This window comes from Streptomyces cirratus, from assembly GCF_014650775.1.
Classification (GTDB): Bacteria; Actinomycetota; Actinomycetes; order Streptomycetales; family Streptomycetaceae; genus Streptomyces; species Streptomyces cirratus.
Genome location: NZ_BMVP01000010.1, coordinates 57148 through 114070 on the forward strand (window position 1 = coordinate 57148; position 56923 = coordinate 114070).

49 protein-coding genes and 1 riboswitch (2 of these 50 running past the window's edge) are annotated in these 56923 nt (G+C 72.7%); of the genes, 18 read left to right on the forward strand and 31 right to left on the reverse strand.

The window, feature by feature from the left end; genetic code table 11:
- On the forward strand, positions 1-208 hold the 3' end of the coding sequence (gene scpA, locus IE207_RS22885; RefSeq protein WP_190186152.1) for a methylmalonyl-CoA mutase. Its footprint begins 1985 nt before the window's first position; 208 of the gene's 2193 nt are visible here — the last part of the coding sequence; its start codon lies off the left edge, out of view; the stop codon is at positions 206-208.
- Between the two features lie 16 nt (positions 209-224).
- Positions 225-1211 (forward strand): methylmalonyl Co-A mutase-associated GTPase MeaB, encoded by a 987-nt coding sequence (gene meaB / locus IE207_RS22890; RefSeq protein ID WP_190186153.1) that lies wholly within the window; start codon positions 225-227, stop codon positions 1209-1211.
- Between the two features lie 63 nt (positions 1212-1274).
- Here meaB and IE207_RS22895 read toward each other — a convergent pair whose 3' ends face one another.
- Entirely contained in the window at positions 1275-2276 is a 1002-nt protein-coding gene (locus tag IE207_RS22895; RefSeq protein ID WP_190186154.1) for an asparaginase, read from the reverse strand.
- 128 nt (positions 2277-2404) lie between these two features.
- On the opposite strand from IE207_RS22895, the gene IE207_RS22900 reads away from it, so the two are divergent.
- Complete coding sequence (locus IE207_RS22900; protein ID WP_190186155.1) at positions 2405-2854, forward strand: Lrp/AsnC family transcriptional regulator; 450 nt, start codon at positions 2405-2407, stop codon at positions 2852-2854.
- Between the two features lie 22 nt (positions 2855-2876).
- Here the strand turns inward: IE207_RS22900 and IE207_RS22905 are convergent, their stop codons facing one another.
- The 3 genes from IE207_RS22905 to IE207_RS22915 form a co-directional block, all read right to left on the reverse strand.
- Entirely contained in the window at positions 2877-8717 is a 5841-nt protein-coding gene (locus tag IE207_RS22905; protein ID WP_190186156.1) for a condensation domain-containing protein, read from the reverse strand.
- Between the two features lie 321 nt (positions 8718-9038).
- Entirely contained in the window at positions 9039-9674 is a 636-nt protein-coding gene (locus IE207_RS22910; protein ID WP_190186157.1) for a phosphatase PAP2 family protein, read from the reverse strand.
- A gap of 104 nt (positions 9675-9778) precedes the next feature.
- Entirely contained in the window at positions 9779-10783 is a 1005-nt protein-coding gene (locus IE207_RS22915; protein WP_229873908.1) for a DUF8832 domain-containing protein, read from the reverse strand.
- Between the two features lie 197 nt (positions 10784-10980).
- Here IE207_RS22915 and IE207_RS22920 point away from each other — a divergent pair, with 197 nt between their 5' ends.
- From IE207_RS22920 to IE207_RS22935, 4 genes are all read left to right on the forward strand, one after another.
- Positions 10981-11268: a heavy-metal-associated domain-containing protein gene (locus IE207_RS22920; RefSeq protein WP_190186158.1), complete on the forward strand. Its 288-nt coding sequence runs from the start codon at positions 10981-10983 to the stop codon at positions 11266-11268.
- A gap of 103 nt (positions 11269-11371) precedes the next feature.
- Positions 11372-13624 carry a heavy metal translocating P-type ATPase gene (locus IE207_RS22925; RefSeq protein ID WP_190186159.1) on the forward strand — a complete coding sequence of 751 codons (2253 nt, stop codon included), beginning with the start codon at positions 11372-11374 and terminating at the stop codon, positions 13622-13624.
- A 9-nt stretch (positions 13625-13633) separates the two neighbouring features.
- On the forward strand, positions 13634-13939 hold the full coding sequence (locus IE207_RS22930) for a metal-sensitive transcriptional regulator (protein WP_190186160.1): 306 nt from the start codon (positions 13634-13636) through the stop codon (positions 13937-13939).
- Positions 13936-14391 (forward strand): hypothetical protein, encoded by a 456-nt coding sequence (locus IE207_RS22935; protein ID WP_190186161.1) that lies wholly within the window; start codon positions 13936-13938, stop codon positions 14389-14391. Before IE207_RS22930 ends, IE207_RS22935 begins: the two co-directional genes overlap by 4 nt.
- 204 nt (positions 14392-14595) lie before the next feature.
- On the opposite strand, the gene IE207_RS22940 is transcribed toward IE207_RS22935, so the two are convergent.
- Both IE207_RS22940 and IE207_RS22945 read right to left on the reverse strand, forming a co-directional pair.
- Positions 14596-15927 (reverse strand): class I SAM-dependent RNA methyltransferase, encoded by a 1332-nt coding sequence (locus IE207_RS22940; RefSeq protein WP_190186162.1) that lies wholly within the window; start codon positions 15925-15927, stop codon positions 14596-14598.
- Positions 15928-16049: 122 nt separating this feature from the next.
- Complete coding sequence (locus IE207_RS22945) at positions 16050-18098, reverse strand: APC family permease (protein ID WP_190186163.1); 2049 nt, start codon at positions 18096-18098, stop codon at positions 16050-16052.
- 210 nt (positions 18099-18308) lie between these two features.
- Between IE207_RS22945 and IE207_RS22950 the strand changes: the two genes are divergently transcribed.
- Positions 18309-18977, forward strand: coding sequence for a potassium channel family protein (locus tag IE207_RS22950; protein WP_190186164.1), 669 nt, complete (start codon positions 18309-18311; stop codon positions 18975-18977).
- Positions 18974-19636 (forward strand): potassium channel family protein, encoded by a 663-nt coding sequence (locus IE207_RS22955; protein WP_190186165.1) that lies wholly within the window; start codon positions 18974-18976, stop codon positions 19634-19636. The genes IE207_RS22950 and IE207_RS22955 overlap by 4 nt, the downstream gene beginning before the upstream one ends.
- A gap of 125 nt (positions 19637-19761) precedes the next feature.
- Here the strand turns inward: IE207_RS22955 and IE207_RS22960 are convergent, their stop codons facing one another.
- From IE207_RS22960 to IE207_RS22990, 7 genes are all read right to left on the reverse strand, one after another.
- Positions 19762-20511 (reverse strand): DUF3159 domain-containing protein, encoded by a 750-nt coding sequence (locus tag IE207_RS22960; protein WP_190186166.1) that lies wholly within the window; start codon positions 20509-20511, stop codon positions 19762-19764.
- Positions 20512-20514: 3 nt separating this feature from the next.
- Complete coding sequence (locus tag IE207_RS22965) at positions 20515-20934, reverse strand: OB-fold nucleic acid binding domain-containing protein (RefSeq protein ID WP_190186167.1); 420 nt, start codon at positions 20932-20934, stop codon at positions 20515-20517.
- Between the two features lie 24 nt (positions 20935-20958).
- Positions 20959-21645 carry a response regulator gene (locus IE207_RS22970; protein WP_190186168.1) on the reverse strand — a complete coding sequence of 229 codons (687 nt, stop codon included), beginning with the start codon at positions 21643-21645 and terminating at the stop codon, positions 20959-20961.
- Positions 21642-24239 carry a DUF4118 domain-containing protein gene (locus tag IE207_RS22975; protein ID WP_229873909.1) on the reverse strand — a complete coding sequence of 866 codons (2598 nt, stop codon included), beginning with the start codon at positions 24237-24239 and terminating at the stop codon, positions 21642-21644. The genes IE207_RS22970 and IE207_RS22975 overlap by 4 nt, the downstream gene beginning before the upstream one ends.
- Before the next feature lie 198 nt (positions 24240-24437).
- Complete coding sequence (locus IE207_RS22980; RefSeq protein ID WP_190186169.1) at positions 24438-25223, reverse strand: DUF3710 domain-containing protein; 786 nt, start codon at positions 25221-25223, stop codon at positions 24438-24440.
- Position 25224: 1 nt separating this feature from the next.
- The gene (gene dut / locus IE207_RS22985) at positions 25225-25761 is read right to left on the reverse strand and encodes a dUTP diphosphatase (RefSeq protein WP_190186170.1); all 537 of its coding nucleotides are present in this window, start codon (positions 25759-25761) and stop codon (positions 25225-25227) included.
- Complete coding sequence (locus IE207_RS22990) at positions 25761-26345, reverse strand: PaaI family thioesterase (RefSeq protein ID WP_190186171.1); 585 nt, start codon at positions 26343-26345, stop codon at positions 25761-25763. Before IE207_RS22990 ends, dut begins: the two co-directional genes overlap by 1 nt.
- A 58-nt stretch (positions 26346-26403) precedes the next feature.
- On the opposite strand from IE207_RS22990, the gene IE207_RS22995 reads away from it, so the two are divergent.
- Positions 26404-26868: a DUF3093 domain-containing protein gene (locus tag IE207_RS22995; RefSeq protein WP_190186172.1), complete on the forward strand. Its 465-nt coding sequence runs from the start codon at positions 26404-26406 to the stop codon at positions 26866-26868.
- A gap of 35 nt (positions 26869-26903) precedes the next feature.
- Here IE207_RS22995 and IE207_RS23000 read toward each other — a convergent pair whose 3' ends face one another.
- The 4 genes from IE207_RS23000 to IE207_RS23015 form a co-directional block, all read right to left on the reverse strand.
- Complete coding sequence (locus IE207_RS23000; protein ID WP_229873910.1) at positions 26904-27815, reverse strand: hypothetical protein; 912 nt, start codon at positions 27813-27815, stop codon at positions 26904-26906.
- A 12-nt stretch (positions 27816-27827) separates the two neighbouring features.
- Entirely contained in the window at positions 27828-28124 is a 297-nt protein-coding gene (locus tag IE207_RS23005; RefSeq protein WP_136212598.1) for a DUF4193 domain-containing protein, read from the reverse strand.
- Between the two features lie 383 nt (positions 28125-28507).
- Positions 28508-29752 carry a sensor histidine kinase gene (locus IE207_RS23010; protein WP_190186173.1) on the reverse strand — a complete coding sequence of 415 codons (1245 nt, stop codon included), beginning with the start codon at positions 29750-29752 and terminating at the stop codon, positions 28508-28510.
- A gap of 4 nt (positions 29753-29756) precedes the next feature.
- Positions 29757-30410 carry a response regulator transcription factor gene (locus tag IE207_RS23015; RefSeq protein WP_030036265.1) on the reverse strand — a complete coding sequence of 218 codons (654 nt, stop codon included), beginning with the start codon at positions 30408-30410 and terminating at the stop codon, positions 29757-29759.
- Between the two features lie 261 nt (positions 30411-30671).
- Between IE207_RS23015 and IE207_RS23020 the strand changes: the two genes are divergently transcribed.
- The gene (locus IE207_RS23020; RefSeq protein ID WP_190186174.1) at positions 30672-30839 is read left to right on the forward strand and encodes a hypothetical protein; all 168 of its coding nucleotides are present in this window, start codon (positions 30672-30674) and stop codon (positions 30837-30839) included.
- Between the two features lie 100 nt (positions 30840-30939).
- Here the strand turns inward: IE207_RS23020 and IE207_RS23025 are convergent, their stop codons facing one another.
- Both IE207_RS23025 and IE207_RS23030 read right to left on the reverse strand, forming a co-directional pair.
- Positions 30940-31770 (reverse strand): inositol monophosphatase family protein, encoded by an 831-nt coding sequence (locus tag IE207_RS23025; protein WP_190186175.1) that lies wholly within the window; start codon positions 31768-31770, stop codon positions 30940-30942.
- A 14-nt stretch (positions 31771-31784) separates the two neighbouring features.
- Complete coding sequence (locus IE207_RS23030; RefSeq protein ID WP_190186176.1) at positions 31785-32924, reverse strand: ferrochelatase; 1140 nt, start codon at positions 32922-32924, stop codon at positions 31785-31787.
- A 168-nt stretch (positions 32925-33092) separates the two neighbouring features.
- On the opposite strand from IE207_RS23030, the gene IE207_RS23035 reads away from it, so the two are divergent.
- Together IE207_RS23035 and IE207_RS23040 are read left to right on the forward strand one after the other, a co-directional pair.
- Entirely contained in the window at positions 33093-34364 is a 1272-nt protein-coding gene (locus IE207_RS23035; protein WP_190186177.1) for an MFS transporter, read from the forward strand.
- Positions 34297-35643 carry a D-arabinono-1,4-lactone oxidase gene (locus tag IE207_RS23040; RefSeq protein WP_190186178.1) on the forward strand — a complete coding sequence of 449 codons (1347 nt, stop codon included), beginning with the start codon at positions 34297-34299 and terminating at the stop codon, positions 35641-35643. The genes IE207_RS23035 and IE207_RS23040 overlap by 68 nt, the downstream gene beginning before the upstream one ends.
- 7 nt (positions 35644-35650) lie before the next feature.
- Here IE207_RS23040 and IE207_RS23045 read toward each other — a convergent pair whose 3' ends face one another.
- Complete coding sequence (locus tag IE207_RS23045) at positions 35651-36352, reverse strand: hypothetical protein (protein ID WP_190186179.1); 702 nt, start codon at positions 36350-36352, stop codon at positions 35651-35653.
- 531 nt (positions 36353-36883) lie between these two features.
- Here IE207_RS23045 and sepH point away from each other — a divergent pair.
- Positions 36884-37894 carry a septation protein SepH gene (gene sepH / locus IE207_RS23050; RefSeq protein WP_190186180.1) on the forward strand — a complete coding sequence of 337 codons (1011 nt, stop codon included), beginning with the start codon at positions 36884-36886 and terminating at the stop codon, positions 37892-37894.
- Between the two features lie 218 nt (positions 37895-38112).
- On the opposite strand, the gene IE207_RS23055 is transcribed toward sepH, so the two are convergent.
- Complete coding sequence (locus tag IE207_RS23055; protein ID WP_190186181.1) at positions 38113-38958, reverse strand: sulfurtransferase; 846 nt, start codon at positions 38956-38958, stop codon at positions 38113-38115.
- A gap of 204 nt (positions 38959-39162) precedes the next feature.
- On the opposite strand from IE207_RS23055, the gene IE207_RS23060 reads away from it, so the two are divergent.
- Positions 39163-39954 (forward strand): VOC family protein, encoded by a 792-nt coding sequence (locus IE207_RS23060; protein WP_190186182.1) that lies wholly within the window; start codon positions 39163-39165, stop codon positions 39952-39954.
- 195 nt (positions 39955-40149) lie between these two features.
- On the opposite strand, the gene IE207_RS23065 is transcribed toward IE207_RS23060, so the two are convergent.
- From IE207_RS23065 to IE207_RS23085, 5 genes are all read right to left on the reverse strand, one after another.
- Positions 40150-40947, reverse strand: a complete 798-nt coding sequence (locus IE207_RS23065; protein WP_190186183.1) for a hypothetical protein — start codon at positions 40945-40947, stop codon at positions 40150-40152.
- Between the two features lie 24 nt (positions 40948-40971).
- On the reverse strand, positions 40972-41622 hold the full coding sequence (locus IE207_RS23070; protein ID WP_190186184.1) for a thymidine kinase: 651 nt from the start codon (positions 41620-41622) through the stop codon (positions 40972-40974).
- A gap of 55 nt (positions 41623-41677) precedes the next feature.
- The gene (locus tag IE207_RS23075) at positions 41678-42880 is read right to left on the reverse strand and encodes an alkaline phosphatase family protein (RefSeq protein WP_190186185.1); all 1203 of its coding nucleotides are present in this window, start codon (positions 42878-42880) and stop codon (positions 41678-41680) included.
- Entirely contained in the window at positions 42880-43476 is a 597-nt protein-coding gene (locus IE207_RS23080; RefSeq protein WP_190186186.1) for a DUF5998 family protein, read from the reverse strand. Before IE207_RS23080 ends, IE207_RS23075 begins: the two co-directional genes overlap by 1 nt.
- 69 nt (positions 43477-43545) lie before the next feature.
- Positions 43546-46326, reverse strand: a complete 2781-nt coding sequence (locus tag IE207_RS23085; RefSeq protein WP_190186187.1) for a bifunctional acetate--CoA ligase family protein/GNAT family N-acetyltransferase — start codon at positions 46324-46326, stop codon at positions 43546-43548.
- A 184-nt stretch (positions 46327-46510) separates the two neighbouring features.
- Between IE207_RS23085 and IE207_RS23090 the strand changes: the two genes are divergently transcribed.
- A complete protein-coding gene (locus tag IE207_RS23090; RefSeq protein ID WP_079430157.1) occupies positions 46511-46792 on the forward strand; it encodes an HPr family phosphocarrier protein in 282 nt (93 codons plus the stop codon).
- A 288-nt stretch (positions 46793-47080) separates the two neighbouring features.
- On the opposite strand, the gene IE207_RS23095 is transcribed toward IE207_RS23090, so the two are convergent.
- From IE207_RS23095 to IE207_RS23110, 4 genes are all read right to left on the reverse strand, one after another.
- Positions 47081-47755: a GntR family transcriptional regulator gene (locus tag IE207_RS23095; RefSeq protein ID WP_190186188.1), complete on the reverse strand. Its 675-nt coding sequence runs from the start codon at positions 47753-47755 to the stop codon at positions 47081-47083.
- A gap of 219 nt (positions 47756-47974) precedes the next feature.
- Positions 47975-48772: a M23 family metallopeptidase gene (locus tag IE207_RS23100; RefSeq protein WP_190186189.1), complete on the reverse strand. Its 798-nt coding sequence runs from the start codon at positions 48770-48772 to the stop codon at positions 47975-47977.
- 12 nt (positions 48773-48784) lie between these two features.
- Positions 48785-48943: riboswitch (cyclic di-AMP (ydaO/yuaA leader) on the reverse strand.
- A 200-nt stretch (positions 48944-49143) separates the two neighbouring features.
- A complete protein-coding gene (locus IE207_RS23105) occupies positions 49144-50511 on the reverse strand; it encodes a M16 family metallopeptidase (protein WP_190186275.1) in 1368 nt (455 codons plus the stop codon).
- 20 nt (positions 50512-50531) lie between these two features.
- Positions 50532-51878: a M16 family metallopeptidase gene (locus tag IE207_RS23110; RefSeq protein WP_190186190.1), complete on the reverse strand. Its 1347-nt coding sequence runs from the start codon at positions 51876-51878 to the stop codon at positions 50532-50534.
- Between the two features lie 338 nt (positions 51879-52216).
- Between IE207_RS23110 and IE207_RS23115 the strand changes: the two genes are divergently transcribed.
- On the forward strand, positions 52217-54673 hold the full coding sequence (locus IE207_RS23115) for a DNA gyrase/topoisomerase IV subunit A (protein ID WP_190186191.1): 2457 nt from the start codon (positions 52217-52219) through the stop codon (positions 54671-54673).
- 99 nt (positions 54674-54772) lie between these two features.
- The gene (locus tag IE207_RS23120) at positions 54773-56881 is read left to right on the forward strand and encodes a restriction endonuclease (protein ID WP_190186192.1); all 2109 of its coding nucleotides are present in this window, start codon (positions 54773-54775) and stop codon (positions 56879-56881) included.
- Positions 56882-56899: 18 nt separating this feature from the next.
- Here IE207_RS23120 and IE207_RS23125 read toward each other — a convergent pair whose 3' ends face one another.
- A protein-coding gene (locus IE207_RS23125) for a CobW family GTP-binding protein (protein ID WP_229873911.1) crosses the window boundary here: on the reverse strand, positions 56900-56923 show its final stretch. Its footprint extends 1119 nt past the window's final position; the window shows 24 of its 1143 coding nt (coding positions 1120-1143); the start codon falls outside the window, past its right edge; the stop codon is at positions 56900-56902.

The window sequence follows — 56923 nt, forward strand, 5'->3', positions numbered from 1 at the left end:
GACCCTCGTACCGGCGCTGCGCGAGCAGTTGGCGGAGGAGGGCCGCGAGGACATCATGATCGTGGTGGGCGGGGTGATCCCGCCGGCGGACGTCCCGACGCTGCTGGAGATGGGCGCGACGTCGGTCTTCCTGCCGGGCACGGTGATCCCGGACGCGGCGCACGACCTGGTGACGCGGCTGGCCGCGGATCTCGGTCACGAGCTGTAGGGGCGGGCGCGAGACGATGGCTCCGAAGATCGACGTCGAGGCCTACGCCAAGGGGGTGCTCGACGGGAAGCGCGCGTTCATCGCGCGCGCCATCACTCTCGTCGAGTCCACCCTGCCCGCCCACCGGGGTCTGGCGCAGGCGCTGTTGACGGAGCTGCTGCCGCACGCGGGGCGGGCCCGGCGGATCGGCATCAGCGGGGTACCGGGCGTCGGCAAGTCGACGTTCATCGACGCGTTCGGGACGATGTTGACGGGGCTGGGCCACCGGGTGGCGGTCCTGGCCGTGGACCCGTCGTCCACGCGGACGGGCGGATCGATCCTGGGCGACAAGACGAGGATGGAGCGCCTGTCGGTGGACCCGGCGGCCTTCGTACGCCCCTCGCCGTCGGCGGGCACGCTGGGCGGGGTCGCCAAGGCCACGCGCGAGTCGATGATCGTGATGGAGGCGGCGGGCTACGACGTGGTCCTCGTCGAGACCGTCGGCGTCGGCCAGTCGGAGACGACGGTGGCCGGGATGGTCGACTCGTTCCTGCTGCTGTCGCTGGCCCGTACCGGCGACCAGTTGCAGGGCATCAAGAAGGGCGTCCTGGAACTGGCGGACGTCCTGGCGGTCAACAAGGCGGACGGCCCGCACGAGCGCGACGCGAAAGCGGCGGCGCGTGAACTGTCGGGCGCGCTGCGGCTGATGCACCCGGCCGACGCGGCCTGGAGCCCGCCGGTCCTGACGTGCAGCGCCCGCGAGTCGGCGGGCCTGGACGAGGTCTGGAACCGCCTGGAGCAGCACCGGCGGCTGCTGGACGCGGGGGGCCGCCTCGCCGCCAAGCGGGCGGCGCAGCAGGTCGAGTGGACGTGGTCCATGGTCCGCGAGGAACTGCTGGAGCGGCTGCGCGCCGACCCGGCGGTACGGGCCCTGGCGCCCGGTCTCGAAGCGGCGGTCCGGGAGGGCGCCGTGACCCCGACGCTGGCGGCGGACCGGATCCTGGCCGCCTTCGGCGGCGCCTGACGGTCCCCGCCGACGTCCGCGGCCGGGGGCCGGCCCGGGGCGGGGCCACCGGGGTGGCCGCGGTCAGGCTTCGACCAGGACCGGGTCGCCCGAAGACAGTGCCGCGCGCAGCACCCGGGACTGCTCGGCCGGGTCGTCGGTGGCGAGCAGCGCGGACAGGACCGCGATACGCGCCTGCCCCGCCCGCAGGGTTCCGGTCGGCACGGCTCCGGCGGCGACCAGGTCGACCGCGCCGCCGTGCGTGTAGATCTCGGTGACCGGGCCGGCGGCCACACGCGTGGTGAGCGCGACGAGGACCCCCCGGGCCACGGCGCCGGCCACGGCGTCCACGATCTCCGGCGTGGCGTTGCCCGCGCCCGTCCCGATCAGGACGATCCCGCGCGCCCCCGCCTCCACGGCGGCGTTCAGCAGCGTCGCGTCACCGTCGGCGTGGTGCATGACCATGTCCACGCGCGGCGGGAGTTCCGGCATCGCGGGCAGCGCGAGCGGCGCCGGCCGCTGCGGGGTGCGCAGGACGGTGACCTTCCCGAAGCCGACCTTGCCGAGCAGTTCCTTGGAGGGGTCGGCGAACGCGTCCAGGGCCACGGCCTGCGTCTTCACGGTGCCGCGGGCTGCGTGCACCCGCCCGGCGAAGGCGACCAGCACGCCGAGGCCGCGCGTGGTGGCGGCGGTCAGCAGCGCGTCGTAGAGGTTGCCCGGCCCGTCGCCGTCGGCGGAGCCCATGGGCAGCTGCGAGCCGGTGAAGACGACGGTGCGCGGGTCGTGGTGGTGCAGGTCGAGCAGGAAGGCCGACTCCTCCAGGGTGTCGGTGCCGTGCGTGACGACGATGCCCTCCACGTCCGGGTCGGCCAGCACCTCGTGGACCGTGCGCAGCAGGGTGAGCTGGTGCGCGGTGGTCAGCCGGGGGCTGTTCACGCTGAACAGGTCGACCACCTCGACGCAGACGCCCTCGGGAAGCGGCGCGGTGGCGATCACCTCGCTGCCGTCCGCGTCGGCGGCGAAACCGGAACCCTGCCAGCGGCTGGCTATCGTTCCGCCGGTGCTGATGACGACGACGCGTCCCATCCCTGCCCCACCTTCTCTCGTACGACATCGCACGGATTTGCTACAACCGGCAATGATAGAGAGATCTACGCGCAATGCGATTGCCGATTGCGGCACGCCTGCAACACTGGACAGGCGATAATTGCGTGATGGACGCCATCGATCGAGAAATCTTGCGCGAGCTCCAGCGGGACGGCCGCCTCAGCAACCAGGAGCTGGCCCAGCGCGTGGGCCTGACCCCCTCCCCCTGTATGCGCCGGGTGCGGCAGCTGGAGCAGGACGGGGTGATCCAGGGCTACCGCGCAGTGATCGACCCGGAGGCCGTGGACCGGGGCTTCGAGGTGCTGGTCTCGGTCGAGGTGCGCCGCGACCGCGCCGCCGTGGAGGCCTTCGAGGCAGCGCTCCAGGACATCCCCGACGTCATCGAGGCCTACCGCCTCTTCGGCAGCCCCGGCTGCCTGCTGCGCATCGCCGTGGCGGACCTGCGGGCGTACGAGCGCCTGTGGATCGAGCAGCTCACGGCCCTGTCCGGGGTCACCGAGGTCAACTCGCAGATCATCATGAAGCGGATCAAGGAGCCGACCGGCCTGCCGGTGTAGCGGGACCGGGCCGGCGTCCCCGTCAGCCCGCGGCGGCCCGCTCTCGGGCCTCCCGCACGTCCCCCACCTCCACCGCGTCCACCGGCACCTGCGGATCGGTCCGCACCTGCCGCAGGACCCGGGCGAAGGAGGCGGCGATCGCCTCCACCGTGCTCCTCCCGTAGGAGTCGCAGCGGAATTCGAGGGTGAACCGCGTACCGGGCCCGGCGACGCGGAGCGTCAGCGGATACGGGGAACACCCCAGGGTCCGGACGCCCTTGAGGGTGATGCCCGCCGCGGTGGTGGTCCCGCACGGGCCGTCCGGACCGTCCGGACCGTCGGGGCACGGTTCGTGGACCACCAGCGAGTCGAACGGCCGCGTCGGGCCGTGGCCGGGGCCGCGTTCAAGTGCCCGCAGGAGCTGTCCCACCGTCTCGCCCGGCCCGTAGGAGACGCGTACCGGGACGGTGCGGGCGAACAGGCCGACCAGCTCCTGGGCGCCGGGCACTTCGGCCGGCCGGCCGGGGTCGCTCACCCCGAACACCACGTCGCGGCTGCCGCCGAGCCGGGCGAGCAGGATCGCCCACGCGCCCCGCACCAGCGTGTCCGGCGTGATCCCGAGCTCGGCGGCGCTCCGCGACAGCCCCAGCGCGTCGCCCGCCGCCACCTCGACCTCGATGCTGCCGGTCCCCGACCCGTCCGCGGGCCCGGCGGCCCGTGGGACGGCCCGCGCCGGGGCCCCGGCCCGCAGGAGCCGGCTCAGGTGGTCCCCATAGCCCGGCGCGGCCGCGAGCAGCGACGCGTCCCCGCCCACGCCGTAGAGCCGGGCCAGGTCCTTCATCAGCACCGTCGCCGACCGGTCGTCGAACAGCGCCGGGTGCGCGGTGACCACGAGCCGGGCGCGGTCGCCGAGGCCGATCAGGGCGAGCCGGACCAGCGGCGGGACGAGCGGGTCGAAGCGGGCGGCGCGCTCGGCGGCGAGGAGGCGCCCGCTCTCCGCGTCACGCACGGCCTCGTCGGCCCCTGCCAGGTCGAGGTACCGCCATGGCAGCGGCACGTCCCCGGGAACGACCTGCAGGAGGTCGCCGGTGGCGGCCGTGACGAAGCCCGCCCGCAGGGTGGGGTGGCGTTCCGCCAGGGCCTGCCCGGCGGCGCGCATCCGTACGGGGTCCACCCGGCCTTCGACCGGGATGACGAGCTGTACCGGGTGCACGGCGGACGGGGACCCGGCCGGGCCGGCGGCGCGCAGGACCGCCGACTGGACGGCAGGCACCGGCCACACCTCGGCCAGCCGCCCGTAGCGGGCCTCCCACCCCTCGATCTCCGCCTGGGCCGCGGCCACCAGCGGCACGTCCGAGGGCGTCAGCCCTCCGGCGCCCGGCTGCCGGGCGTGCCGGGCGAGGCCGGCGAGCGCGGTGACCCACAGGGCCGCCAGCTCCGACACCTCCGCCGCGGACAGCACGCCCGCCGGGAAGCTGAAGCGGGCGGTGAGTTCGGTGCCCGCATCGCCCCCCGTCGCTCGGGCCCCGATCTCCAGGGCCGACGGCGCGGGCGCCTGCCCGTCCGGGGCCGGGTCCGGCTCGTCCGCGTCGGCCGCCGGTACCCAGCCGAGGCCCCGCAGGCCGACCGGCATGTCGTCGGCGCCGAAGCCACGCAGGTACCCGAAGCCGATCTGCGGTTCGGGGTGGGCCGCCAGTTCGGCGGCCGTCCGCGGGTTGAGGTGGCGCAGCAGCCCGTAGCCGGTTCCCCCGTCGGGCACGGTGCGCAGCTGTTCCTTGACGGATTTCAGTGCGCGCCCGGCGGCGGGGCCCCCGGCCAGCGCGTCGTCCAGGTCGATCCCGCCGACGTCCAGGCGTACGGGGAACGCGGCCGTGAACGGGCCGACGGTCCGGCCCGGGCCGTCGCCCGGCGCCGCGTCCGGGGTGCGGCCGTCGCCTTCGAGGCGGATCAGCGAGGAGGTCTGCGCGTCGCCCCGGCCGCGGCGCCAGTGGGCCAGCGCCAAGGTCAGGGCGGTGAGCAGTACGTCCTCCGCCCGGCAGCGGAAGACGGCGGGGACGGTGGTCAGCACGGGTTCGCCCACCGCTGCCGGGACCCGTACCCGCACGGTCTCCACGGTGGCCGCCACGTCCACGGCCGGGTCGGGGCGGCGGCTGCCGAGGAGGGTGTCCGGCGCCGCGAGGACCTCGCGCCAGGCCGGCAGCCCGGCCACCAGGGCGGGGTCGGCCGCCTGTCGTTCCAGCGCGTGGGCCCAGCGGCGCACGGAGGTTCCCGCCCGGGGCAGCGAGGGGACCCCGCACCGGGAGCGGGCCCAGGCGTCGGCCAGGTCGGGCAGCAGGATCCGCCACGACGCCGCGTCGGCGACGAGGTGGTGCAGGACGACCAGCAGCCGCCCGGTGCCGCCCCTGCCGACGGCGCTGCGGTCGAACCACACGAACTGGGCCATCACCCCGGCGGCCGGGTCCAGCCGGCCTGCGGCCGCGTCCAGTTCGGCGGCGATCAGCGCGTCGTCCCACGGGCCGCCACAAGGGATCCGGCGCACCAGCGAGGCCGGGCTCACGAGTCCGGCGGGCTCGACGCGCAGTCCGGGTTCCGGGTCCTGCACCAGCCGGGAGCGCAGCACGTCGTGACGGTCGAGGACCGCCCCGAGGGTCGCCATCAGGGTGAACAGATCTAATTCCAAGGGGAGTTCGAGCAGCTGCGCCCGCGCGAGCCGGTCCGTTCCGCCGCCGCGGCCCAGCAGCTCCCGGGCCGCCGGGGGCAGCGGCATCCAACCGGTGCCGTCGCCCTCCGGTTCGTCGGGCTGCGCCGTGCCGCGGGTCCGCCCGTCGGCGACCACGGCCAGGTCGGCCACGGTGCGGTGCTCGAATATCTCCTTCGGGGTCACGTCGGCGCCCCGGGCGCGGGCCCGGGCGGCGGCCTGGACGGAGCGGATGCTGTCGCCGCCGGCCAGGAAGAAGTCCTCGTCGACCCCGACCCGTTGCAGGCCGAGCACCTCCCCGACCGCTTCGGCCAGCACCTCCTCCGTGGGGGTCCGCGGGGCCCGGTGGACGCGGTCGGCGAGGTCGGGCGCGGGCAGGGCCGACCGGTCCAGCGTGCCGTGCGCCGTCAGCGGCATCCGGTCGAGGACCGTGAAGGCGGCGGGCACCAGGTGGTCGGGCAGCCGTGCGGAGACGAAGCGCCGCAGCTCGGCCCCGTGCCCGCCGCCGCGGACGCCGCCGTCCTCGCCGCCGCCGAGCACGACGTAGGCCACCAGGCACGGGCTGCCGCAGCGGCCCTCGCGGGTGACGGCCACGGCTTGGGAGACGCCCGGATGGGCCATCAGCGCGGCCTCCACCACCGCCGGTTCGATGCGCAGCCCGCGCACTGTGGCCTGCGCCTCGGCGGGTCCGATGACCTCCAGCCCTCCGTCCGCGTTCCACCGCGCCAGGTCGCCCGTCCGGTACATCCGCCCACCGGCCGGGCCGAAGGGGTCCGCGACGAACTGCCGGGCCGTCGCGCCGGGCCGGCCGAGGTGGCCGCGGCCCGCGGCGCCGCCGACGTACAGCTCACCGACCGCCCCCGGCGGTACCGGTGCCAGGCCCGGTCCGAGTACGTACGTCCGTACGCCGGTGGCGTCCGGCCCGTGCTCGGGGACCTCGGGCAGGCAGAAGGCGTCGGCCCGGCCGTAGGCGTTGACCACCCGTACGCCCGGGACGGCGGCCCGCGCCCGTTCCACCAGCCACGCGGGCAGCGGCTCTGCGCTGAACACCAGCGCCCGTACGCCGGTTTCGGCCGGGATCCGGTCCGCCAGTGCCGCGAACGCGGACGGAGTCGTGCTGATCACCTGCGCGGACCGGCCGCGCCTGTGCGCCGGCACCTCTGTCCCGTCACCCACTTCGACGCTGCCTCCGTTGCAAAGCGGCGTGAGGACCTCGTACAGCCAGGCGTCGGAGCAGGGCGGGGAACCGGCGAGCATCCGCCGGCCGGCGAGGACGCCGAGGCGCCGGGTCAGCCGGCGCACGCCGTCGGCCAGGTTCCGGTGGGTGACGACGAGCCCCGCGGGCTCCCGGGCGCCGTACAGCACGCAGGCGAGGTGCTCCGGCCGGGGGGCGGCGCCCCGGACCGGGTCTCCCAGGGCCTCGTCGCCGATGTCCTGCGCACACAGCAGCGGGACGCCGCCGGGCGGCAGGGCGGCCGCGGTGGCGGGGTCGGTGAGGATCAGCGCCGGTCGCGCCTCGGCGAGGACGGCGTCGAGCGGTGTCGCGCCCGGCCGGCCGGGATCGAGCGGAAGGCATCCGGCGCCGGACGTGAGGATGGCGAGCAGGCCGACGACGTGCGCGGCCCCGCGGGGCAGCGCGAGCCCGACGAGGCTCTCGGGACCGGCGCCGCGCCGGGCCAGCTCCCGCGCCAGCCGGTCGGCGCGGGCACCCAGTTGCCCGTAGGTGAGGGAGCGGTCCCCGTCGAGGACGGCCACCGCCTCCGGGGTCGCCCTCGCCTGACGCCCGAAGAGCGCGACGACGCTCTCCTCGGGCCCCTCGGCGGCGGCCGTGCCGGCGGCCGGCCCCAGCAGCCGTTCGCGCTCGTCGCCGACGAGGACGTCCACCGCGCCGACCCGGACCCCCGGGTCCGCGACGATCTGCCGCAGCACCCGCAGGAAGCGGGCCCCGAGCCGCTCCACCGTGCCGCGGTCGAACAGGTCGGTGGCGTAGGCGAGACGGACCCGCGCTCCCCCGGCCGGTTCCGGGACGATGAGGAAGGAGAGGTCACAGGTGGCGGCCGCGGTGCGGGCGGGTTCGAAGTTGACCCGGAGCCCGGGGACCTCGATCTCGGGCGGTGCGGGCTGCCAGGCGCACCGCACCTGGAACAGCGGGTGGTAGGCGGTGGAACGCTCGGGGGCGATCAGTTCCACCAGTCGCTCGAACGGCACGTCGTGCAGGTCGTACGCGTTCAGCGCCTTGGTCGCGGCCGTCCCGAGGAGGTCCGAGAAGGAGGGGTTGCGGGTCAGGTCCAGCCGCAGCACCCAGGTGTTGACGAGGAACCCCACGAGGTCGGTGAGGGCCTCCTCGGTGCGGTCGGTGGCCGGGCAGCCGATCGTGAGGTCGTCGCCCGCGCCCAGCCGGTGCAGCAGGACGGCCAGGGCGGACTGCATCGTCACCGGCACGCTCGCGCCGTGGCGGGCGGCCAGCTCCTCGATGCCGGTCAGCAGGCGCGGGTCGACCGTGAACTCGTAGAGGTCGCCGCGGTAGCTCGCCGCCGGAGGGCGGGGGCGGTCCGTGGGCAGCGCCCACGGTTGCGGCAGGCCCGCCAGCTCCTCGCGCCAGTAGGACACCTGGGCCGCGGCGAGGCTGGCGGGGTCGTCCTCGTCGCCGAGCAGGTCGCGCTGCCACACCGTGTAGTCCTGGTACTGCACGAGCAGCTCGCGCCGCGGGGGAGCGAGTCCCGCGCGCCGTGCCTCGTAGGCGGCGAACAGATCGCGTGCGAGGGGCCTGCCCGACTCGTCGTCGCAGGCGATGTGGTGGGCGACCAGCACCAGCAGGTGCTCCTCGGGTGAGCACCTGAGGACGGTCGCCCGTACGGGGATCTCCGCCGTGAGGTCGAACGGGTACGACACGGCCCGCGCGACGGCGGTCGGCACCTCTTCGGGCGCCACGTCGGTCACCGGCACGGTCAGCGGCACGCCGTCCGCGGGCACGATGCGCTGGAACGCGTCGCCGCGCTCGTCCTCGACGAACAGCGTGCGCAGGCTCTCGTGCCGCGCCACCAGGTCCCGTACGGCCGCTTGCAGCGCGTCCGTGTCCAGATCGCCCCGCAGGCGAAGGACGAAGGGCACGTTGTAGGTGGCCGAGGGGCCCTGCAGCCGGTGGAGGAACCACAGGCGGCGCTGGGCGAACGACAGGGGGATCATCTCCGGCCCCGAGGGCGGGGTCCGGTGGTGCGCGCCCGCCGGGTGAGCGGACCGCTCGTGGTGCCGATGTCAGACATCCCGCCCCGTCCCCACGGCCGGCCGGCCGTGTTCCGCGTCTCGTCGCGGTGCCCCGCCGGTCGCGCCGGGAGGAACCTTCTGACGGGCAGGTTAGGCAGGGCCGCCGTATCGACCCGCTGAGCGGCGCTCGAACTTCGGACGAGGCCCGCTGGGAAGTGCCTGCAAGGGGTACGTCCGCATCCGCCCGGTGTGCATGGGGCCCGGCGCGCACGGCCGCCGCCCCGGCCGCCGCCACCGGTCGGCTCACCTCGGCGCGACCAACGGCCGCAGCCTGGACGCGCGGGCCCGCTCCACCAGCGGCGCGCCGCGCCGGGCCGAGGCGGTCAGGCACCAGCCGACGGCTGCGCCGACCGCCAGGCCGAGCACCACGTCGTGCGGGTAGTGGGCGCCGACCCAGACCCGGGAGAGAGCCATGAGCAGCGCGGCCAGGGCGGCGATGACGCCGAGGCCCCGGTCGACGAGCCAGAGCGCCGCCGCGGCGGCGGCCGCGATGGCGGCGTGGTTGCTGGGGAAGGACCAGTCGTCCGGCCCGGGGCACACCTCCAGGGTGACGGTGTGCAGGGTCCGGCAGGGGCGTTCCTCGCGGACCAGTGCCTTGATCAAGGCGTTCGCCGCGTAGGCGAGGACGACGACGGCCGGGGCGGCCAGTGCCATCGCGATCCGCGGGGCGCTCCCGGGCCGGGCCCGCCACCAGGCCGCCAGCATGAGCACGGCGAACAGTCCCAGGCCGTAGGCCGACCAGTGGGCGGCCATGACGTCGAGCCAGCCCGGTGAGCGCCCGGCGAGCCCGGTGACCCGGGTGTAGAGGCGGCCGTCGAGGGACGCTCCGTCGAGGGCGGGAAGGGCCCTCGGGGCGGGGACGTGCGCGGGAAGGGTCATGACTCGCCGCTCCCTCCTACGGGTGACGTAGACGGTCTACGTCACTGTAGGAGACGGCAGTACCCCCCGCAGGCGTGGTGTAGGCCAGGCGGCGGACGGGGTCCCTAGTGGGAGTGCACCCCGGGCGCTTCGGGAGCCGAGGGAGCAGAGGGAGCCGAGGCGGAACCAGGAGCCGCCGGAGAGCCGGGAGCCGTCGGAGCCGCCTGACCGCCACCGGCCCGGACCGTGAAGGCGGCGGTGCGCACCTGGCCCCGGTGCTGGAAATCCAGGAAGAGCCGGTAGGTGCCCGCGCTGGGGGCCGTCGCCGTGAACGAGACGTCCGGCCCGGGGCCACCGGCGTTCGGGTGCACGTGGAGGTAGGCGAGGTCGCCGTCGCGCAGGGCGACGAGGTGGCCGTAGGCGCCGAGGTAGGGCTCCAGGTCGGTGACCGGCTTGCCGTCCTTGCTGACGGTGAGCCTCAGTTCCCCCGCCTTGCCCGGGTCCAGCGTCCCGGCCAGCGCCACCTGATAGCCGTCCACTTCCGCGGTGGGCGCGACCGGGGGCAGCGGGGCGGGGGCGTACGGCCCGGGAACGGACACGTCCGCGCCGAGGGTGACGCCCTTCGCCCCGGCGGCCGCCGCGGTGAAGTCGGCGAAGACCTTGTAGGCGCCGGGAGCCGGCAGGTCGACCGGGGTCGACCAGGTGCCGTCCTCGGCGCGGACCGGGTGCAGGTGCCGGTAGACCGTCAGGTCGCGCGAGGCGACGATGAAGTGCAGTTCCTTGCCGTGCTCTTCCTTGAACGCGGTGACCTTGCGGCCTTCGCGGTCCTTGACGGAGAACCTCAGCTCCCCCGGTCCGGGCGCGACCTGCGGGGTGTCCAGGGCCAGCGTGTAGCCGCCTTCCGAGATCTGCAGGCCTCCCGCCGTCGGCCCTTGGGCGGCTTGCTCGCCCTCCTCGTGACCCGCGTGCCCGCCGCCGGCGGCGGGCGCCGCCGCCTGCGCCGCATGGGCTGCGTGCCGGGAGGACGCGGGGGCGTTCACGGGGCCGACGCCCTTGCCGACCCCGTACGCGGCCCCGAAGGCGGCGGCGAGCGCAGCGGCATAGGCGGTGATCCTCACTCCGGTGTTCATGACTGCTCTCCCGTACGACGTGGGCCCCGCGTTCGGCGGTTCGATGCACTTCACGATACCCCTGGGGGGTATCAAGTCAAGCCGGGTCGAAGCTTGCGCAGGATACCTACGGGGGGTATATCTGAAGTCGAACCGGATACCCCCTCAGGGTATCCACCGGTATCCCCCGGTATTCGTGACCGCCGAAGGAGAGATCCATGTCTTCCTGCTGCACTTCCGAAGGCAGCTGCGGCACCGGCGCCGCGCAGACGGCCGTCGCCATCGCCGACAGCACCGCCACGACCTACCGCGTCTCCGGCATGACCTGCGGCCACTGCAAGAGCGCCATCACCGCCTCGGTGAGCGCGCTCGACGGCGTCCTCTCCGTGGAGGTCGACGTGGACGGCGGCCTGGTCACCGTCACCACGGTGGGCGCGCCCGACGACGCGGCGGTCTCCGCCGCGATCGACGACGCCGGCTACGAGCTCACCGGCCGGGCCGCCTGACACCCGCCCGACCCGGCCGCCGGGGCCCCGCCCCACGCCCCGCCCCATCTGCCCGGCCCGCCGGGCCCCGGCCCCCACCCCGCTCGAACGAGGAGCAGTTCTCATGACCACCACCACAGCCGGCACCGCCCAGGTCGAGCTCGCCATCGGCGGCATGACCTGCGCCTCGTGCGCGGCCCGCATCGAGAAGAAGCTCAACCGCATGGACGGGGTCGAGGCCACCGTCAACTACGCCACCGAGAAGGCGAAGGTCACCTTCGGCACCGACATCTCCGTGGCGGACCTGATCGCCACCGTCGAAGCCACCGGATACACGGCGCTCGAGCCCGTGAAGGCCCCCGGGAACGGCGGCCCCGAGACGCCGGCTGAGGAGCCCGACGAGCTGCTCCCGCTGCGCCAACGGCTGGTGACCGCCGTCAGTCTCGCGGTGCCGGTCGTCGCGCTGGCCATGGTCCCGGCCTTCCAGTTCGAGTACTGGCAGTGGCTCTCCCTGACCCTGGCCGCGCCGGTGGTCACGTACGCCGCCTGGCCGTTCCACCGCGCCGCGTGGACCAACGCCCGGCACGGCGCGGCCACGATGGACACCCTGATCTCGGTCGGTACGACGGCCGCGTTCCTCTGGTCGCTGTGGGCCCTGTTCTTCGGCAGCGCCGGGACGCCCGGCATGACGCACGCCTTCGAGTTCGCCATCGCCCGCACCGACGGCGCCGGGAACATCTACCTGGAAGCGGCGGCCGGAGTCACCGCCTTCATCCTGGCCGGCCGGTACTTCGAGGCCCGCTCCAAGCGCAAGGCCGGAGCCGCGCTCAAGGCGCTGCTGGAACTGGGCGCCAAGGAGGTGACGGTGCTGCGCGGTGACCGCGAGGTCACCGTGCCCACCGCCGAACTCCAGGCCGGCGACCGCTTCCTGGTCCGCCCCGGCGAGAAGATCGCCACCGACGGCACCGTGGTGGAGGGCTCCTCCGCCGTGGACGCCTCCATGCTCACCGGGGAGTCCGTACCCGTCGAGGTCGGGGTCGGGGACCCGGTCACCGGCGCCACCCTCAACGCGGGCGGCCGCCTGGTCGTCGAGGCCACCCGGGTGGGCGCCGACACGCAACTGGCCCGGATGGCCAAGCTGGTCGAGGACGCCCAGAACGGCAAGGCCGCCGCGCAGCGCCTCGCCGACAAGATCTCCGCCGTGTTCGTACCGGTCGTCATCGCCCTTGCGCTGGCCACCCTGGGCTTCTGGCTCGGCTCCGGCTCCGGCCTCACCGCCGCGTTCACCGCCGCGGTCGCCGTACTGATCATCGCCTGCCCGTGCGCCCTGGGCCTGGCCACGCCGACCGCGCTGATGGTCGGTACCGGCCGCGGCGCGCAGCTCGGCATCCTGATCAAGGGCCCCGAGGTGCTGGAGACCACGCGCAGGGTCGACACGATCGTCCTGGACAAGACCGGCACCGTCACCACCGGCAAGATGACCCTGCTCGCGGTGCACACCGCCGAGGGCACCGGCGAGCACGACGTACTGCGCCTGGCGGGCGCCCTGGAGCACGCCTCCGAGCACCCGATCGCGCAGGCCGTGGCCTCCGGCGCGGCCGCCCGGGTGGGTACCCTGCCCGCCCCCGAGGACTTCGCCAACATCCCCGGGCTCGGCGTCCAGGGCGTGGTGGACGGTCACGCCGTGCTCGTCGGCCGCGAGAAGCTGCTGACCGAGTGGGCGATGACCCTGCCGGCCCACCTGGAGCACGCCAAGGCCGCGGCCGAAGCCACGGGCCGTACCGCGATCGCCGTCGCCTGGGACGGGGAGGCCCGCGCCGTCCTGGAGGTCGCCGACGCGGTCAAGGACACCAGCGCCGAGGCGATCAGGCGGCTGCGCGCCCTCGGGCTCACGCCGATCCTGCTCACCGGCGACAACAAGGCGGTCGCCGAAGCCGTCGCGGCGGAGGTCGGCATAGACGAGGTCTTCGCGGAAGTCATGCCGCAGGACAAGGTCGACGTCGTCAAGCGGCTCCAGGCCGAGGGACGCAGCGTCGCCATGGTCGGAGACGGCGTCAACGACGCGGCCGCGCTCGCCCAGGCCGACCTGGGCCTCGCCATGGGCACCGGTACGGACGCCGCGATCGAGGCCGGCGACCTGACGCTGGTGCGCGGGGACCTGAGGGCCGCCGCCGACGCCATCCGGCTCGCCCGCAAGACGCTCGGCACCATCCGCTCGAACCTGTTCTGGGCCTTCGCCTACAACGTGGCCGCCCTGCCGCTCGCCGCGGCCGGACTGCTCAACCCGATGATCGCCGGAGCGGCCATGGCCTTCTCCTCCGTCTTCGTCGTCGGCAACAGCCTGCGTCTGCGCGGCTTCCGGGCCGCCGCCAACTGAGGAGTCCCCGTGGCCGGTTACTCAGCACACAAGGAAGACGTCGTCAGACGCCTGCGGCGGATCGAGGGCCAGGTCCGCGGGGTGCAGCGGATGGTGGACGACGACGTCTACTGCATCGACGTACCGACCCAGGTGTCCGCGATCAACGCCGCGCTCCAGTCCTGCGCCGTGACGCTGCTCGACGAACACCTCGCCTGCTGCGTCACCGAAGCCATCGCGCAGGGCGGCGACCAGGCGATCCTGGGGGGTACCTTCGCGGCTGCGGGATATGTAAGGGCCGGATTCGTGCCCGAGGAGCGATCATGTTTCCCATGAAGCACCCGTCACTTCCCACCACCGAGTCGGCCGTGTCCGCGGTACGCGAGATCGCCGACGGGTACCGCCTGACGATGACCGTCACCCACGACATCGGCGCGGACCAGACCTCGCGCCGCTCATCGGCCGAACTCTTCAAGGCGACCGACCCCGACGGCTCACTCCCCCACGAGGCGTTCATCGACCTCCCGGGCCGCCCCGCGGTGTCCGTCCGCCTCTTCCCGGAGGACGACGCCCTCATCAGCGTCGACGGCGTGGAGTTCCACGACGTCCCCCGCGACTCCGTCCCGGCGTTCCTCCGCTCGGTCTACGGCGGCCTGGCCCACGTGACGTCCCGCTTCTTCCCCCCGGGCTACCGCCTCACCATCCCCCTCCCGGGCGACGAGACCTACCGCGAACCCGTCCCGGCCCTCACCCTGACCCCCTGGCTCTCCTCCGTCGTCCGCCCCTGACCCACGGAAACCCGCGCGCACGCCGAACCCCGAAGCGCCGGACCGCTTGCACGCGGTCCGGCCTGGCCCCCGGGCGCCGGACTTCGCGGATCCGACCGACCTCTACGGGGGGGTTGGACGGCGAGAACCCGAACGTGCGCTTCAATCGCGGGCTGCACGTCCGACAGACATCGGGCGCCGGCGCAACGCACCAGCGCCCACCCGTCACGCGCCCTTCGCGATGGGCTCCAGGATCGCCACGCACTCGACATGATGCGTCATCGGGAAGAGGTCGAAGACGCGGAGGGTGCGGACCTTGTAGCCGTTGTCCGCGAAGTACGCCAGGTCGCGGGCCAGGGCCGCCGGGTCGCAGGCCACGTAGGCGATGCGGCGGGCCGAGAGGGAGGCGATGTGGCGGACCGTCTGCTTGCCGGCGCCCGCGCGCGGGGGGTCGAGGACGACGAGGTCGCACTCGGTGATGCCGGTCTTCGGCAGGGCCTGGTCCACCTTGCCCTGCTCGATGCGGACGCGGGGGAAGTCCGCCAGGTTGTGCCGGGCGTCCTCCACCGCGCGCTTGCCGGACTCGATGCCCAGCACCGCGCCCGTCTCGCCGAGCCGCTCCGCCAGCGCGCCCGCGAAGATGCCGACGCCGCAGTAGAGGTCGAGCGCCATCTCCCCCTTGCGCGGCATCAGCCCCTGCATGACGGCCTTGATCAGCGTGTCGGCGGCCTGCGGGTGGACCTGCCAGAAGCCGCCCATTCCGACGCGGTACGTACGGCCGTCGGCGCGCTCGCGCACGAAGGGGCGGCCGTGGACCCGGTGGACCCCGCCGTCCTTCTCCTCGACCCGCAGGACCGAGACCGGCTTGTCGAGCTCCACGAGGGGGAGGCGGCCGCCCGGGCGGGGGGTGAGGACCACCTGGCGGTCCTGGGAGCCGGTCGCGGCGATCGCCTCGACCGTCGCCATCTGGGGCCAGTCCTGCTGCTCGATGCCCAGCTCGCTCACGCCCGGCGCCGCGATCATGCAGTGGTCGATCGGCTCGATGTCGTGCGAGCGGTGCTTGCGCAGGCCGACGCGCCCGTCCTCGTCGATCGCGTACTGGACCCGGGTGCGCCACTGCGGCACCTGCCCGGCCGGCAGCTTGTCGCCCTCGGCCGGCATGACGGTGCCGTCCCAGCCGGCCTCCTCCGGGGTGAGCCCCGCGAGCCGCTTGAGCTGCTCGGCGACGACCTCGCCCTTGAGCCGGCGCTGGGCGCCCGGCTTGGCGTGCTGCCAGTCGCAGCCGCCGCACTTGCCGGGACCGGCGTACTTGCACGGCGCCTCGACGCGGTCCTTGGAGGCGTCCAGGACGGTGATGGCGTCGGCGCGCAGGAAGCGGGAGTCGACGTCGCCCTCCGTGACCCGGGCGATGACCTTCTCGCCGGGCAGGGTGTGGCGGACGAACAGGACGCGGCCCTCGGCGGTGCGGGCGATGCAGTGGCCGCCGTGCGCGACGGGACCGACCTCGACCTCGTACTCCTCCCCGACCAGTGACTGCTTCTCGATCTGCTCGGTCATGGTGGGGAAGCTCCAGGAGATAAAAGGAAAACGGCCGGACGACCGACCCACCAGTTTACGTGGATCCCGTCCGGCCGTTCACCAACCCTCCAGCGGCCCGGCCCTCCAGCGGCCAGCGGCCGCTACTTCCCCGCGCGGTCCTTCGACCGCGGGGTGTCCACCGGTCCGCGGCGCACGGCACCCGGGGCGTTCCAGTCCTGCCGCTTCTTCGCCCGCCGCTTCGCGAGTTCCGAGGACTCCAGCTGGTAGGGCACCGAGGTGACCATCACACCGGGCGTGAACAGCAGCCGACCCTTGAGCCGCAGCGCGCTCTGGTTGTGCAGCAGGTGCTCGTACCAGCGGCCGACGACGTACTCCGGGATGTAGACGCTGACCGCGTCGCGCGGGTTCTCGCTGCGCAGGCCCTTGACGTACTCCACCACCGGCCGGGTGATCTCGCGGTACGGGGAGTCCAGGATCTTGAGCGGTACGTTGATGCCGCGCCGCTCCCACTCCGCCTTGAGCGCCTTGGTCTCGGCCGGGTCGACGCTGATGCTGAGCGCCTCCAGGGTGTCCGAGCGGGTCAGCTTGGCGAAGGCAAGGGCGCGCAGCGTGGGCTTGTGCACCTTGGAGACCAGGACGATCGAGTGGACCCGCGAGGGCCGCACGCTGTCGTCGCTCGGCCCCTCGTCGGCGGCGATCTCGTCGGCGACGCGGTCGTAGTGCTTGCGGATGGCGGTCATCGTGCCGTAGAAGATCAGCATCCCCAGCAGGGCGACCCAGGCCCCGTGGGTGAACTTGGTGGCGAGGACCACGACCAGCACCAGGCCGGTGAAGAAGGCGCCGAAGGCGTTGATCGCCCGGGAGCGGAACATCCGGCGCCGCACGGCCTGGTCCTTCTCGGCCTTCAGGTGCCGGTTCCAGTGCCGGACCATGCCGGTCTGGCTGAGGGTGAAGGAGACGAAGACGCCGACGATGTAGAGCTGGATCAGCTTGGTCGAGTCCGCGCCGTAGATCCAGATCAGCAGGACGGCGGCGCCCGCGAGCAGCACGATGCCGTTGGAGAAGGCGAGCCGGTCGCCACGGGTGTGCAGCTGACGGGGCAGATAGCGGTCCTGGGCGAGGATCGAGCCCAGCAGCGGGAAGCCGTTGTAGGCCGTGTTGGCGGCCAGGAACAGGACGAGCGCGGTGGCGGCGGCGAGCAGGATGAACAGGAAGCTGCCGTCGCCGAAGACTGCTTCGGCGACCTGGGAGATCACCGGGTTCTGTACGTAGTCCGGTCCGACCGCCACGCCGTTGTGGAGCAGATCCGTCGCGGGCTTCTCGGCCATCCTCACGTCGGTCGCCATCGCCAGGGCGATGATTCCGCAGAACATCGTCACGGCCAGCGCGCCCATCAGGGCGAGGGTGGTCGCGGCGTTCTTGCTCTTGGGCTTGCGGAACGCGGGCACGCCGTTGCTGATCGCCTCGACGCCGGTCAGTGCGGCACAGCCCGAGGAGAAGGCGCGCAGCAGCAGGAAGACCAGCGCGAAGCCGGCCAGGCCCTGGTGCTCCGCCTTGATCTCGAAATCCGCGGTGGGCGCCTTCATGGTTTCGTCGAGGACGATGCCCCGCCAGGCACCCCACGCGATCATGATGAATACGCCCGCGACGAAGACATAGGTGGGAATCGCGAACAGTCGCCCCGATTCCTTCATGCCGCGCAGATTCATCAGCGTCAGGAGCAAGATCATCCCGATCGCGCAGAGCACTTTGTGCTCGACGACGAAGGGGACGGCGGAGCCGAGATTCTCCACTCCGGAGGCGATCGACACGGCGACGGTCAGTACGTAGTCGACCAGCAGCGCGCTCGCCACGGTGAGACCGGCCTTGGGGCCGAGGTTGGTGTTGGCGACCTCGTAGTCACCGCCGCCGCTCGGGTAGGCGTGGACGTTCTGCCGGTACGACGCGACCACGGTGAACATCAGCACCACGACCGCCAGCGCGATCCAGGGGCTGAAGTGGTACGCCGACACGCCCGCGATCGACAGGACCAGCAGCACCTCGCCGGGGGCGTACGCCACCGAGGAGAGCGGGTCTGAGGCGAAGACGGGTAGGGCGATCCGCTTGGGGAGGAGCGTTTCTCCGAGGCGGTCGCTGCGGAGCGCCCGGCCGATCAGGATCCGTTTGGGCACGTCGGTCAGTTTGGACACGCCAAGGATCGTAAGCGTTCGAAAACCGGCTGACGAACCCCCCGCCCCTATTCGCGGGCAATGAAGCTCCAATGAGCCCCCACCTGCACCCCAAACGGTCACACTGGTGACCGCCCGTGTGTAGCTTGGGCCATGGTCTGAGACCCTGTTTAGCCAGAGCATGCAATGAGGCTGGTTATCAGCGAGCCGCTGTCAGCCGGAAGGACGGCCGTGCACATCGTCATCATGGGCTGCGGAAGGGTGGGCTCCGCCCTCGCGCAGACCCTGGAACAGCAGGGTCATACGGTCGCAGTAGTCGACCAGGACCCCACCGCATTCCGTCGACTGGGGGCGTCGTTCGGCGGTCGCCGCGTGACCGGGGTCGGCTTCGACCAGGACACCCTGCGGGAGGCGGGCATCGAGGAGGCGGGTGCCTTCGCCGCCGTCAGCAGCGGTGACAATTCCAACATCATCGCCGCGCGCGTGGCCCGTGAGATGTTCGGCGTCGAGAACGTCGCCGCCCGCATCTACGACCCCAAGCGCGCCGAGGTCTACCAGCGCCTGGGCATCCCCACCGTCGCGACCGTCCGCTGGACCGCCGACCAGATGCTGCGCCGGCTGCTGCCCTCGGGCGCGGAGCCGCTGTGGCGCGACCCGAGCGGCGGTGTGCAGCTCGCCGAGGTGCACACCTCGGCCGCCTGGATCGGGCACAAGGTCAGCACGCTCCAGGAGGAGACCGGCGTCCGCGTGGCGTTCCTCACCCGCCTGGGCGAGGCCACGCTGCCCACTTCGCAGACGGTCCTCCAGGAGGGCGACCTCGTCCACGTGATGATGCGCACGGACGAGATCGAGAAGGTCGAGGCGGTCTTCGCCCAGGGGCCCGAGGAGGCACACGCATGAGGGTCGCGATCGCCGGAGCCGGCGCCGTCGGCCGCTCCATCGCGGGCGAGCTGCTGGAGAACGGCCACGAGGTGCTGCTGGTCGACAAGGCGCCGACCGCCATCTCGGTGGAGCGGGTACCGCAGGCCGAGTGGCTGCTGGCCGACGCCTGCGAGATCACCTCGCTGGACGAGGCGGCGCTCCAGCGCTGCAACGTGGTCATCGCCGCCACGGGTGACGACAAGGTCAACCTGGTCGTCTCCCTGCTCGCCAAGACCGAGTACGGGGTGCCCCGGGTCGTGGCGCGGGTCAACAACCCGAAGAACGAGTGGCTCTTCAACGAGTCCTGGGGCGTCGACGTCGCCGTCTCCACCCCCCGCCTGATGTCGGCCCTGGTCGAGGAGGCCGTCAGCGTCGGCGACCTGGTGCGGCTGCTGCGCTTCAGCCACGGCGACGCCAACCTCGTCGAGCTGACGCTGCCGCCCGACTCCTCGGTCGCGGGCACGCAGATCAGCGAGATCAGCTGGCCCGAGGACACCTCGCTGGTCACGATCATCCGGGGCAACCGGGTGCTCACGCCGCACGGCGAGGAGACCCTGGAACCGGGCGACGAGCTGCTGTTCGTGGCCGCGCAGGCCCGCGAGGAGCAGCTGGAGGACCTCCTCCAGGCCCGGCACTGACGCGACTGACGCGCCGCACGCGCCAAGGGGCCGCCGACCACCACGTGGTCGGCGGCCCCTTCGCCGTCCGGGGGCCCCGGACGGCGTGCCGTCTCAAGGCTCCAGACGGCCGCGTGTGCCGGGTGTTACGCCCGCCGCTCGCGCGCCGCGGCCTTCGCCGCCTTCTCGGCGGCCTCCTCGGCCTCGTACTCGGCGATGACGTCGATCGGCGGCGGCGCCTTCGCCAGGAACACCCAGGTGAAGTACACCGCCAGCACCATCGGCGGCAGCTTGAGCGCGATCAGCACCCACCCGAGCTGGGTCGCGTCCCCCCACCAGTACAGCGGGAAGAGGATCGCGTACTTGGCGAGGAAGATGATCCCCCACGCGAGGCTGGCCTTGGTGTACGCCTTCTTGCGACCGGGGTTGCGCGTGCGCCAGGACAGGTTCTCCTTGAACACCGGCCCGAGGATGACGCCGAGCAGCGGGAAGCCGATCAGCGCCGAGAGCGTGAAGGCCACCCCCAGCCCCGCCCCGTAGATCATGCCGGGCAGGTAGAAGCCCTTCGCGGTGCCGGTGAAGAGGGCGAAGGCCACGCCCACGCCGACGCCGAAGACACCGCTGAACGCGTGCTTGACGGTGTCCTTGCGCAGCAGCCGCACGATGACCAGCACGACCGCGACGACGGCCGCCGCGATGGCGGACATCACCACGTTCTTGTTGATCGTGTAGATCATCACGAAGAGCAGACCGGGGAGCATCGTCTCCACGGTGCCCCGGATGCCGCCGAACGCGTCGAAGAGCGCGGCCTGCGTCGCGGCCTTCTGGTCGTCGGCGGGGTCGGCCGGCCCGGCGCCGTCCGGGGCGGGGATGTTCGGTTTGTCGAGTGACGTCACCGGCTACTGCTCCTGTCCGAGCGGTCGGAGTTCGTACTTCGGGTTGAAGAGGACCCGGCGCCCGTGACTCATCGCGATCCGCCCGGAGGCGATCATGCGCCGCCCGGGCTCGATTCCCACGATCGAGCGACGCCCGAGCCACACCACGTCCAGCGCGGCGGAGCCGTCGAACAGCTCCGCCTCCAGGGCGGGCACCCCGGCCCGCGGGCGCAGGGTGACCGTCCGGAGGGTGCCGGTCACCTTGACTATCTCGCGGTCGTAGGAGTCGCAGATCCGCGTGCATCCCGCGGCTTCTGCGTCCTCCTGCAGCTCCGCCGAATGCAGCTCCTCCTGGGAGGTGGAAAGACGCTCTATCATCCGGCGGAACCGGCCCGCCGGCCTGGCCGGTTTCGCGGGCTTCTCGGGACGCGGTTCAGCACTCATACAGGAAGCGTACCGGCGCGCCCGCTACCTCTCGAAGCGGTATCCCATGCCCGGTTCGGTGATGAAGTGCCGCGGCCGCGAGGGGTCCGCCTCCAGCTTGCGGCGCAGCTGCGCCATGTAGACCCGCAGGTAGTTGGTCTCGGTCCCGTACGCAGGGCCCCAGACCTCCCGCAGGAGCTGCTTCTGGCTGACCAGCTTCCCGCCGTTGCGCACGAGGACTTCCAGCAGGTGCCACTCGGTGGGCGTCAGGCGTACGTCCCGTCCCTCGCGGACGGCCTTCTTGGCGGCCAGGTCGACGGTGAAACCCTCGGTCTCCACGATGATCTCGTCCTCCCCGGCGCCGGTGGAGGGTTCGGCGCGGCGGACCGCCGCCCGCAGCCGGGCCAGCAGCTCGTCCATGCCGAACGGCTTGGTGACGTAGTCGTCGGCCCCCGCGTCCAGCGCCTCGACCTTCTCGTCGGAGCTGTGGCGGGCGGAGAGCACCAGGATCGGCACCCGCGTCCAGCCGCGCAGCCCCCTGATCACCTCGACGCCGTCCATGTCGGGCAGGCCCAGGTCGAGCACGACCACGTCGGGGTGGCGGGCGGCCGCGAGCTCCAGGGCCTGCGCGCCGTCGGCGGCGGCGTCGACCTCGTACTTGCGTGCCTTCAAGTTGATCACGAGGGCCCGGACGATCTGCGGCTCGTCGTCCACCACGAGCACTCGGGTCATCGTGGGCCTGCTTTCTGTCGTACGGAGGGAAGGTCGAACGGATCAACAGGTTGATCGACAGGATCAACGTGGCCGGAGCCGTGCGGGGTTCCCCGGGCGGCGGCCCGCAGGGTCAGCACCATCGTGAGCCCGCCTCCCGGCGTGTCCTCGGCCGCGAGGGTCCCGTCCATGGCCTCCGCGAAGCCGCGGGCCACCGCGAGCCCGAGGCCCACCCCCGCTCCGCGTGGCGCGTCCCCGTGCCGCTGGAACGGGGCGAAGATCCGGTTCTTGGCCTCGTCCGGCACCCCGGGCCCGCGGTCCACGACCCGCACCTCGACGCGGTCGCCGAGGAAGCTCGCCGCGACCACCACCGGCTGCCCCGGCGGGCTGTACTTGACGGCGTTCTCCACGACGTTGGCCACCGCCCGTTCCAGCAGCCCCGGGTCCACCGCCACCATCGGCAGCGTCTCCGGTACGTCCAGCACCACGCTGTCCTCGGGTACGCCGCCCAGCGCCATCGGGACCACCTCGTCGAGGTCGATCTCCCGGATCAGCGGGGTGACGGTGCCGGTCTGGAGCCGGGACATGTCCAGCAGGTTCCCCACGAGGTGGTCGAGCCGGTCGGCGCCGTCCTCGATCCCTTCGAGCAGCTCGGCCCGGTCCTCCTGCGACCACTCCACGTCGTCGGAGCGCAGGGAGGACACCGACGCCTTGATGGAGGCCAGGGGCGTGCGCAGGTCGTGGCTGACGGCGGCGAGCAGCGCGGTCCGGATGCGGTTGCCCTCGGCCATCCGGCGGGCCTCCTCGGCCTCCCCGACCAGCCGCTGCCGGTCCAGCACCACGGCCGCCTGCGCGGCGAAGGCGCCCAGCACCCGGTGGTCCTCGGCGGGCAGCACCCTCCCGGACAGGGCCAGTGCCATGTGGTCGCCGATCGGCATGTCCACGTCGGCGTCCTCGGGCCGGGCGACGGGGCCGGGCCCGACGCTGCCGGCCGGCTTCCAGGGTTCCACGTCGTTCGCCCGCTCCAGCAGGGCCACGGACTCCATGGCGAAGGTCTCCCGCACCCGCTCCAGCAGTGCGTCCAAGGTGGTCTCCCCGCGCAGCACACTGCCCGCCAGGAAGGACAGGATCTCGGACTCGGCGCGCAGCCGGGCGGCCTGCTGGGTGCGCCGGGCTGCGGTGTCCACGACGGAGGCGACGGCCACCGCCACCCCGAAGAAGACCGAGATGGCGACGATGTTCTTGGGGTCGGAGATGGTGAGGCGGTGCAGGGGTGGGGCGAAGTAGTAGTTCAGCAGCAGCGAGCCGAAGGCCGCCGAGGCGAGGGCGGGCACGAGACCCCCCAGCAGCGCCGCGGCCACCGTGAGCGCGAGGAACAGCAGCATCTCGTTGGCGAGGCCCGGGTCTGCGCTCATGTGCGTGAGCAGCACCGCGAGCAGGGCGGGGAACACCACCGCGACCACCCAGCCGGCGACGATCCGGGTCTTGCCGAGCCGGGCGGCCGAGCGGACCACGGGCAGCCCGCGTCCCTTGGCGACCTCGTCGTGGGTGACGATGTGCACGTCCAGGTCGGGCCCGGAGTCGCGGGCGACGCTGGCGCCCACGCCCGGCCCGAACACGTACTGCCAGGCCTTGCGGCGGCTGGAGCCGAGCACGATCTGGGTGGCGTTGACCCCGCGGGCGAACTCCAGCAGGGCCTCTGGGATGTCGTCGCCGATCACATGGTGAAACGTTCCGCCGAGGTCCTCCACCAGCGTCCGCTGGACGGCGAGCTCCTTGGGCGAGGCGGAGGTCAGCCCGTCGCTGCGGGCGATGTACACGGCCATCACCTCGCCGCCCGCGCCCTTTTCGGCGAGACGGGCGGCGCGCCGGATCAGGGTCCGCCCCTCGGGGCCGCCGGTGAGCCCGACGACGATCCGCTCGCGCGCCTGCCAGGTGGAGCGGATGCCGTGCTCGCCCCGGTACTGCCGCAGGTACTCGTCGGCCCGGTCGGCGACCCACAGCAGGGCCAGCTCACGCAGCGCGGTGAGGTTGCCGGGACGGAAGTAGTTGGACAGGGCCGCGTCGACCTTGTCGGGCTTGTATATGTTCCCGTGGGCCATCCGGCGCCGCAGCGCCTGGGGCGACATGTCGACCAGCTCTATCTGGTCGGCCCGCCGCACCACCTCGTCCGGCACGGTCTCCCGCTGCCGCACCCCGGTGATGGACTCGACCACGTCCCCGAGGGACTCCAGGTGCTGGATGTTCACGGTCGACACGACGTCGATGCCGGCCCGGAGCAGCTCCTCGACGTCCTGCCAGCGCTTGGCGTTGCGCGAGCCGGGGACGTTGGTGTGCGCCAGTTCGTCCACCAGTGCCACCATGGGCCGCCGCGCCAGGAGCGCGTCCACGTCCATCTCGGTGAAGACGGCGTCCCTGTGGCGGACCTCCCGCCGCGGCACCTGTTCCAGCCCGTGGAGGAGCGCCCCGGTCCGCTGCCGGCCGTGGTGCTCGACGAAGCCGACGACGCAGTCACCGCCCCGCTCGACCCGGCGGTGGCCCTCCGAGAGCAGGGCGTACGTCTTGCCCACACCGGGTGCCGCGCCGAGGTAGATCCGTAGCTTGCCGCGTCCCATGCGCCCATTCTCGGGGACGTCCGCGCACTTCACAGACCGATGGCGCCCCGCGCGCCCATCCCTGACGGATCCCTGACGGCGCCGCCCGCCGCGCGGCCCGCGAAGGCCGGTGGGCCGCACCCGCGAGGGGTACGGCCCACCGGCCTGAGGAGCGCCGGCAAGCGCCGGGAAACGCTGAGGAGCGGGAGAAGCAGGCGGTCAGCGGACCTCGGTGATCTCCGGTCCGCGCTCCAGCTGACCCATGTCGCCGCCGAAGCGGGACCCCTCCGCGTCACCGGTCGTCTGCACGCCGTCGGGCACCATCTGGGCGTCGTTCGGCAGTTTGAGGACGATCGGGTCGCGGGGCGCCATCGGGCCCTCACCGCGCACGACGACGGTGTCCCGGAAGATCTGCTCCAGCACACTGCCGGCCTCGGGGCGCACCGCGGCCTGGCCGGAGATGACGCCGCGCAGGAACCAGCGCGGGCCGTCGACGCCGACGAACCGCACCAGCTGCGCGCCGGTCTGCCCGTCGGGCAGCGGTACGGGCACCTGCGCGCGCAGCTCCCAGCCCAGGGGGCCCTCGACCTCGTCGATGATGCCGCCCTGCTGGGTGATGCCGGCGGCGATCTCGTCGCGGACCTCGCCCCAGATGCCTTCCTTCTTGGGCGCGGCGAAGGCCTGCAGCTGCACCGCGCTGTCGCCGAGGACCACGGTCGCGGCGACGATCGCGTCGCCCGCGACCTCCACGCGCAGCTCCATGCCCTCGACACCGGGTACGAGGATGCCGCCGAGGTCGACCCGGCCGTCTTCCGGCTTGCCGGGCACTTCGGAGACGTCCCAGGGGCCGTCGGGCCGCGGGGCCGGCGGCAGGTTCACGCGACGGGGCGTGGCGTCGTCGAGCTGCTCGGCGTCGTTCTGCTCGTCGCCGTGCTCGTTCTCGACGACCTGCTCGGCCGCGCCGCCGTCGTTGACGGAGTCGTTCTTCTTGCGACGTCCGAACACGTCACTGTCCTTCCCGGTCGGTTACGACCGAAGCGTAGCCATTCCCACCCTGCTGACCAGCTCCGGATCCGGCCACGGCCGCATGACCGCCGGTGGAGCCGAAACCCCCCTCGGCCCGGGCCGAGCCGGGAAGTTCCGCCACCTCGTGGAAGCGCACCTTCTCGACCCGCTGGACAACCAGCTGGGCAATGCGGTCGAAACGCTCGAACCTGACGCTCTCGCGCGGGTCGAGATTGACCACGATCACCTTGATTTCCCCACGGTACCCGGCATCCACCGTCCCCGGGGCATTCACGAGCGCGAGCCCGCAGCGCGCGGCCAGGCCCGAGCGGGGGTGCACGAAGGCGGCGTACCCGTCGGGCAGGGCGATGGAGACGCCGGTGGGCAGTACGGTCCGCTCGCCGGGCGCCAGCTCGGCGGCCTCGGTGGTCACCAGGTCGCAGCCCGCGTCGCCCGGGTGGCCGTAGGAGGGCAGCGGCACCTCGGGGTCGACGCGGCGGATCAGCACGTCGACCGGTGCACGGTCGTTCTGAGTCATCAGGGGTTCACCTCGAAGGCGCGCGAGCGCCTGACCTGGTCCGGATCGGCCATTGCCGCCCGGATCTCCTCGGGCCTGCCGTTGTCGATGAAGTGGTCGACCTTCACCTCGATGAAGAGGGCGTCGGCGCATACGGCGACGGGCCCTTGCGGGCCTCCTATTCGGCCGACGGCGGTGGAGTAGATCTTCCGTCCGGCGACGGCGGTGACCTCGGCCTCCAGGTACAGCACGGTGCCCAGCGGGACCGGCCTGACGAAGTCGGTCTCCAGCCGCCCGGTCACCGCGATGACGCGCAGCAGCCAGTTCAGGGAGCCCAGCGTCTCGTCGAGCGCGGTGGCCAGTACGCCCCCGTGCGCGAGACCGGGCGCGCCCTGGTGGGCGGGCTTGACGGTGAACTCGGCGGTGACGCGCACGCCCTCGCCGGCCCGGGCCTCCAAGTGGAGGCCGTGCGGCTGGCCGCCGCCGCAGCCGAAGCAGTGCTCGTAGTGCGCACCGAGGAGTTCGCCGGGTGCCGGCGCGTCGGGGTGCCGGACCGGCGCCGTGGCGTCGGCCGGGGGCGTCAACGCTGTGTTTCGTCCACTCACAGCCGCTGACCTTACCCGCGCCGCTACCCGCGGGTCGCCCCGTGGCAGGCTTGAGGCCATGCAGCTCTCCACCGCGCACCACGACGAACGTCTGACCGCCCCCCGCTCCTGGTGGGCCATCGCCGTACTGACCGGTACCGCGTGCGCCCTGATGCTGCTTCCGCTGGGCACGCTGCCGCTGCTGGCCGGGCTGGTCGGGGGTACGGCGCTGGCGGGGATGCTGGTGAGTTCGTACGGCTCCGCGCGCGTGCGCGTGGTCAACGGTGCGCTGGCGGCGGGCCAGGCACGCATCCCGGTGGCGGCCCTGGGTGAGCCGGAGGTCCTGGACGCGGAGGAGGCCCTGGCCTGGCGCACGTACAAGGCCGACACCCGCGCGTTCATGCTGCTGCGCAGCTACGTTGCGACGGCGGTCCGCGTCGAGGTCACCGACCCGGCGGACCCGACGCCCTACGTCTACGTCTCCACCCGCGAGCCCGAGGCCCTGGCGGCGGCGATCCGCACGGCGCGGACGCAGACCGCCTGACGGCGCCCTTCGAGGCCGGCTTTCCCGCGGCCGGGCTAACGGCGTCCTTCGGATTCCTGTCCCTCGATGGCGGCCCTGGTGGCCTCGGGAAGGGGCCCTGTGGCCCGCTCAAGGGGCGGCAGCTGGGGAAGGGCGTCCCAGGGCACGGCACGGGCCCGCAGGTCGTCCCGCACCTTGTGGGCGAGTTTCCGGGTGTCGCGGCGGTTCATGACGGCGCCGACGGCCGCGCCCACCAGGAACGGCATCAGGTTCGGCATGTTGCGGACCATGCGCTTGGTGATCTGCTGGCGCAGCTCGCGCTTCATCTGACCGCCCAGCGCCGCGTTCAGCGTCGTCGGCTTGGTCAGGTCCACGCCGCGCTCCTCCGTCCAGGAGGTGAGGTAGGCGACGCTGCGCTCCTTGAGGTTCCCCGGGGGCCGCTGCCCGTAGACCTCGTGGAGTTCGGCGATCAGTTTCAGCTCGATCGCGGCCACCCCGGTGATCTCCGCTGCCATCTCCGCCGGCATGGCGGGCGGTACGGGCAGCATCGCCGCGGCGCCGACACCGGCCCCGACGACGGACGTGGCGTGTGCGGCGCCGGCGATCAGCTTGTCGGCGAGCTTGTCGGGGTCGAGGCCCGGGAACTGCGCGCGCAGGGTCGCGAGGTCCCGAACCGGAACGCGCGGTGCGTTCTCGATGACGCGCTCGGTGATGTACAGGGCGGCGGCCTTCGCACCTTCGCCGCCCCTGCGCACACCGTTCCTGACGGCTTTCATCCGACGGGTCCCGGACGTGCGGGGCCCGTCGTCGGCCGCCTCGGCCGACGGCACCGCGGGGGCGGTGTCGGAGGGCACGGCGGAATCGCCGGAGGTCGCGGTGCCCGTTTCCGGGCCCGTTTCCACCCGCGTCTCCGCTGGATCACCAGACTTCCGGAAGCGGCGCTTCCGGAAGGGCGACGACCCTTTCACGGCCGGGGCCTCTCAGTCGCAGTCGCGACAGATCGGCTGACCGTTCTTCTCGCGTGCCAGCTGGCTGCGGTGGTGCACCAGGAAGCAGCTCATGCAGGTGAACTCGTCCGCCTGCTTGGGCAGGACCCGGACGGCCAGCTCCTCGTTGGAGAGGTCGGCACCGGGAAGCTCCATGCCCTCCGCCGCGTCGAAGTCGTCCACGTCCACATTCGAGTGGGACTTCTCGTTGCGCCGAGCCTTCAGCTCTTCGATGCTGTCGTTGTCTACGTCGTCGTCGGTCTTGCGCGGAGTGTCGTAGTCCGTTGCCATGGTTCGCTCTCCCCCTCTGGGATTTAGCGGTGTCTCAGCGCACGTAACGCGCGAGAGGCCGGACTTGTGCCCGACCTGAGGCGGAGATTTTGCCTCACATCAAGGTCTGTTACTCAATCGACACCCAGCCGGGCCCCCGAAGGGGCTTGCGGCTGGGATGACGACCGGGACCGTACACGGTCCGGAGGCCGCCTTGCACAAACGCCACCCCGTGTATTTCCCGCCATTTGGGGGGCCGGAAACCCGGACTTCCCGGGCTTTCCGGCCTCCCTGGAGTGACGGAACGCGCACGATCGGACACTCGCCCATGTGATCGATCACACAGCGAGCCCCCGCCTTGCGGGTCGCGAATTCAGCCGATAGCGAACATGAGCGCGCCCTGGTCACAGGGGCAAAGTGACACGCATCACGAGGCCACCGCCCTCGCGGGGCGTCGCCTGGATGCGGCCGCCGTGTGCGCGCGCCACGGAGCGCGCGATGGACAGGCCGAGCCCCACACCCTTGTCGCTGCCCGTTCGCTCCGTACGCAGCCGTCTGAACGGCTCGAAGAGGTTGTCCACCTCGTACGCGGGAACCACGGGACCTGTGTTCGATACGAGGAGCACCGCCTGGCCGTGCTGGACCTCGGTCGTGACCTCGACCCAGCCGTCCTCCGGCACGTTGTAGCGAACGGCGTTCTGCACCAGGTTCAGGGCGATCCGCTCCAGCAGCACGCCGTTGCCCTGGACGACGGCGAGCGACCGCTCGCCGCGGATCTCCACGCCCTTCGCCGCGGCCTCCGCCCGCGCCTGGTCGATGGCGCGCGAGGCGACCTCCGCCAGGTCCACGGGTTTGCGCTCGACGATCTGGTTCTCGCTGCGGGCGAGCAGCAGCAGCCCCTCGACCAGCTGCTCGCTGCGCTCGTTGGTGGCCAGGAGCGTCTTGCCGAGCTGCTGGAGCTCCACCGGGGCCCCGGGGTCGGAGAGGTGCACCTCCAGCAGCGTCCGGTTGATCGCGAGCGGCGTGCGCAGCTCGTGCGAGGCGTTCGCGACGAACCTCTGCTGGGCGGTGAAGGCCCGCTCCAGCCGGTCGAGCATCTCGTCGAAGGTGTCGGCGAGCTCCTTGAGCTCGTCGTCCGGCCCGTCCAGCTCGATCCGCCGGGTCAGGTCGGTGCCCACCACCCGGCGGGCGGTGCGGGTGATCTTGCCCAGCGGCGAGAGGACCCGTCCGGCCATCGCGTACCCGAAGGCGAAGGCGATGATGCTCAGGCCCAGCAGGGCCATCAGCGACCGGCTCAGCAGGTCGTCCAGGGCGTGCCGGCGCTGGTCGAAGATGCACTGGCTGATCGCCGAGTAGAACTGGTCGAACGACATGTCGGCGCCCACGCCGGAGCAGGTCGTACTGGTGACTTCGATCTTCGTACCGCCGACGATCTTGAAGGGCAGGGCGTTGCCCTCCCGCAGGGCCTGGGCCGCCAGCAGGTAGATGATCGACAGCAGCAGGATGCCCGCGATCAGGAACATCCCGCCGTACAGCAGGGTGAGGCGTATGCGGATGGTCGGCCGCAGCCACGGGAAAGGACCCTCGGGCTGGCCGGGGTCCCAGGTCGGTTTCGGTGGTGCCGCTGGTGGCGCCGGAGTCGCTGCCATGACGTCAGATCCGGTATCCGGAACCCGGCACGGTCACGATGACGGGCGGTTCACCGAGCTTGCGGCGCAAGGTCATGACCGTCACGCGCACCACGTTCGTGAACGGGTCGGTGTTCTCGTCCCACGCCTTCTCCAGCAGCTGTTCGGCCGAGACCACGGTCCCCTCGCTGCGCATGAGGACCTCCAGCACCGCGAACTCCTTCGGCGCCAGCTGCACCTCCCTGCCCTCCCGGAAGACCTCGCGCCGGTTCGGGTCCAGCTTGATCCCGGCGCGCTCCAGCACGGGCGGCAGGGCCACCGTCGTACGCCGGCCCAGGGCGCGCACGCGGGCGGTCAACTCGGTGAAGGCGAACGGCTTGGGCAGGTAGTCGTCCGCCCCGAGCTCCAGCCCCTCCACCCGGTCGCTGACGTCCCCGGAGGCGGTCAGCATCAGCACGCGCGTGGGCATGCCGAGCTCCACGATCTTGCGGCAGACGTCGTCCCCGTGCACCAGCGGGAGGTCCCGGTCGAGCACGACCACGTCGTAGTCGTTCACTCCGACGCGCTCCAGGGCCGCGGCGCCGTCGTACACGACGTCCACGGCCATGGCCTCCCGGCGCAGGCCCGTGGCCACCGCATCGGCGAGCAGCTGCTCGTCCTCGACGACGAGTACGCGCACGTCGTTTCCTTCCTTCGAGCCCAGAAGGGCACACGTGTATTGCGTCGCCCATCCTGCCCGTTTCGGCGGTAAACCGGCTGTAAGGCGCCATGGGCGCCCGCCGCGGGCGATGCGCGGGGGGACGGAGGCGATGATTCGATGGGCTCACGAGGTTTCTGCGCCCAGGGTGCCGGGGAGGACGATGGAACACCCCATCCACTCCTGACGGCGGACTGCCACGGGCAGCACCGCCGCGACCCACGAAGAGGGGGCGCACCCACCATGGACGCATTCACCGCGGGTCTCCTGCAGCGCATCAGGGCCACGCAGTCGGACCTCAGCAAGGCCCGTGAGACGGGCGACGACTACCTCGCGGATGTGGAACAGGCGGAGCTGGAGGACCTCCAGCGCCTCGCGGCCGAGCACGGCGTGCCCGTCACCGCTGCCTGAACGAACGCTGCCCGACCGAGCGCCGCCTGACCCCGACAGCTATTGGACCCCGGTCGCCCCCAGGGCGGCCGGGGTCCACTCATGCCGGCGGCGGGCCGGGTCAGTCGTGCCAGGCCCCGGCTTCGTCCAGCAGCGGCTGGAGCGAGGCGAACACCGCCGGGGTGGCGGCGAGCGCCAGCTCCCCCGAGGCCGGCTCGCCGGGCCGGCCGCCCGTCACGGCGCCGGCCTCGCGCGCGACGAGGTCCCCCGCGGCGAGGTCCCAGGGGTTCAGCCCGCGCTCGTAGTACCCGTCCAGCCGCCCGGCGGCGACGTCACAGAGGTCCAGGGCCGCCGATCCGGCGCGGCGGATGTCCCGCACCCGCGGCAGGATCTGCCGCACCACTTCCGCCTGGTGCTCCTTGCGGGCCTGGAGGTAGGCGAACCCGGTGGCCACCAGCGCCTGGTCCAGCGGCGCCGCCGCGCGGCACCGCAGCCGGACGTCCCCCAGCCACGCCCCTTCGCCGAGCACCGCGTGGTACGTCTCCCCGCGCATCGGCGCCGCCACCACGCCGACCACCGTCTCGCCGCGGTACTCGGCCGCGATCGACACGCTCCAGCTGGGCAGCCCGTACAGGTAGTTCACGGTGCCGTCCAGCGGGTCGACGACCCACCGCACGCCGCTCGTGCCGGGGCTGTCGGCGCCCTCCTCGCCGAGCAGCCCGTCCAGCGGCCGGCGCTGCGCGAGGATGCCCGTGATCAGCTTCTCCGCCGCGATGTCCATCTCGGTCACCACGTCGATGGGGCTGGACTTGGTCGCCGCCACCGCCAGGTCCGCGGGCCGCCCGTCCCGCAGCAGCTCGCCCGCCTTCCGGGCGGCGTCCAGGCCCACGGCCAGCAGTTCGGCTTTCAGCCCGGCACTCGGTGCGCCCGGGGCCCGTTCGTCGGAAACCATGCTCGTCCCACTCCCTACGCGTACGGACTGTCGACGCCCGCGGCCGCCGGCCGGGGTGCTCGCGCGGGGCAGCAGCCCACCGCGCAGAGGTCGTGGCTGGGGCCGAGCGCCCCGAGCGCGCACCGCTCCACCGCTTCGCCGCGTTCGGCGGCGGCCCGCTCCAGCACGAGGTCCCGTACCGCCGCAGCGAACCGCGGGTCGGCGCCGACCGTCGCCGACCGGGCAATCGGCAGGCCCAGTTCGGCGGCCTTGGCCGTCGCCTCGGTGTCGAGGTCGTACAGGACTTCCATGTGGTCCGAAACGAAGCCGATCGGCACCATGACCACGGCCGGGGCGCCCGCCTCGTGCAGGGACTCCAGGTGGTCGCAGATGTCGGGCTCCAGCCAGGGGATGTGCGGGGCGCCGCTGCGCGACTGGTAGACCAGCTGCCAGGGCAGTTCGGTGCCCGTTTCTGCGCGCACCGCGTCCGCGATCAGCCGGGCGACGTCCAGGTGCTGCCTGACGTACGCGCCCCCGTCGCCGTGTTCCTCGACGGGGCCGGAGGTGTCGGCGGCCGCGGTCGGGATGGAGTGGGTGGTGAACGCCAGGTGTGCGCCGGCGCGCACGTCCTGCGGCAGGGCGGCCAGCGAGGCGAGTACGCCCTCGACCATCGGCTGCACGAAACCCGGGTGGTTGAAGTAGTGCCGCAGCTTGTCCACCCGCGGCAGTTCGGCCACGCCCTCCTCGGCGAGCGCGGCGAGCGCGTCGGCGAGGTTCTCCCGGTACTGGCGGCAGCCGGAGTACGAGGCGTACGCGCTGGTGGCGAGCACCGCGATGCGGCGGCGCCCGTCGGCGGCCATCTCCCGCAGCACGTCGGTGAGGTAGGGCGCCCAGTTCCGGTTGCCCCAGTACACGGGCAGGTCCAGGCCGTGCTCGGCGAAGTCCTTGCGCAGGGCGTCCAGGAGCTCGCGGTTCTGGCCGTTGATGGGGCTGACGCCGCCGAAGCGGAAGTAGTGCTGCCCGACTTCCTTGAGCCGCTCGCGGGGGATGCCGCGCCCGCGCGTGACGTTCTCCAGGAACGGCACGACGTCTTCGGGGCCCTCGGGGCCACCGAAGGAGAGCAGCAGCAGGGCGTCGTAGGGGCCGGCGTCGGGGGCGCGGAGCTGGTCGGACATGCGTCGAATCCTGCCACCAGGCGGCTGCGGCGGGAAACGGACCCGGCCGCCACCCTGGCGCACGTCAGGAGTAAGGTCACCCTTAGTTCAGTCCGTTTTCTCGCCATGCGGGTGCCTCGTCGGCGGCCGTAACCTGTTGAGGCCGTCGACGTCCCCTACGGAGGGCCCGTGCCCAGTCCCTACCGCGCGATCTTCGCCGCCCCAGGCACGAAGGGGTTCAGCGCAGCCGGGTTCATCGGCCGCATGCCGATATCCATGGTGGGCGTCGGCATCCTGACCATGATCTCGGAGATCACCGGCCGCTACGGGCTGGCGAGCGCGCTCACCGGAGCCCTCGCCCTCTCCGCCGCGGCGGTCGGCCCCCAGATCTCCAAGCTCGTCGACCGCCACGGACAGCGGCGGGTGCTGCGCCCCGCGACCCTGTTCGCCGTCGCGTCGGTGGCCGGACTGCTGATCGCCGCGGCGAACGGCTGGCCGGACTGGACGCTGTACGTCTTCTCCGTCCTCGCGGGATGCGTGCCGAGCGTAGGCTCGATGGTCCGCGCCCGGTGGACGGCGATCTACCGGGACACCCCGAGCCTGCACACCGCGTACTCCTTCGAATCCGTGGTCGACGAGGTCTGCTTCATCTTCGGGCCGATCGTCGCGATATCCCTGTCCACGACCTGGTTCCCGGAAGCCGGGCCGCTGGTGGCCGCCGCGTGCCTGCTCGTGGGCGTCTGGTGGCTGACGGCGCAGCGCGCCACGGAACCGGAGCCGCACCCGCACGACGGGCACGGGGAGCGGACCTCGGCGCTGCGCTCCCCCGGTCTCCAGGTGCTCGTGGCCACGTTCGTGGCGACCGGGGCGATCTTCGGCTCGATCGACGTGGCCACGCTCGCCTTTGCCGACGAGCGCGGCCACAAACCACTCGCGAGTGTGATCCTCGCCGTGTGGGCCCTCGGGTCCTGCCTCGCCGGGATCGTCTTCGGCCTCCTGCGCCTCAAAGGAACGGCCGAACGCCGATGGGTGCTGGGCGTATGTGCGATGGCCGTGAGTATGATCCCCCTCCTACTGGCCGGGAACCTGCCGTTTCTGGCCGTGGCGCTCTTCGTCTCGGGCCTCGCCATCGCTCCCACGATGATCACCACGATGGCCCTGATCGAGGCGCACGTACCGCGCGCGAAGCTGACCGAGGGCATGACCTGGATCAGCACCGGCCTCGCGGTCGGTGTCGCGGTCGGCTCCTCCGTGGCCGGCCTGGTCATCGACGCGGCCGGCGCCAAGAGCGGCTACGTCGTCGCCATATCGGCGGGAGCGACCGCGGCGGCGGTGGCGTTCGCGGGTTACCGCCGGCTGACGAGGCCGGCGCAAGGGGAGGAGCCAGCTACCGATGGGGACGGCGACAGCAGGACAGAACGGGCGGGCAGGAGCGGCGGGGAAGCCGGCCGCGTGGCGTAACTGGGCGGGGAACGTCAGCGCGACGCCCGCCCGGGTGGTGACCCCGGCCTCGGTCGGGGAGCTGCGGGAGGCGGTCCGCCGGGCCGCCGCGGACGGGCTGCGGGTGAAGGCGGTCGGCACCGGCCACTCCTTCACCGCGGCCGCCGCGACCGACGGGGTGCTCATCCGCCCCCAGGCGCTGCGGGGCATCACGGCGGTCGACCGGACCGCCGGGACCGTCACCGTGGCGGCGGGAACGGTGCTCAAGGACCTGAACGTGGCCCTCGCCCGGGAGGGCCTGTCGCTCACCAACATGGGCGACATCATGGAACAGACGGTCGCGGGCGCCACCAGCACCGGCACCCACGGCACCGGCCGCGACTCGGCCTCCATCGCCGCGCAGATCCGCGCCCTGGAACTGGTCACCGCGGACGGCAGGCTGCTGACGTGCTCCGAGAAGGAGAACCCCGAGGTCTTCGCGGCGGCACGGCTCGGCATCGGGGCGCTCGGCATCGTCACCTCGGTGACCTTCGCCGTCGAGCCGCTCTTCTTCCTGACCGCCCGTGAGGAGCCGATGGGCTTCGACCGGGTGACGGCCGAGTTCGACGAGCACGTCGCGGAGAACGAGCACTTCGAGTTCTACTGGTTCCCGCACACCGGCAACTGCAACACCAAGCGGAACAACCGCAGCCAGGGCCCGGCCGCCCCGCCCGGACCGGTCAGCGCCTGGGTCGAGGACGAGCTGCTGTCCAACGGCCTCTTCCAGGCGGTCAACTCGCTCGGCCGCGCCGTTCCGGCGGCCATCCCCTCCATCGCCCGCGTCGCGAGCCGCGCCCTGTCGGCGCGGACCTACACCGACATCCCGTACAAGGTGTTCACCAGTCCGCGCCGGGTGCGTTTCGTGGAGATGGAGTACGCCCTCCCGCGCGAGCACGTCGTCGGGGCCCTGAGGGAGCTCAAGGCGTTGGTCGACCGATCCGACCTGCGGATCAGCTTCCCCGTGGAGGTGCGGACGGCTCCGGCGGACGACATCACCCTGTCGACGGCCTCGGGGCGCGAGACGGCGTACATCGCGGTGCACATGTACAAGGGCACGCCGTACCAGGCCTACTTCACCGCGGCCGAGCGGATCTTCACCGCGCACGAGGGGCGGCCGCACTGGGGCAAGGTGCACACCCGGGACGCCGAGTACTTCGCCCGGGTCTACCCGCGCTTCGGCGAGTTCACCGCCCTTCGCGACCGGCTCGACCCGGACCGGCTGTTCGGCAACGACTACCTGAGGCGGGTCCTGGGCGCCTGACGGCGGTTCAGGAGGGACTCGCCGTCGGTGGCGGTGGCGGTGGCGGGCTGGGCGTCGAGGACGGCGTCGGGGTGGGGCTGGGCTTCGGCGGGGGCGTCGGGTCCGGCTCCGAGGGGCTCGGGGTCGGGGTCGGCGCGTGGTCCGCGGAGCGCGAGGGGGCCGGGTCGGGCTCCGGGCTCCGGCCGCCGGAGCGCCCGGGGTCCGGGGAGGTCCCGCCGCCCTTGCCGTCCTCGCGCCCGGGGCGCTGCCCGTGGTCGGCGGCCTTGCGGGTGCCGCCGGACAGGAGGGTGCCGCCGCCGTCGCTGATCGAGGTGCCGGCAGCGGCCTCGTAGACGCCGAGCCCGCCGATGGCGATGGCGAAGGCGGCCCCCGATGCCACCGCCGTGCGCTTCCAGCCCCGTACGCGGGTGCCGTGGACGGTGGCCTCGCCGAACTCACCCTCGGCCGGGGGCTGTGGCGTGCCGACCTGCGGCCGGGCGCTGCCCGCGGCGCCGCGCAGCCGGTCGCCGGTACTGCGGAACAGGTGCTGGATGACGGGCCCGCCGGCGGCGGCGACCACGCTCACGACCCCGGCGCCCAGGATGGTCCCGTACACGCCCAGCTTCGAGGCGAGCAGTGCCGCCGCGACGGTGGCGAGGGAGGAGCCGGCGATCTGAGCGACGCTCAGGTCGAGCTTCTTCTTCTCCGGTGCGGTTCCGTCCTGTGCCATCCCGTGTATGCCCTGCCTCTCGCGCCTCTCCTCTTCCGGTAGTTACAGACACCCGGACGAAAGGGATAGTTCCGCTTCTGTGGATTCTGTGAAGCAAGACACCCGAAAACGGACCGCGCCGCAGGTCGGCCGCACAGGGCCCCCGCTTCAGGGCAGGCCAACTCCCGCCGACCGGGACAACTTCGGCGGCGCGGCGGTCCACCCAGGTGGCCCGAATGGAGTACTGTGGCGAGCCCTGGGGCCGTCCTTCCTTTCGGATGTCCGGGCCCGGGAGAGGGGGCCGACGATGGAGAAACGGCACTCAAGACCGGCGGTGCCGCGGTGTCGCACGGGTTCCTGATGCGCAGAGTAATCGTTCGGTCACTGTGCGTGCCCAACAGGTAACCGTGCCATAACGGCGATCAAGGGCGCATGCCCGACACGCCGGTTTAACTCGGCAAGGTTGTGGCAGGCTGCACCCGGGCAGGCCACACTCGACTAGCGGAAGCAGCGACGCACGTGACGTCGGCAGGCACCACCCGGGAGGTCCCCATGCCCGAACTGCGTGTCGTGGCCGTCTCCAATGACGGAACACGACTGGTGCTCAAAGCTGCCGACAGCACGGAGTACACGCTTCCGATCGACGAGCGTCTACGGGCTGCCGTGCGCAACGACCGTGCGCGCCTGAACCAGATCGAGATCGAGGTGGAGAGCCACCTCCGCCCCCGTGACATCCAGGCCCGCATACGGGCCGGTGCCTCCGCTGAGGAGGTCGCCCAGCTCGCCGGCATCCCCGTCGACCGCGTGCGCCGCTTCGAGGGCCCGGTCCTCGCGGAGCGCGCGTTCATGGCCGAGCGGGCCCGCAAGACACCGGTGCGCCGCCCCGGTGAGAACACCGGGCCACAGCTCGGCGAGGCGGTGCAGGAGCGGCTGACGCTGCGCGGGGCGGACAAGGAGTCCGTGCAGTGGGACTCGTGGCGCCGGGACGACGGCACCTGGGAAGTCCTGCTGGTCTACCGCGTCGCGGGCGAACCGCACTCCGCCAGCTGGTCGTACGACCCGCCGCGCCGGCTGGTCGTGGCCGTGGACGACGAAGCCCGGTCCTTGATCGGCGAGTCCGACGACCTGCCGGCGACACCGGAGCCGAGTTTCCCGTTCGTACCCAGGATCGCGCGGCTGCCGCGCGACCGGCCGCTGGACCGCGCGCTCGACCGCCAACTGGAGCGGGGCGCCGCGCCGGCGCCGGAGCCCGAGGAGGAACGGGACACGCTGACCAGCCTGCTGGAGGCGGTCCCGAGCTTCCGGGGCGACATGGTGGTCCCCGAACGCCCCGACGACCCGGCGGAGGAACCGGAGGCGGAGGAGCCCCCGGCCGCCTCGGCGGGCGCCGGTACCGCGTACGCCGACGTCCTGATGCCGCGCACGGTCGCGGGCCACCGCGAACGCCTCACCGGCACCACGGACCGCCAGGCGGAAGCCGACGGCGTCCGCCCGGGCCGCCGCGCGGCGGTCCCGAGCTGGGACGAGATCGTCTTCGGCACCCGCCGCAAGAAACAGGAGTAACGGGGCCCGGCGGCCCGGTACGCCGGCCCGACGACCGCCCGGCGCGGCGGTGCAGGCGCGTGCCTTCCGGGCCGCCCGGCGGCGCGGTGCAGGCGCGTGCGCTTCCGACCCACCCCGGCCGCCCTGGCGCGGCGGTGCAGGCGCGTGCGCTTCCGACCCACCCCGGCCGCCCCGGCGCGGCCGGGCCGCCTGGTGCAGCGGCCCGCACCCCGCTCCGTTCAGCCGGCGGAGGCACCGGTCGCGGCCGGGCGCTCCGGGTCCGAGGACCAGTCCGACCAACTGCCCGCGTACAGGGCCGACGGAATCCCCGCCAGCTCCAGCGCGAGCACCTCATGCGCCCCGGAGACCCCCGACCCGCAGTACACCCCGACGGCCGCCCCCGCCCCGGCGCCCAACGCCCCGAACCGCACCCGCAGGGCCTCCGGGGCGAGGAAACGCCCGTCCAGCCCCACGTTCTGCGTGGTCGGCGCCGACACCGCCCCCGGCACGTGGCCCGCGACCCGGTCGATCGGCTCGACCTCACCCCGGTACCGCTCCCCCGCCCGCGCGTCCAGCAGGACCCCGGCCCGGGCCAGTGCCGCCGCCCCGTCCGCGTCCAGTACCTCCATCGCGCCCGGGTTTGGCTTGAAATCACCCTCACTCGGAGACGGTTCCTCGGTCGTCAGTTCCCCTCCCGCCGCAGTCCAGGCGGGCAGGCCTCCGTCGAGGACCCGAACCCGCTCGTGGCCCGTCCAGCGCAGCAGCCACCAGGCCCGGGCCGCGGCCCAGCCCAGTCCCCCGTCGTAGACGACCACCGGCCCGCCCACCGAGACGCCGGCCCGCCGCATCACGGCCCCGAAGTCCTCCGGGTCGGGCAGCGGATGGCGGCCGCCCAGCCCCGTCTCGCTGACCGGACCGGCCAGTTCGCGGTCGAGGTCGACGTACACCGCGCCCGGCAGGTGTCCCGCCCCGTACGCGGGCCGCTGGTCCGGGCCGCCCAGCTGCCAGCGGACGTCCAGGAGCACGGGCGGCGTGGTTCCGGCCAGCTCGTCCATCAGTTCGGAGGCCGAGATAATCGCAGTCATGGGCCCATCTTCCTCCCCACGGCCCGACCTCACGTAACAAGCCGGACATCAACGCGCCTCGGCACACCGCAACGCGCCGCACCGATTCGGTCATCTCTCGTCCGCCCGCCATCCGTCCGGCCCGGTCGAGCCGCGCCGGAGCGCGCGAAGTGGAAGCATCAGGCGCGACACCGGGACCGGGTTACGACTGAGGAGACGGCTGACATGAGCGAGGCAGCGGAAACAACCAGGCGCCCGCCCGGCGCACCCTGCTGGGTGAGTCTGATGGTCCACGGCCTCGGCACCACCGAGGACTTCTACGCCGACCTGTTCGGCTGGGAGTACGTCCCCGGCCCCGTCCCCTTCGGCCCCTACGTCCGCGCCCTCCTCGACGGCCAGGAGGTGGCGGGCATCGGCGAGATGCCGCCGGACCGGCACCTGCCGGTCGCCTGGACCACGTACTTCGCCACCGACGACGCCGACTGCACGGCGGAATCGATCCGCGCGTGCGGGGGCACGGTGGCGGTCGGCCCGCTGGACGCGGGCAACGCCGGCCGGCTGGCCATCTGCTCCGACCCGCTGGGAGCGATCTTCGGGATCTGGCAGGCCGGCGCCCACCTCGGCAAACTGCACGGCCGCCCGGGGACCCCGGTCTGGAACGAGCTGCTGACCCAGGACACCTCGACCGTCGGCAAGTTCTACGAGCACGTCTTCGGCCACGAGGCCCGGGAACACCCCGACGCCTCAACCGACTTCGACTACCTCGTCCTGCACCTCCAGGGCCGTCCGGTCGCCGCCGTCCACGGAGTGGGCCGCGCCCTGCCGCACGACCGGGGCTCGCACTGGATGACGTACTTCGAGGTGACGGACCCGGACGCGGCCGCCGCCCGGGTCACGCAACTGGGCGGGCGCGTCATCCAGCCGCCGCGCGACCGGCTCAGCGGCCGGGTGGCGACGGTCGCGGACCCGGAGGGCGCGGTGTTCACCCTCGTACGGTCCTGGCCGCAGACCTCCTAGAGCGTAAAGCCGCCCCCGCCCCCGAAGGCCGCAGCTTCTCCGGGTTGCGCCCTCGAACGGGCGCAGGACGGCGCCCACCACGTCGCCGACGACGAGGAAGGCCGTGGTCACCGACTCGTCCTGGACGATCCGGTCGGCGACTCGGGCAGCCCCGCGCCGGGATTCCTCCTGGCCCGGCGCCGGGGTCCGGGAGGCTCAGCGGCCGAGCGCGAGGCGCAGGGTGATCCCGTAGCGCGTCCGGAGCCGGCGCAGTTCCCACACCGACAGGGCGGTCACCGAGGCGGGCGGCCCGATGAGGAAGAGGATCCGTACGGGCAACGGCGCGAGCACCGGCACGTCGTCGAACAGCTGCAGCACGAACATCGCCCACACCAGCACCGGCGTGATCAGCGGTGGCAGCACCTCGTGGACATCGCCGGTGCGGAAGGCGTGGTGGACGCAGAGCACGGCCGAGGCCATGCCGAACGGCAGCAGGAACAGCGCCAGCAGCCCGGCTCCGAAGCCCAGCAGGCTCATCGAGCCGGCCGTCCCCCGGGTCACGGCGAGCCACAGCAGCAGCGCCGTACCGAAGAGGGTGCCCAGGGCGGTCAACGGCCCGCGCAGGCGCTGCCGGTAGAACGCGGGGCCCGGCGGCCTGGCGCTCGCCACGAAGACGGCCAGCGCGATGGGGCCCAGGACGAGCAACAGGGCCGCGCTGACGACTACTTCACCGACCTTGTCGTTGAGGATCGACCCGGCCGATTCGCGCAGCGGATAGGCGAAGAGCAGCCAGCAGGTGGCCACGACGCCGATCGCGGTCCGGGCGATCTGGGCCCGCTCCATCGACTCGTCGACGATCCGGTCCGGCCGCCCGGGCCGGTAGATCCGTCCCGCCAGCACGAACGGAAGCAGCAGGAAGGTGACACACCCGTTCCTGTCCCGGTTGCGCGGCCCCGTCCCCGGTCTGTCCGTGTGGATGCTCAACTGTCCGTCCCCCATGACGATGATGATCACCGCATGATAGGACGAGGCGTCGGCTCAGGCGTGGTTGACCGGGAGGACGTCCGGGGAGAGGGCGCCGGCGTGGGCCGCAGCGGAGGTCATGCGACGGCGGTGGTGGCGGCGGCACAGGACCTCGTAGCCGATCTCCTCCGCCGGACGGTTCACGTCGCCGACCACGACCTGGGCGCCCTCGACCACCATCTCGCCGCCCACCGTACGGGCGTTGTGGGTGGCGCGGGCTCCGCACCAGCACAGGGCTTCCACCTGGAGCTGCTCTATCCGGTCGGCGAGTTCGATCAGCCGCTGGGAGCCGGGGAAGAGCTTGGTGCGGAAGTCGGTGGTGATGCCGAACGCGAAGACGTCCATGTCGAGGTCGTCGACGATGCGGGCCAGCTGGTCGATCTGGTCGGGGGCCAGGAACTGGGCCTCGTCCACGATCACGTAGTCCGCCTTGCCGCCCTTGGAGAGCTGGTCCACGAGGTACGCGTACAGGTCCATGCCCTCCCCCGCCTCGACCGCCTCCGTGACGAGCCCGAGGCGCGAGGACAGCTTGCCCTGGCCCGCACGGTCGTCCCGCGTGAAGATCACGCCCACCAGGCCGCGCGCCGAGCGGTTGTGGGTGATTTGCAGAGCCAGGGTGCTCTTTCCGCAGTCCATCGTTCCGGAGAAGAACACCAGCTCGGGCATGGGAAGTACGGGACCTTTCGGGTCGTGGTCTGTCGGGGCGAGGGGCGGGGCGGGGTCAGGTGCGGACTTCGAGGAGGGGGACCAGCTGCTCCGCCGCCGTCATCGAGCCGTGCATGCCGGCGAGCGCGGACTCGTTCGGCTCGTTGCGGCTCGCGGTGATCGCGACATCGGCGTGGGCCGCTGCGATCACGTCGCCGATCCGGCCGAGCACCCGCTCGTCGCACTCTCCCGGAGGGCCGAACCAGCCCAGCTCCAGCGCCTCTTCGCGGCTCGCGACCCAGAAGCGGTCGCCGAGCACCTCGCGCCAGACGGTCAGTACGTCGGCTTCGGCGCCCGGTACCGCGTACACGTGCCGCGCCCGGCCTTCGCCGCCGAGGAGGGCCACGCCGGCGCCCAGCTCCCAGTCGTCGTCGAAGTCGATCCGGGAGTCCTCGTCGAAGGGAATGTCCACCATGCCGTGGTCGGAGGTCACGTACAGCGCGGTGCGCGGCGGGAGTTGTTCGACCAGGCGCTGCACCAGCCGGTCGACGTACATGAGTTGGCCGCGCCAGGCGTCGGAGTCCACGCCGTGCCGGTGGCCCGCGCCGTCGAGTTCGCTGTAGTACGTGTACACGAGCGAGCGCTCACCGGCCGCGAGTTGGATCGCCGCGAGGTCCATCCGCTCCTCGCCGGTCATCCGGCCGTGGAAGGTGCCGCCGCTCAGTGCGATCTTCGTCAGCGGGGTGGACTGGAACGCGGGCGCGGACACCTGCGCGGTGTGCACCCCGGCGGCGTCGGCGAGCTGGAAGACGGTCGGGTACGGCTGCCAGGCCTTGGGCTGGGTCCACGGCTGCCAGCGGAGCTGGTTCATCAGCTCGCCGGAGGAGGGGTTGCGTACGGCGTAGCCGGGCAGGCCGTGCCGGGACGGCGGCAGGCCGGTGCCGACGGAAGCCAGCGAGGTGGCGGTGGTCGCCGGGAACCCGGCGGTGATCGGAAGGCCGGTGCCGCCGCGCGAGCCGGCGAGGAGTGAGGCCAGGTAGGGGGCTTCCTTCGGGTGGGCCTTGATCTGCTCCCAGCCCATGCCATCGACCAGGAACACGCAGTTCCGGTCGGCCGGGGTCAGCTCGGCGATCCCGGCGGTCAGGCCGGGGACGCCCTGGCCGGCCGCGAGGGTCGGCAGGAGGTCGGCGAGGGAGCCGGTGCCGTACTGCGGTACCGGAGCGCCGGCGACGTCCAGCAGCTCCGGCTCGTCCCAGTTCGGCGGTGCGGAGTAGGACATCAGCGGGCGGCGGCGGCCGTGGCCGCGGTCGCCTCGGACAGCGCCTGGGCGAAGACGAGGGTCTGGCGGACCGTCTCCGGGCCGTCACCCGCCTCGCTGACGCGCAGGCTGAGGTCGTCGGCGGTGGAGTTGCCGGTGTAGCCGTGGTCGGAGTCGCAGTTCGGCTCGCCGCAGGCGGCGGGCTCCAGGTCGATGCGCGAGACGGCGCCCCAGCCGATGGTCAGCACGACCTCGCGGGGCAGGGTGCCGGGGGTGTAGGACTCCGGGTTCGCGACGACGCGGCTGAGCACCACCGAGGAGATGCTGCTCAGCTTGACCGATTCGGTGGAGGTGGTCGCGTACGGGGACGGGGACCCGGCGTCGGCCGCCTGCTCGTCGGTGTGGCTCACGATGAAGCGGTTGTGGGTGAGCACGAGGACGGTGACGTGGCGGCGCACTTCGTTGGAGTCGAAGGTCGTCTCCTGGTGCACCAGGTACGACGAGATCGGCTCGCCGCCCACCGCGGCCTCCACGGCCTCGGCCACGAGGGTCGGGTAGTAGCCGCTGCGCTCGATCGCCGCGCGCAGCCCCTGGGTCGTCGTACCGGATTTCGCCATGAGGTCCATCCTAAGGCCCGTCCGGGGGACCTGGACCGCGCCGGCACCGGTCCTGCTCCGACGGCGGGGCTAGTAGCTGGGCAGCGTGCGCGGTCCGAGGTCGGTGCGGGCGGGGGGACGGGCCACGCGGATGGTGGCGCTCAGCACCGAGAGCCCCTCGGTGGCGACGACGACGGGCTCCAGCGACACACCGACGACCTCCGGGTGGTCGTCGACCAGCCGGGACACCCGCAGCAGGAGCTCTTCGAGTGCCGGGGTGTCGACGGGGTCGCTGCCGCGCCAGCCGAAGAGGAGGGGCGCGGCGCGGATGGAGCGGATCAGGCCGGCGACGTCACGGTCGGTGGCCGGGACGAGCCGGTGGGCGGTGTCGCCGAGCAGTTCGGAGGCGACGCCGGCGAGCCCGAAGGAGAGGACGGCTCCGGCGGCGGGGTCGATGACGGAGCGCACGACGGTGTCGACGCCGCGGGGCACCATCGCCTGGACCACCGGGAGCAGCTCCTGGGGCTTGCCGAGCAGTTCGGTGAGTTCCTCGTAGCCGCGGCGCAGCTCGGCCTCGCCGGTGAGGTCGAGGCGGACACCGCCGAGGTCTGCGCGGTGGCGCAGGTGGGGGGCGGTGGTCTTGAGGGCGACGGGGTAGCCCAGCACCCGGGCGGCCCGGGCCGCGGCGTCGGCGCTGGGCGCGGGGAGGGTGGCGTGGAGGCGGATCCCGTAGCGGGCGAGGAGGGTGCGGGCGTCGGCCTCGGAGAGGGTCAGGACGGCGTCGTGGGACGCGCCGGCGAGGACGGAGGCCAGCTGGGCGGCGGCCCCGGCCTCGTCGATGTCCTCGAACTCGGGCACCTGGCCGGAGTCCGCGGCGGCCTGGCGCCACTCGGCGTGGCGCACGGCCTCGGCGATGGCCTTGACGGCCCGCTCGGCGGCGGGATAGGCGGGGATCCCCCCTTGCGCCCCGGCGGCGGCGAGCGGCGGGGCACTCGTCGGCAGTGGCGCGGCCGGCGTGTGAGGCGAAGGGGCCGCCGGGTGGGCGCGGCCCGGTGAGAGGGCGTCGGCCAGGGCGCCCAGTTCCACGTGGACCACCGCCACCGGCTTGCCCGGAACCGCCGCCACCGCCTCCCGCAGCGCACCGGCCAGATCGCCGGCCAGCTCCTGCTCGCGCACCCACGGGATCGCCGTCACCACCACCGCGTCATTGTCCGGCGAGGCCAGCGCCCCGGCCAGGGCCGCCCGGAAGTCCTCCGGCGAGGCGGCCGTCGTCAGGTCCAGCGGCGCCAGTGGCCGCAGCCCCTCCGTCAGGCAGGCGTCGTACGTGAGCACTCCCAGCGACTCGGAGTTGCCGAGGATCGCCACCCTCGGCCCGGCCGGCAGCGGCTGCCCGGCCAGCAGCAGGCCGACGTCGACCAGCTCCGTGACCGTGTCGACCCGGATGACGCCCGCCTGACGCAGCAGTGCCGACACCGTCGCGTCGGGCAGCCGGGTCCCGGGGACGACGTGCCCGGCCGGGGTGTGCCGGCCGCCCCGGGCCACGACCACCGGCTTGACGGCGGCCGTCCTGCGGGCGAGGCGGGTGAACTTGCGCGGGTTGCCGAGGGTTTCGAGGTACATCAGCGCCACGTCGGTGGCTTCGTCGTCGTACCAGTACTGGAGGATGTCGTTGCCCGAGACGTCCGCACGGTTGCCCGCCGAGACGAACGAGGACAGCCCGGCGCCCCGCCGCAGCAGCCCGGACAGCAGGGCGATGCCGATCGCCCCGGACTGGGTGAACAGGCCGATCCGGCCCCGTTCGGTGGCCGGGGCCGGGGCCAGCGAGGCGTTGAGTTCGATGTCCGGCGCGGTGTTGATCACGCCGAACGCGTTGGGCCCGATCAGCCGCATCCCGTAGGACCGCACCTGCCGCAGCAGGTCGCGCTGGCGCTCCTGTCCGGCCGGCCCGCTCTCCCCGTATCCGGCCGACAGCACCACCAGCCCCTGTACGCCGTGTTCCCCGCACGCCGCGACCGCCTCCGGCACCCGCTGCGCCGGGACGGCGATCACGGCGAGGTCGACCGGGGCTCCGATGCCGGCGAGGGAGCGGTAGGCCCGCACCCCGTCCAGCAGGTCGGCGCGGGCCGCCTCGTTGACCGCGTAGAGGTGCCCGCGGAAGCCGGCGTCCCGCAGGTTGCGCAGCACCGCCGCGCCGACGCCCGCGCCGGAGCGGCTGACTCCGATCACGGCCACCGAGCCGGGCGCCAGCAGCCGCTGCACGGAACGGGCTTCGGCGCGCTGTTCGCGGGCGCGCTGCACGGCGAGCGACTCCGCGGTGGGTTCCAGGTCCAGGGTGAGGTGGACGGAACCGTCTTCGAAACTGCGCTTCTGCTGGTAGCCGGCGTCCGTGAACACCTTGATCATCTTGTTGTTGGCGGGCAGCACTTCGGCGGCGAACCGCCTGATTCCCCGCTCTCGGGCCACCGCGCCGATGTGTTCGAGGAGCGCGGAGGCCACTCCGCGGCCTTGGTGGGCGTCCTGGACGAGGAAGGCCACCTCGGCCTCGTCGGCGGGGGCGGACGCGGGCCGGCCGTCGGGGCCGATCCGGTCGTAGCGGACGGTGGCGATGAACTCTCCGCCGATGGTCGCGGCGAGGCCGACGCGGTCCACGTAGTCGTGGTGCGTGAAGCGGCGGACGTCGCGGTCGGAGAGCCGGGGGTACGGCGCGAAGAAGCGGTAGTACTTCGACTCGTCGGAGACCTGTTCGTAGAAGCTGACCAGCCGTCCCGCGTCATCGGTGGTGATGGGCCGGATCCGGGCGGTGCCGCCGTCGCGCAGGACGACGTCCGCTTCCCAGTGGGCCGGGTACGAGAGGTCCGACGCGGTGGTCATGGGCACACCCTAAGGGGCGCATCGCCCCCGTGGCGCGTGCGCGGCGAACGAGGCACATCAGGCTGAACCGGTGCAAGCTGGGGAAGGTCGAACGGCGGTGGATCCAGGCCGAAGGTCGGTCCGAGCATTCCGGGTGTCGTGAGAGACTGGTCTAGACAACCGTAAGAACCTGAAGGGCATCACCATGGCAGAGCGCCGCGTCAACGTCGGCTGGGCCGAGGGCCTGCACGCTCGTCCCGCCTCGATCTTCGTCCGGGCGACGACCGCTTCCGGCGTCCCGGTGACCATCGCGAAGGCGGGCGGCGACCCCGTCAACGCCGCTTCCATGCTGGCGGTCCTGGGCCTGGGCGCCCAGGGCGGCGAGGAGATCGTCCTCGCGTCCGAGGCCGAGGGCGCGGAGGCGGCGCTGGACCGCCTGGCGAAGCTCGTCGCCGAGGGCCTCGAGGAGCTCCCGGAGACGGTCTGACCCCGTCCCCGGCCCTTCGGGTCGTCTCTGCGCGGCGAAGCCGCGGCCCCGGACCGGCGGGCGCCGCGGCTTCGTCGTTTTCCGGGCCCGCATTTCGGCCACATAAATCATCCGGCCAGAAGCTTGGCCGGCCCCAGGAATTGTCCGGCCAGGGGCTTGCCCGGCCCCGGGAATTGTCCGGCCACCCGCACATTCACGTCACCGGCGCAGCGGTATTCCGACTCCGCACCCCCGGGCACCGAAAAGGCGCCACAAAGGGACCGGAACACCTTTTGTATACGGCTTCTGTTAATGCCGGCCGCTCGCCGTGTTTACGGCAGGTTGCGAAGTCCTCACTCGTGGATCCCGCAGCCGATGGGATCCGGCCGCGCGTTCCACGTGCAGTCCGGTCAGCGCCCGGGCGCGCTCGGCGTCGCCCCGGGCCACCGCGTCCACGATCGCGCCGTGCTCCGCCCAGGAGTCGGCCGGCCGGGCCGGGGTCCGCACCACGTACATCCAGGCGATCTTGTGCCGGGTCTGGGTCAACACGGAGATCAGCCCGGGGCTTGCGGACGCCTGGGCCAGCGTCTCGTGGAACCAGCCGCCCAGGGCGCGCAGGTCCTCTCCCCGCCCGCTCCTGGCCCGTTCCTGGCCCAGCCGGACCAGGCCCCGCAGCACCTTGAGGTGGCCCTCGGTGCGCCTGCGGGCGGCCCTGGCCGCGGCGAGCGGTTCCAGGAGCGCCCGTAGCTCCAGCAGGTCCGCCGCTTCCTGCTCGGTGGGCTCGGCGACGCAGGCTCCCGCATGCCGGCGGGTGGTGACGAATCCTTCCGCCTCAAGGGTGCGCAGCGCCTCGCGGACGGGGACGCGCGAGACCCCGTACCGGCGGGCGAGCACCTCCTCGGTCAGCCTGCCGCCCGGCTCGAAGACGCCGGAGACGATGTCGTCACGAATTGCGGTGCATACCGCGTGCGCAGGAATACGCAAGACCGGACTCCGCTCTCATTCCGACTGCCGGCTACCGGCGTTGCCGCCACGACCGTACTGCGACTCTATTGCAACACACGAGGATTTCCGAGGACGGCGGGAAATACGAAACATTTGCCGGGTGGGCGGAGGGGCGCCACAGCAGGCGGGAGACACGGAAGGCCCCGGCTCGGTGAGCCGGGGCCTTCTACGCAAGCGGTGTGCGGTGCGGTGGGACGGTCAGACGCTGACGCCGTGCGAGCGCAGGTACGCCACCGGGTCGATGTCCGTGCCGTACGTGGCGCCGGTACGGGCCTCGAAGTGCAGGTGCGGGCCGCTGGAGTTGCCCGTGGAGCCCGAGAGGCCGATCTGCTGGCCGGGGGTGACCTGCTCGCCGACGGAGACGCTCAGCGAGGACATGTGTCCGTACTGGGTGTAGGTGCCGTCGTTGTGCTTGATGACCACGTTGTTGCCGTACGCGCCACCCCAGCCGGCCTCGACGACGGTGCCCGCGCCCACGGCGTGGACGGTGGTGCCGGAGGCGGCGTGGAAGTCGATGCCCGTGTGGCTGCCGGAGGACCACATGCCGCCGCCCGCCTTGTACTGCGTGCTGACGTACGAGCCGTCGACCGGGGCGACGAAGGTGTTGAGGCGCTTGCGCTCCTCCTCGCGGGCGGCACGCTCGGCGGCGTCACGCTCGGCCTTGGCCTTGGCCTCCGCGAGGCGCTTGGCCTCGGCGGCGCGGGTCTTGGCCTCGGCTTCGGCCTGCGCCTTGGCGGCGGCGGCCTCGGCGGCGCGGTGCTGGGACTCGGCCTGGGTGTGGATCTCGTTCTGGAGGTCTTCGGCGACGACCACGGCGCCGAGGCCGGTGTCCTCGATCGAGGGGGCTGCGGCCTTGTCCGCGGCGAACGCGGGGCCCGCCAGGGTGCCGACGACGCCGGTGGTGGCGAGGGCGGCTATGCCGGCGTAACCGGCGGTCTTGCGGCTCAGACGACTGGAACCACGGTGCTTACCGGCGGCACGACTGCCAAACGCCATGAAGGGGTTGATCCTTTCCTTCCCTCTCGCCTACCGGGTTAGCTGACGGGTTCGGAGCAGGAAGGTCTCCTACGGGCCCCTCTTGCGAGGTGGTCCGATTCACCCCAGGGACACATGTGGGTCCCCGGCTCCCCAGGCTCGCGCCTGACGGGGACTCGGCGATCGCTGTCCGGTGCCGCGGGTGCGGCGGGCACAACTGACGGACAGCACGGCCGACGCTAGGCGGATCATCAGTCAATCGCCAAACAGACACGCCCTTTTGTTACCTACGCCACAGCACATACGATCAACCACACCACCAAACAGGCCAAAAAGGGACTCCGGCGGACAAGCCGCCGGAGTCCCCTGCACCAATCAGGCGTGTCGTCCCGTCAGTTGGTGACGACGGTGACCTCACCGATCCCGAGGGCCCGGACGGGCTCCTCGATCTGCGCCGCGTCGCCGACCAGGACCGTGACCAGCCGGTCCACCGGGAACGCGGCGACGGCGGCCGAAGTCGCCTCCACCGTGCCGGTCGCGGCGAGCTGCGCGTACAGCCGCGCCTGGTAGTCGTCCGGGAGTTCCTGCTCGACCTGGTCGGCCAGCGTGCCCGCGACCGAGGCGGCCGTCTCGAACTTCAGCGGGGCCACGCCCACCAAGTTCTGCACCGCGACGTCCCGTTCCGCGTCGGTCAGGCCGCCCTGCGCGAGGGTGCGCAGAACCGTCCACAGGTCGTCCAGCGCCGGACCGGTGTTGGGCGTGTCCACCGAGCCGCTGATGGCGAGCATCGAGGCGCCCTTGCCGTCCGCGGTGGAACGCAGCACCTGGGCGAAGGCGCGCACCCCGTAGGTGTACCCCTTCTCCTCGCGCAGCACCTTGTCCAGGCGGGAGGTGAGGGTTCCGCCCAGGCAGTACGTGCCGAGCACCTGGGCCGCCCAGACGCGGTCGTGCCGGTCCGGGCCGATGCGGCCGATGAGCAGCTGCGTCTGGACCGCGCCGGGCCGGTCCACGATGACCACGCGGCCGGTGTCGTCGGCGGTCACCGGGGGCACGGGCAGCGGCTCGGCGCTGCCGCCGGTCCAGCCGCCCAGGGTGTCCGCGAGGACCGCGTCGAGGTCGATGCCGGTCAGGTCGCCGACGACCACCGCGGTGGCGGTGGAGGGGCGCACGTGGGCCTCGTAGAAGGCGCGTACGGCCGCGGAGTCGATCCGGGACACCGTCTCCTCGGTGCCCTGGCGGGGGCGGGACATCCGCAGGGTGCCCGGGAAGAGCTCCTTGGAGAGCTCCTTGGCGGCGCGGCGCTGCGGGTTGGCCAGCTCGTGCGGGATCTCGTCGAGCCGGTTGCGCACCAGCCGGTCGACCTCGCCGTCCGCGAAGGCGGGGGCGCGCAGCGCCTCGGCGACCAGGCCGAGGGCCTTCGCCAGGCGGGAGGCCGGGACCTCCAGGGAGACCCGGATGCCCGGGTGGTCGGCGTGCGCGTCGAGCGTGGCGCCGCAGCGCTCCAGCTCGGCGGCGAACTCCTCGGCGGAGTGCTTGTCGGTGCCCTCCGACAGGGCGCGGGCCATGATGGTGGCCACGCCGTCGAGGCCCTCGGGCTCCGCGTCCAGCGGGGCGGCGAGGTTGATCTCGACGGCGATGACCTGCTGGCCCGGGCGGTGGCAGCGCAGCAGGGTCAGGCCGTTGGGCAGCGCCCCGCGCTCGGGGGCCGGGAAGGCCCACGGCTTGGCCTCGCCGGCCTGCGGCTGCGGGTGGAGGGTCATCGTGACGGCTGCGGTGTCGCTCACTGCTCCGCCCCTTCGTTCTCGGTCTCGTCGGTCTCGTCGGACTCCGCAGAGAGCGGCTCGTACACGAGCACCGCGCGGTTGTCGGGGCGCAGCCGGGCCGCGGCCACGGCCTGCACTTCCTCGGCGGTGACGTCGAGGACGCGCCGGACGGCGGTCAGGGCGAGCTGCGGGTCGCCGAACAGGACCGCGTAACGGCACAGTTCGTCGGCGCGGCCGGCCACCGTGCTCAGCCGGTCCAGCCACTCGCGCTCCAGCTGCGCCTGGGCGCGCTCCATCTCCTCGGCCGTCGGGCCCTCGGCGGCGAACCGCGCGAGTTCCTCGTCGACCGCCGCCTCGATGGCGGGCACCTCGACCCCGCTGGAGGTCTTCACGTCCAGCCAGCCCAGGGAGGGCGCGCCCGCGAGCCGCAGCAGGCCGAAGCCCGCGGCGACGGCGCTCTGGTCGCGCCGGACCAGGCGGTTGTGGAGGCGGGAGGACTCGCCGCCACCCAGGATGGTCAGCGCCACGTCGGCGGCGTCGCACTCGCGGGTTCCGTCGTGCGGGAGCCGGTAGGCCGCCATCAGCGCGCGGGCCGGAACCTCCTCGACGATCTCCTCGCGGAGCTGGCCGCCCATGACCTCGGGCAGCGAGCCGTCGCGCGGCGACTGCTTGCCGTCGTGGGCGGGGATGGTGCCGAAGTACTTCTCGATCCAGGCGAGCGTCTGCTCGGGGTCGATGTCGCCGACCACCGACAGGACGGCGTTGTTGGGCGCGTAGTACGTGCGGAAGAACGCGCGGGCGTCTTCGAGCGACGCGGCGTCCAGGTCGGCCATCGAGCCGATGGGCGTGTGGTGGTACGGGTGGCCCTCCGGGTAGGCGAGGGCGGTCAGCTTCTCGAACGCCGTGCCGTACGGGACGTTGTCGTACCGCTGGCGGCGCTCGTTCTTGACGACATCGCGCTGGTTCTCCATGGACTCCTCGTCCAGGGCGGCCAGCAGCGAGCCCATGCGGTCCGCTTCCAGCCACAGCGCGAGCTCCAGCTGGTGGGCGGGCATCGTCTCGAAGTAGTTGGTGCGCTCGAAGCTGGTGGTGCCGTTGAGCGAACCGCCGGCGCCCTGGACGAGCTCGAAGTGCCCGTTGCCCGGTACGCTCGCCGAGCCCTGGAACATCAGGTGCTCGAAGAGGTGAGCCAGACCGGTGCGGCCCTTGACTTCGTGGCGGGAGCCGACGTCGTACCAGAGGCAGACGGCGGCGACCGGAGTCAGGTGATCCTCGGAAAGCACCACGCGCAGGCCGTTGGCCAGCCGGTGCTCGGTCGCTGTCAGGCCGCCGGAGCCGGCCTGAGCTGTGGCCGTGTGACCCATGGGCATGTGGTCCCTTCGATCGCGATGCAGAGATTTCTGTCAGACCTGCCACTGTATGCAAGCGCGTCGGCAACCGGAGAAGTTCCCGGGTTACCTCCCCCGGGGGCACCTTCCGGGGGGACCCCCAGGGTCGGGGTCGGCGTTGTCGGTGCCACGGGCCACAATGGTCCGCGTCGGCGTCGACACGGGGCGAAACGGCCGGATCCCCGGCCGGACCGCCAGACTCGACCCTGCCAGACCGGACAGCCAGACCAGACAGACCGCCAGACCGCACCGCAAGACCACACCGCCAGACCCCGAGTACACCCTTTCTTTCTTGGTTAAGGAGCCGCGCAGCGATGGCCCGCCGCAGCACGAAGACCCCGCCGCCGGAGGATTTCGAGGAGAAGATCCTCGACATCGACGTCGTCGACGAAATGCAGGGCTCCTTCCTCGAGTACGCGTACTCGGTGATCTACTCCCGCGCCCTGCCGGACGCCCGCGACGGCATGAAGCCGGTGCACCGGCGCATCGTCTACCAGATGAACGAGATGGGCCTGCGCCCCGACCGCGGCTATGTGAAGTGCGCCCGTGTCGTGGGCGAGGTCATGGGCAAGCTGCACCCGCACGGTGACGCGTCGATCTACGACGCCCTCGTGCGCATGGCACAGCCCTTCTCGATGCGGCTGCCGCTCGTCGACGGCCACGGCAACTTCGGTTCGCTCGGCAACGACGACCCGCCGGCCGCCATGCGTTACACCGAGTGCAAGATGGCCGACGCCACGTCACTGATGACGGAGTCGATCGACGAGGACACGGTCGACTTCGCCGCCAACTACGACGGCCAGGAGCGCGAGCCGGTGGCGCTGCCCGCCGCCTACCCGAACCTGCTGGTCAACGGCGCCTCCGGGATCGCGGTCGGCATGGCCACCAACATGCCCCCGCACAACCTCGGCGAGGTCATCGCGGCCGCCCGCCACTTGATCCGCTACCCGCAGGCGGACCTGGAGGCGCTGATGCGCTTCGTGCCGGGCCCCGACCTGCCGACCGGCGGACGGATCGTGGGCCTGTCCGGCATCAAGGACGCCTACGAGAACGGCCGCGGGACGTTCAAGATCCGCGCGACGGTGGCCGTGGAGAACGTCACCGCCCGCCGCAAGGGCCTGGTCGTCACCGAACTGCCCTTCACGGTCGGCCCCGAGAAGGTCATCGCGAAGATCAAGGACCTGGTCGGTTCGAAGAAGCTCCAGGGCATCGCCGACGTCAAGGACCTCACCGACCGCTCGCACGGCCTGCGCCTGGTCATCGAGATCAAGAACGGTTTCCACCCGGAGGCCGTGCTGGAACAGCTCTACAAGCTGACGCCGATGGAGGAGTCCTTCGGCATCAACAACGTCGCGCTGGTCGACGGACAGCCGCTGACCCTCGGCCTCAAGGAGCTGCTGGAGGTCTACCTCGACCACCGCTTCGAGGTCGTCCGCCGGCGCAGCGAGTTCCGCCGGGGCAAGCGGCGCGACCGCCTGCACCTGGTCGAGGGCCTGCTGGTGGCCCTCATCGACATCGACGAGGTCATCCGGATCATCCGGGACAGCGACAACTCCGCGCAGGCCAAGGAACGGCTGATCGAGCGGTTCTCCCTGAGCGAGATCCAGACCCAGTACATCCTGGACACCCCGCTGCGCCGGCTCACCCGCTTCGACCGGATCGAGCTGGAGTCCGAGCGTGACCGGCTGAACGGCGAGATCGACGAGCTGACCGGGATCCTGGACTCCGACAGCGAGCTGCGCAAGCTGGTCTCCTCCGAACTCGCCGCAGTCGCGAAGAAGTTCTCCACCGAGCGGCGTACGGTCCTGCTGGAGTCGGGGGCCGCGGCGGTCGGGGCGGTCCCGCTGGAAGTCGCGGACGACCCCTGCCACGTGCTGCTGTCCTCGACGGGCCTGCTGGCGCGGACGGTGACCGCCGAGCCGCTGCCGCTGGAGGAGGACGGCCCCCGCGCGAAGCACGACCTGATCGTCTCGCAGGTCAGCGCGACGGCCCGGGCCGAGGTCGGCGTGGTCACCTCCTACGGGCGGCTGCTGCGGCTGTCGGTGATCGACCTGCCGCAGCTGCCGGACACCCACACCGCGCCGAACCTGGCGGGGGGCGCCCCGGTCGCCGAGTTCCTCTCGGGCCTGGAGGCGGACGAGCAGGTGGCCTGCCTGCTGTCGCTGGACGAGTCCTCGCAGGGCTTGGCTCTGGGCACCGAGCAGGGCGTGGTCAAGCGGGTCGTGCCGGACTATCCGGCCAACAAGGACGAGCTGGAGGTCATCACCCTCAAGGAGGGTGACCGGATCGTCGGCGCGGTCGAGCTGCGCACCGGCGAGGAGGACCTGGTCTTCATCACCGACGACGCCCAGCTGCTGCGCTACCCGGCGGGCCAGGTACGTCCCCAGGGCCGCCCGGCGGGCGGTATGGCGGGCATCAAGCTCTCCGAAGGCGCCAAGGTCATTCACTTCTCGGCGGTGGACCCGGCACGCGACGCCATGGTGTTCACCGTGGCGGGCTCCCACGGGACGCTGGACGACTCGGTGCTCTCCGGGAAGCTGACCCCGTTCGACCAGTACCCGCGCAAGGGCAGGGCCACCGGCGGCGTGCGCTGCCAGCGGTTCCTCAAGGGCGAGGACGTGCTGACGCTGGCCTGGGCGGGCAACGCCCCGGTCCGCGCGGCGGCGGCCAATGGCGCCCCGGCCGCGCTGCCGACGGTCGACCCGCGACGTGACGGCTCCGGCACGGCGCTGCCCGCCGCCGTCGCGGCGTTGGCGGGAGGCCCGCTGTAGGACGCAGGACGGCATTCGAGTGGTGCGACCCGGGGGACGTACCACCCGAATGCCGACTAGTGTTTTCCCTTCGGGTGCGGGTGGGGGGAGCTACAGCTGATGAGCCGTCGAGCGAGCAGCGGACTGATCGGGGTCTGGGCGGAGGCGCAGCGCCAGCAGCAGCGAAGTCAGGTGATCCGGCAACGCGAGGCCGAGCGTCGGCAGCGAGCCTACGAACGTGAGGCCGCGAGAGGTCAGCGGGAGCAGCAGGCCGCCTACAAGCAGCACCGGGAGGCCGAGGCGCGACGCCTGACCGAGGCCCTCGACGCTCAATTGGCCGCTTTGCAGGGGCTGCTTGCCGCCGGCTGCCGCGCACCGGCGTTCCGCATGGCCGCCCTGGTGCGCTCGGAGCAGCTCGAACCCTTCAATCCGGGCGCGCTGGCGCAGCCCCTGCCGATGCCGCACCTCCAGCAGTTCCAGCACCAGAGCAGCGGCTGGACGCTCGGCTCGGGCCGGCGCGCACAGGCGGAGCGCGAGGCACACGACCGGTACACCCAGGCGTGGCAGGCCGCCCATGCCGCGGAGCAGCAGCGGCAACGGCAACTGGCCGCGTACCGGCAGCAGTACGACGAGTGGGCGGCCGCGCAACTGGTAGGGATCCGCGCGCACAACAACGGCCTCGGCGAACTGGCCGCCGCCCTGCGGGCCGGTGACAGCGAAGCCGCAGTCGAGTACTTCTCGGCCGCCCTGTACGCATCCGCGGCCTGGCCCGAGAACCTGCCCCGGCAGGTGTCCGCCGCGTACGACCCGGCGGCCCGGCAGTTGGTGCTCGACTGGGAGCTGCCGCGCTTCGAGGTGGTACCGCAGACCAAGGCCGTCCGCTACGTGCCCAGCACGGACCAGGACAAGGAGACCGCCCGCCCCGTCACGCAACGGCGGGCGCTGTACCGGGACCTGCTGGCCCAGTGTGTGCTGCTCGTGCTGCGCGAGCTGTACGCGGCGGACGAGTTCGGCGCCCTGGACTCGGTGGTCGTCAACGGGTTCGTGGACGACCACGATCCGGTGACGGGACGGGAGGCGCAGATCGTCCTGGCCACCGTGCGGGCCGAGCGCGAGGCCTTCGCCGGACTGCGCCTGGAGCAGGTGAGCGCGGTGGACTGCCTGCTCGACGGGCTGGGCGGGCAGCTGTCGGCCCGGCCGGACCAGCTTGCGGCGGTGCGGCCCGGGCGCAGGCCCGGCGAGGTCGGTGGCGTCGTCAGCCACGGCGGGCACGCGGGCGGCGGTGAGGAGGAGCCCGACCTGTTCACGATGGACCCGATCGCCTTCGAGAACCTGGTCGCCGAGCTGTTCCGGGCGATGGGCATGGAAGCGGTGACGACGCAGCGGTCTGGCGACGGCGGCGTCGACGTGGAGGCGCTGGACCCGGCGCCGATCCGGGGCGGGCGGATCGTCGTCCAGGTCAAGCGCTACCGCAACACGGTCCCGCCGACGGCGGTGCGGGACCTGTACGGCACGGTCCAGGACAGGGGGGCGAACAAGGGGGTGCTGGTCACCACCGCGTCCTTCGGGCCGGGGTCGTACACCTTTGCCAACGGCAAGCCCCTGGAGTTGGTTCCCGGGGCCGAGCTGGTGGCGCTGCTGCACCAGCACGGGCTGCGGGGCCGCCTGGGCGACGGCGGCCGCCCGGCGGGGGCGGCGGAGCGCGGTGCGGCCACCCCGACGCCCGCGCCTGCGGCCGCCCCGGCCCCGTACAACGTCCTCGGCATGTCATGGTCGGGCAGCGTCGCGCTGGACGTCTGCGCGCTGGTCTGCGAGGGCGGCCGGGTGCTGAGCGAAGACCACTTCGTCTTCTTCAACAATCTCCAGACACCTGACGGTTCCGTACGGTCCGCAGCGCACACGGCGCCCGACAAAGCGGCCGTCGAGGTCGACTTCGACGCTCTGCCGGAGCGCGCCGACCGTCTGGTGCTCGTCGCCGCGATCGACCCGGAGGTCAATCCGGACGCCGATCTCACGGGCTTCGCCGAAGCCCGGATCCGGCTCCTCGACTCCGCCGGGCATGAACTCGACCAGCTGGAGGTATCCGACGGACGACCCGGCGAGACCGCCCTGGTCCTCGGCTCCTTCCGCCGCCGCCCGGACGGCGACTGGAAGTTCGTGATCGGCGGAAAGGGCTACCGGGGCGGCCTGGAGGACCTCCTCGGCGACTTCGGCATCGAGGTCGCCTGAGCCCGGCCGGGCGGCGGTCTAGTACTCCGGCTCCTCCATGAA

What these genes read in the sequence shown, in the direction of transcription:
- IE207_RS22915 (WP_229873908.1), bottom strand. Translation starts at nt 10,783, where the DNA reads ATGAACACCGGAGTGAGGATCACCGCCTATGCCGCTGCGCTCGCCGCC.
- IE207_RS23075 (WP_190186185.1), bottom strand. Translation starts at nt 42,880, where the DNA reads ATGTCCTACTCCGCACCGCCGAACTGGGACGAGCCGGAGCTGCTGGAC.
- IE207_RS22920 (WP_190186158.1), top strand. Translation starts at nt 10,981, where the DNA reads ATGTCTTCCTGCTGCACTTCCGAAGGCAGCTGCGGCACCGGCGCCGCG.
- IE207_RS22905 (WP_190186156.1), bottom strand. Translation starts at nt 8,717, where the DNA reads ATGATCCCCCTGTCGTTCGCCCAGCGCCGCCTGTGGTTCCTCCACCGG.
- IE207_RS22995 (WP_190186172.1), top strand. Translation starts at nt 26,404, where the DNA reads ATGCAGCTCTCCACCGCGCACCACGACGAACGTCTGACCGCCCCCCGC.
- IE207_RS23055 (WP_190186181.1), bottom strand. Translation starts at nt 38,958, where the DNA reads ATGACTGCGATTATCTCGGCCTCCGAACTGATGGACGAGCTGGCCGGA.
- IE207_RS22900 (WP_190186155.1), top strand. Translation starts at nt 2,405, where the DNA reads ATGGACGCCATCGATCGAGAAATCTTGCGCGAGCTCCAGCGGGACGGC.
- IE207_RS23060 (WP_190186182.1), top strand. Translation starts at nt 39,163, where the DNA reads ATGAGCGAGGCAGCGGAAACAACCAGGCGCCCGCCCGGCGCACCCTGC.
- IE207_RS23105 (WP_190186275.1), bottom strand. Translation starts at nt 50,511, where the DNA reads ATGACCCTCCACCCGCAGCCGCAGGCCGGCGAGGCCAAGCCGTGGGCC.
- IE207_RS22955 (WP_190186165.1), top strand. Translation starts at nt 18,974, where the DNA reads ATGAGGGTCGCGATCGCCGGAGCCGGCGCCGTCGGCCGCTCCATCGCG.
- sepH (WP_190186180.1), top strand. Translation starts at nt 36,884, where the DNA reads ATGCCCGAACTGCGTGTCGTGGCCGTCTCCAATGACGGAACACGACTG.
- IE207_RS23070 (WP_190186184.1), bottom strand. Translation starts at nt 41,622, where the DNA reads ATGCCCGAGCTGGTGTTCTTCTCCGGAACGATGGACTGCGGAAAGAGC.
- IE207_RS22940 (WP_190186162.1), bottom strand. Translation starts at nt 15,927, where the DNA reads ATGACCGAGCAGATCGAGAAGCAGTCACTGGTCGGGGAGGAGTACGAG.
- IE207_RS23110 (WP_190186190.1), bottom strand. Translation starts at nt 51,878, where the DNA reads ATGGGTCACACGGCCACAGCTCAGGCCGGCTCCGGCGGCCTGACAGCG.
- IE207_RS23025 (WP_190186175.1), bottom strand. Translation starts at nt 31,770, where the DNA reads ATGGTTTCCGACGAACGGGCCCCGGGCGCACCGAGTGCCGGGCTGAAA.
- IE207_RS23080 (WP_190186186.1), bottom strand. Translation starts at nt 43,476, where the DNA reads ATGGCGAAATCCGGTACGACGACCCAGGGGCTGCGCGCGGCGATCGAG.
- IE207_RS23120 (WP_190186192.1), top strand. Translation starts at nt 54,773, where the DNA reads ATGAGCCGTCGAGCGAGCAGCGGACTGATCGGGGTCTGGGCGGAGGCG.
- IE207_RS23090 (WP_079430157.1), top strand. Translation starts at nt 46,511, where the DNA reads ATGGCAGAGCGCCGCGTCAACGTCGGCTGGGCCGAGGGCCTGCACGCT.
- IE207_RS23100 (WP_190186189.1), bottom strand. Translation starts at nt 48,772, where the DNA reads ATGGCGTTTGGCAGTCGTGCCGCCGGTAAGCACCGTGGTTCCAGTCGT.
- IE207_RS23030 (WP_190186176.1), bottom strand. Translation starts at nt 32,924, where the DNA reads ATGTCCGACCAGCTCCGCGCCCCCGACGCCGGCCCCTACGACGCCCTG.
- IE207_RS23115 (WP_190186191.1), top strand. Translation starts at nt 52,217, where the DNA reads ATGGCCCGCCGCAGCACGAAGACCCCGCCGCCGGAGGATTTCGAGGAG.
- IE207_RS22925 (WP_190186159.1), top strand. Translation starts at nt 11,372, where the DNA reads ATGACCACCACCACAGCCGGCACCGCCCAGGTCGAGCTCGCCATCGGC.
- IE207_RS23045 (WP_190186179.1), bottom strand. Translation starts at nt 36,352, where the DNA reads ATGGCACAGGACGGAACCGCACCGGAGAAGAAGAAGCTCGACCTGAGC.
- IE207_RS23020 (WP_190186174.1), top strand. Translation starts at nt 30,672, where the DNA reads ATGGACGCATTCACCGCGGGTCTCCTGCAGCGCATCAGGGCCACGCAG.
- IE207_RS22965 (WP_190186167.1), bottom strand. Translation starts at nt 20,934, where the DNA reads ATGAGTGCTGAACCGCGTCCCGAGAAGCCCGCGAAACCGGCCAGGCCG.
- IE207_RS23005 (WP_136212598.1), bottom strand. Translation starts at nt 28,124, where the DNA reads ATGGCAACGGACTACGACACTCCGCGCAAGACCGACGACGACGTAGAC.
- IE207_RS22970 (WP_190186168.1), bottom strand. Translation starts at nt 21,645, where the DNA reads ATGACCCGAGTGCTCGTGGTGGACGACGAGCCGCAGATCGTCCGGGCC.
- IE207_RS23040 (WP_190186178.1), top strand. Translation starts at nt 34,297, where the DNA reads ATGGGGACGGCGACAGCAGGACAGAACGGGCGGGCAGGAGCGGCGGGG.
- IE207_RS23010 (WP_190186173.1), bottom strand. Translation starts at nt 29,752, where the DNA reads ATGGCAGCGACTCCGGCGCCACCAGCGGCACCACCGAAACCGACCTGG.
- IE207_RS22895 (WP_190186154.1), bottom strand. Translation starts at nt 2,276, where the DNA reads ATGGGACGCGTCGTCGTCATCAGCACCGGCGGAACGATAGCCAGCCGC.
- IE207_RS23085 (WP_190186187.1), bottom strand. Translation starts at nt 46,326, where the DNA reads ATGACCACCGCGTCGGACCTCTCGTACCCGGCCCACTGGGAAGCGGAC.
- meaB (WP_190186153.1), top strand. Translation starts at nt 225, where the DNA reads ATGGCTCCGAAGATCGACGTCGAGGCCTACGCCAAGGGGGTGCTCGAC.
- dut (WP_190186170.1), bottom strand. Translation starts at nt 25,761, where the DNA reads ATGACTCAGAACGACCGTGCACCGGTCGACGTGCTGATCCGCCGCGTC.
- IE207_RS22935 (WP_190186161.1), top strand. Translation starts at nt 13,936, where the DNA reads ATGAAGCACCCGTCACTTCCCACCACCGAGTCGGCCGTGTCCGCGGTA.
- IE207_RS22910 (WP_190186157.1), bottom strand. Translation starts at nt 9,674, where the DNA reads ATGACCCTTCCCGCGCACGTCCCCGCCCCGAGGGCCCTTCCCGCCCTC.
- IE207_RS22975 (WP_229873909.1), bottom strand. Translation starts at nt 24,239, where the DNA reads ATGGGACGCGGCAAGCTACGGATCTACCTCGGCGCGGCACCCGGTGTG.